We start from the raw sequence: 44098 nt of genomic DNA, 5'->3' as shown, positions 1-44098 counted from the left end.
CGCTCGGGGCGCCAAGGTAGTTTTCGTTGTAGCAATCGGCAGTCCACTCATAGATGTTGCCGTGCATGTCGTACACGCCGAAGGCGTTGGCCGGGAAGCTGCCGGCCGGCGCGGTGAAGTTGTAGCCGTCGGCGGCGCCGTAGGTGTTGGCGTGTTTGGCGATGCTGTATTCCTTGCCTTCATCGAACGGGAAGGGGAACGGCCCGCTGCTGCCGGCGCGCGCGGCGTACTCACGCAGGGATTCGCTGACCAGTCGGTAGGTTTTGCCGGATTTTTTCGACAGCCATTCCACGTAGGCGTTGGCCTCGGGGAAGTCCATGCACACCGCTGGATGTTTGGCCGTGCGCTCGTAGCGCGGCACGCCAGCCTTGCACTCGCGGCCGGGGCGCGTATCGCCATCGGGCATCACGTAACCGGTGTCGCGCAGATAGGCGTCCCACTCGCCGGCCAACACTTGGAAGCGGCTGATGGCCAGCGGTTTGGCGAAGGTCACCGGGTGCAACGGACCTTCATCCGGCTCGCGTCCGACTTCGTTGTCCGGCGTGCCCATGGTGAAGGTGCCCGTGGGCAGCACGACCATTTCCGGGCAGTCCTTGCAATCCTTGAACACCTTGCCCGGTTGCGCCGGTTCAGCGGCCTGGGCGACGCCCGGCAGCAGGCTGGCGACGGCGGCGAAAGCCAGTGCGGGGAGCGTCTTCAGGGAAAAACTACGCAGCTCACTGTTCATCATCTCTCTCGATACAAAGATAAAAGGCAAAGGTAAAAGGAGTCGGGTGGGGCGGGCACCGCCGGTGCGCAATACATTCCTGTGGCAGCATGCTCGTGTGGCGAGGGGGCTTGCCCCCGTTCGGCTGCGAAGCAGTCGCAAAACCATCGCATGCGGTATGCCTGATGCACCGCAGTCGTGGGTTCTGGGAGCGCTTCTGGGAGCGCTTCGCGCTCCAACGGGGGCAAGCCCCCTCGCCACACAAGCTCGCTCCCACAGGGGTTGGGTTGGGTTGTGCTGGCGCATGTTTAGCCGAGCTGGGTGCCGAGCAAGACCATGAAACGGTCGATTTCGGCTTCGGTATTCAGCAGCCCCGGAGCGGTGCGGATCACCGGCCCGACATCGCGGTCCACCGCATCGGCGACCACGCGGTTCTGCATCAGGTAAGCGGCGATCTTGTCGGCGTCCTTGCCCTTGACCCGGAAGAAACTGAAACCTGACGACAGCTCGCGGCTTAGCGGCGTGACCAGTTCGATCTGCGGATGCGCCAGCAGGCGTTTTTTCATGTAGTCGTTGAGTGCGTGGATACGCGCCTGCACGTCAGCCTTGCCCAATTGCAGATGCAATTTGAACGCCTCATTCAGCGCCCAGCGGTGCTCGAACGAGTGATAACCGCCGGGCGTCATGGTGGTGGAAAACGCCGTGGCTTCGGAGAAGGTCGGAATGATCGGCGTGACGTATTTGACCTCGGCGCTGCGGCTGCAAACGATGCCGGTACCGCGCGGGCCGAACATCCATTTGTGGGTGCCAGCGATAAAGAAGTCGCAGTTCATGGCCGGGAAACTCAGGTCCTCGACGCCAAAACCATGCACGCCGTCCACCAGATAAATGATCCGGTCCTGATCGCTGCGGCCACGGTTGTGCTTGTCCACCAGTGCGCCGATCTCGGCGATCGGGGTTTTCACACCGCTGCCCGATTGCACCCACGTCATGCCCAGCACCCGCGTTTCGGGTTTGATGCTGCGGTCGATAGCCGCGAGGATTTCTTCCTTGCTGACGGTCTGCGGGTTTTCGAACAGTTTGATCTTGCGCACCTTGGTCCCGTCACGCTGGGTGCGCAGGGCGAGGATGGTGTGCGTGGCGTAGTGTTCGTGGACGCTGGTGAGGATTTCCTGATCCGGGCGCACGTGCAGGCCGCCATAAATCATCGCCAGGCCCTCGGTGGTGCTGCCGGTCAGCGCGATCTGTTTGGCGTCGGCCTGCAAGTAGCGACCGGCCCACACGCGCACGTCTTCTTCGCGTTGCTCGATCACCCCCAAGTCCCAATCCATCGCCAGTCCGGGGTTTTTATCGAGGGCTGCGCGGTGCATTTCGATGGCCTCGCGCACCGGTTTGGGATGCGAGGTGATGAGGAAATTGGAGAAGTGCAGGTAGTCCGGATCCTGGTCGAACAACTGGCGCAACTGCGCCCATTTGTTCCGGGGCAGCGGCGCCGGCATGGCGTTGTGCGGGTTATTGGCGAGGGCTGCATTGGCGCTGCGGTGCAGGCCGGCAGTCAACGGCAGGCCGGCGGCGAGGATGCCGGCCTGTTTCAAAAAGGTTCGACGATCACTCATGGCTTGCTCTGGTCCTGCTGCGAGATTTGCGCCGGTCTGGCGGCTTTTTGCACCTGGTCCCAGACACGCAGGAAGTTGCCGCCCCAGAGCTTGGCGATGTCCGCTTCGGAATAGCCGCGCGACAGCAGTTCGGCGGTCACGTTGCGAATTTCGCTGACGTTTTCCCAGCCCTTGATGCCGCCGCCCTCGTTGAAGTCAGAGCTGATGCCGACGTGATCAATGCCGATCTTGCGCACGGTGTATTCGATCGCGTCGCCGAAGTCCTTGAGGCTGGCCTTGGGTTCTTCCTCCAGAATCGCGTAGAGGCCACTGGCGTACTGGCCGAACTTTTGCTCGGACCACGCCGAGATGATCGGGTCACCCGGCATCAGCGCCATCGCCAGGTTGGGCAGCGGCGGCAGGTCGAAGCGTTTGCGCAGGTCGTTGAGTTTGTCTTGGGTGGGTTGGGTCAGCGGTTTCAGGTATTGCGAAAAACCGACAATCTGCACCACGCCGCCGCTGTGCTTGATCAGTTGCAGTTCTTTGTCGCTGAGGTTGCGCGGAATATCCACCATCGCCCGCGGTGCCGAGTGCGAGGCCACCAGCGGCGTGCGGCTCAGTTGCGCGACTTGCTCCAGGGCCTTGGTCGACATCTGCGAAACATCGATGATCACCCCAAGGTCATTCAGGCGCTTGACCGCTTGTTTGCCCAGATCCGAGAGGCCGTCGAGCGCGTCTGGCGAATCGTTCAGAAACGGCAGCGGACGCGACGAGTCGGCCCAGTCGTTGTTGCCGATGTAGCTGAAGCCGAACATGCGCATGCCGCGCGCCGTCCACAGGTCCAGCAGGTTCAGGTCGTGGCCCAGCGGATAGGCGTTGAGCATGCTGATGAAAATCGCGAACTTGCCTTCACCGTGCAAGCGACGGAAATCGTCGGGGGTATAGGCGATGGCGACCTGATTGGGGAAATCGCGAACCATGCCGGTGATGATTTTGTAGCGGATCTCCTGTTGGTTGCGGGCCTCCTCGACAAACCCGGCGGTAGGCTTGTGCGGCGCGTTCGGGCCGTTCCACATTTCCGGCCAGCCGAAAATCGTCAGGGCGGCGCCGGAGAGGTGCCCGCGATTGGCTTTGACCAGGTCGAACTGGCCTTCGCCATCCTTGTCGGCCTCGTTGCCTTGGGTGCCGAAGTTTTGCATCAGGCTGATGTGGCTGTCGAAGGACAACATGCGTTCGTGCAGCTCGTCGGCCTGTTTCATTACCTTGACCGGGTAGCCGGGGTTGTCCTTGAACCAGTGATTCCAAACCGCAAAACCGGCACCGGCGCTGATCGCCAGGGCCAGCGGCAGGCCGATGTAAAGAGCCTTTTTCGAACGTGGTTTTGTCATTGCCGTCTCAGTCAGGTTCGCCGCCCCGGTGCCAACGCAGGGGCCTTTGCTATCTGGGATGAACGAGTGGCTGGGGCAAGAATTTAGGTGTTTGTTCGGGCCTCTTCGCGGGCAAGCCTCGCGCTTACAGCCAAGCGCTTAAATTTGTCCTGCGGTTGAACGTTCTAGCTTGGATAAAGCCTGCTTCATGGCTGACACAGGTAGGGCAATGACGATTTCTCGACGATGGTTCATGGCGGGTCTGGCGCTGACCGGCGCCGCCGTGCCTGCGGCTTATTATGGGCATCGCGAATGGACCAAACCGGACCCGACGATCACCCCCGGTGAGGCGACTGTCGATCTCGCGGATACGGCCGGCCAGCACTTGGCGAACTCGCTGCGCGGGGTTTGGGATATCCGGTTTGACGGGGCGCAGCCGGGGCTCGACGGGTTGCCGTTGCAGGGCTTGCAGCTGTTTCTCGACATTGCCCAGCGTGGCCGGGGCTTGCGCGGCTGCGTGGACACTGCGCAGCAGTTGCGCAGCGACGGCGAACCGCGTTATCGGGTGATCGGTGATCTGCTGTCGAGCAAACCCGGCGAGATGTACTGGCGCCTGGTCGATACGCAATCGGCCAACGGCGCCGCTGCGTATGAATTGGCGGTCACCCTTGACGAAGTCTGGGCGGATTTCGGCAATGCCGGCAGCGGCACCCTCAGCGGGCGCTTGTTGCGGTTGGACCGGCCACTCGGTTTGCCGGCGCTGGACAGCCAGTTTGTCGCGCACAAATGCCTGTTCCCTGAAGCGCGCGAACGCACCGGCCTCAATCCGACACTGCTGGCGTGGCTGACGTCGCCGGAACATCGTTTGTTCCACCAGTTGTGGCACGCCTCGCGGGACAAATGGCACACCCTTTCCGAAGACAAGCGCGGGGCGTTGCGCGGCATTGGCTGGCAACCCGGCCCGCGCGACAAGGAGCGCGATGCCCGTGGCCCGCGCAAGGATCGCAATGGCTCCGGTGTGGATTTTTTCTTCATGCACCGCCACATGCTCGGCACGGCGCGCTCGATGCAGGACTTGCCATCCTGGCCGAGTTTTCCGATGCCGCAACCGGAACTGGAGCGCGACCGTCAGGGTTTCGCACGTTATTTCGATAACCACGACGGCGCCTCGCTGCCGCCGACCTGGCTGGCCAGCGAGGACGCCGATTACACCCAGTGGGTCAGTGACATCAAGACCGCCGAGACCTATCACAGCAACTTCCAGGTCTGGGAATCGCAGTACCGCGATCCGCGTTATCTGTCGAAGTTGACGTTGGGGCAGTTCGGTTCGGAAGTCGAACTGGGCCTGCACGACTGGCTGCACATGCGCTGGGCGTCGGTGCCGCGCGATCCGTCGAATGGGCAACCGGTGCCGTTCGCCAGGGACCCATCGGACTTTTCCGCGCGCTGGTTCGGGGCGGAAAATGACTTTCTTGGCGACCCGTTTTCATCACATGTGAGCCCGGTGTTCTGGCACTTCCACGGCTGGATCGATGATCGACTGGAAGACTGGTTCCGCGCGCACGAGCGCTTTCATCCGGGCGAGGTCACGCGGCTTGAGGTCAACGGTGTGCCGTGGTTCGCGCCGGGCCGTTTCGTTGAAATCGACGACCCGTGGCTCGGCCCGAGCACCCACGGCTGCAGCACCACGCCGGGGTTGCAGGCCGGCAAGAGCGTGGAAATGGACCCGGAAACCATGAAGCTCGCACTGCGCATCACCTTCAGCGAAGACGACAAAAAACTCGCCAGCCTGTTCCGCCGCGTACCGCAACGCCCGTGGTATGCGCGTCATCTGAAAGTCCGGCAGCGGCAGGTCTGAGTTCCGCGTTACGACCAGGCTCACTCCCACAGGGCATCTCCAGCGTTCACAAATAGTGTGTGCGCCACAAATCCAAATGTAGGAGTGAGCCTGCTCGCGATGGCGGTGTGTCAGACGCCAGAGATACTGGATGTGCCAGCCTCATCGCGAGCAAGCTCGCTCCCACAGGGGATCTCCAGCGTTCACAAATAGTGTGTGCGCCACAAATCCAAATGTAGGAGTGAGCCTGCTCGCGATTGCGGTGTGTCAGTTGCCAGAGATGCTGGATGTGCCTGCCTCATCGCGAGCAAGCTCGCTCCCACAGGGGATCTCCAGAGTCCACAAATAATGTGTTCACCACAAATCCAAATGTGGGAGCGAGCTTGCTCGCGATAGCGGTGTGTCAGTCGCTGGAGATTCTGGATGTGCGAGCCCCATCGCGAGCAGGCTCACTCCTACAATTGATCTTCAGCGTTCACAAGTAATGTATTCGCCACAAATCCAAATCTGCACGCGACGGCGTCCTTGGCATTACAGCGCCTGCCAGCCGCCGCCGAGTGCCTTGTACAGTGCGACGCTTGCTTGCAGCCGCGACAACCGCAGTTGCACATTTAAATCCTGCGCGGCGTACAACGTGCGTTGCGTCTCAAGCACAGTCAGCAAATCCTCAGCGCCTTCCTGATAGCGGTTCTGCGCAATGTTGAAGGCAGTTTGCGCCTGGCTCAGTTCTTCGCTCTGCCACTGCCGTTGTTGGTCCAGCCCATCAATGCTGTTCAGGGCTTTTTCGACGTCGGCGAAGCCATTGATGATCGCCCCGCGATAGATTTCCAGCAGTTCTGCCTGACGCGCCGTGGCTTTGTCGCGTTCGGCGCCGAGGCGGCCGTTGTTGAAGATCGGCGCCGCCAGCCCGGCAGTGAGGTTATAGAACGGACTGCGCAACAGCTCGGCGGCGATGTTTGACCCTGAACCGAGACTGGCGCCGAGGGTCAGCGCCGGCAGCATCGCCGCGCGGGCAACAGTGACGTCAGCTTGGGCGGCGGCCAGTTGCGCCTCGGCGCGGGCAATGTCGGGGCGACGGCTGAGCAACTCACTGGGCACGCCTGTGCCGATCACTGGCCACTGCAGTTGATCGAAAGATTCGTCGATCGTCGCCAATTCCTGCACCGGGCGTCCGAGCAGGGCGGCGAGGCTGATCAGCGCGTCCTGGGCCTGTTGCTGCACCGTCGGCAGTTGCCGCTGCTGCGCCGCGACCAGGCTTTTCTGCTGCGCCAGTTCCAGCGCCGTGGCAGAGCCCGAATCAAAGCGCGTTTGCACCAGCTTCAAGACGCTCTGGGCGTTGGCCAGATTGAGTTCGGCAATGCGTTTTTGCTCGCGTAACGACAACGCTTGCGCATAACTGTTGGCGACGCCGCTGAGCAACGTCAGCTCCACGGTCGCCTGATCAAATTCACTGGCCTTCAGCGCGAACTGTGCGCTGTCGCGTGAGGCGCGCTGGCCGCCCCAGAAGTCGATTTCGTAACTGGCGCTGAGGTTGGCGTCAAAGTAATCGACGGCCTTGTCGTTGTTGTCGACATCGAGCTGGCTGTAGCCATTGCCGCGTAACAGTTTTTGCCGATTGGCATTGGTCCCGGCCTTGATCTCCGGCAACTGCGAACCACCGGCAATCACCGTGCCTGCCTGCGCCTGACGCACCCGAGCAACCGCTGCCGCCAGGTCAAAACTGCCGACTTGCGCCTGTTCGATCAGACGATTGAGCTGCGGGCTGCCGAACTGCGTCCACCATTGCCGATTGCTCTGCGCGGTGCTTTGGCTGTGCGGCGATTGCCACGCGGCGGGCGCCGTCACGCCGCTGTCCGGGCGCGGGGCAGGGCTGGCGCACGCGCCAAGCAGCAGGCAAAGGGTCAAGAGACTGAGTTGCGCTTTCATAGATCGATCATTCACTGGTAAGGGCCGTGACCGGGTCGAGCCGGGCAGCTTTGCGGGCGGGCATGAAGCCGAAGACAACGCCGGTCACCAGCGCGCAACCGAAGGCGCCAAACACCGCCATCAAGGAAAACGCCACGGCGACTTCGCTGAGCACCAGCACGCCGCCGACGATCAACGCCAAAGCAATTCCGGCCAACCCGCCGACCACCGAGAGCATCACCGCTTCAGTCAGAAACTGCCGCAGGATGTCGCGCTGACGAGCGCCGGTGGCCATGCGAATGCCGATTTCGCGGGTGCGTTCGCGCACGGTCATGAGCATGATGTTCATCACGCCGATGCCGCCCACCAGCAGCGAAATCGCGGCAATCGAGCCGAGCATCAGCGACAAGGTATTCTGCGTGCGCGCTTCGGCCTGAATCATCGCCGCGTTGTTGGTCAGTTCGAAATCCTGCTTGCCGTTGTGCAGTTGCAGCATCAATTGTTTGATCGCGGTTTCCGCTTCCTTGACCTTGCGCGCGTCGGCGGCGGCAATCACCACGTATTCCGGATCGTGCGTGCCGAACAGGCGCACGCTGGCCGCCGAATAGGGAATGGCGATGCGGTTGTCGCTGTCGGAATCGCCGGAGCTGGCGCCTTTCTCCGCGAGCACTCCGACCACTTGGAACGGCACGTTTTCGATCAGGATGTATTGGCCGATCGGGTTGGCGACATCCTTCAGCAATTTGGTCCGGACCTTGTGTCCGATCACCGCGACGGCGGCGGCGTTGCGTTCGTCGGCGTCAGTGAAATAGCTGCCCTGAACCACCGGCCAATTGAAAATCTGCGGGAAATTGGTGTCATTGCCGCCGACGTAACTCATGTGGTCGACGTTGCCGAAGCGCACGCCCGCTTCCGCACCGTTGACCGGCATGATCCGCCGCACCTGCGGCAGGCTGGTCAGCGCGGCAACGTCGTCGAGGCTGACCACGCCGGGCGGCGTGCGCGGGTTTGGCGCCGAGCCGTTCAGGTAAATGATGTTCGAACCGAACGCGCCCATTTGCGCCATGACCTGGCGCTTGCTGCCTTCGCCGACCGCCAGCATCACCACCACCGACGCCACGCCGATGATGATCCCGAGCAACGTCAGGGCGGTGCGGAACCGGTTGATCCACATCACCCGCCACGCCGCTTGCACGGCATCCACCAGCTCGCCTTTCCAGGCGCCGGTGGCTTCGGCACCTTCGCTCAGGCGCTTGCGCAAATCCACCGCTTGCAGCGCGCCGGGGTTGGCCGAAATTTGCGCCGCAGGGTCGTCGCGGGCGCTGTCGCTGATGATCAGGCCGTCGCGGATTTCGATGATGCGTTTGGCCCGCGCCGCGACTTCGCGGTCGTGGGTGATCAGGATCACCACGTGGCCCTGGCTCGCCAGTTCATCGAGCAAAACCATCACCTCGGCGCCGCTGTGGCTGTCGAGGGCGCCGGTCGGTTCGTCGGCGAGAATAATGTGGCCGCCGTTCATCAACGCGCGAGCAATCGACACCCGTTGCTGCTGGCCGCCGGACAATTGGTGCGGACGGTTGCCGGTGCGCGACGCGAGGCCGAGGCGGTCGAGCAGGGCGGCGGCGCGGGCGTGACGCTCGGCGGCGGGCAAACCGGCGTAGATCGCCGGCATCTCGACGTTTTCCTGGGCCGAGCCCGACGGGATCAGGTGATAACCCTGGAACACAAACCCGAACGCTTCGCGGCGCAGCCAGGCCAGTTCATCGCTGTCGAGCCCGGCGACGTTTTCCCCGGCAAAGCGATACTCGCCGGAGGTCGGGCGGTCGAGGCAGCCGAGGATGTTCATCAGGGTCGATTTGCCCGAGCCGGAAGCGCCGACAATCGCCACGAACTCGCCGGCATGAATCGCCAGATCGATGCCGCGCAATACGTGAACTTCGGGTGAATCGCCGCCGCCGTAGGCTTTGCGGATGTCCTGCAGGTCGATCAGTGGCGTCTGCATTCAGCCGCCACTCCCGTCAGCCGGGCCGATCAACAGGTGATCGCCTTCCTCGAGGCCATCGACAATCTGCACTTTCAGCCGATCGCTGATGCCGGTGCGCACTTGCCGGGGTTGAATCGCGCCGTTTTTCGCGACCACTTGTGCGGTCTGGATGTTGGTCTGGGAGCTGGTCTGAGAGCTGGCCTGTAGTGCGGCAATCGGCGCAGTTAAGACGTTTTTTGCCTGGTCAGCGACGAAGAATATTTGCGTGGTCATTTCCGCCATCAGGGCGTTGTCGGCGTTATCGACGTCGAGCAACACCGTGTAGAGAACCACGCGGCCCGTGCCGCTTTTACTCGAACTGGCCGGGCTGCCGCCGCCCTGGCTGGTCTGGTCGAGCGGTTTCGGCGGGATCGGCAGAATCTGCCGCACTGTGCTGTTCCAGCGCCGGTTGCCGCCGCTGAGGGTGGTGAACCACGCGGTCATGCCCGGTTTGACGTGGCCGATATCCGCCTCGGAAACCTCGGCCCAGACGGTCATCGGCGACAGTTTGGCGATGCGCAGAATCAGCGGGGTTTGCTGCTGCGCGTTCAGCGTCTGGCCTTCGCGGGCATCGAGGGCGACCACGGTGCCGCTCATGGGCGCATAAATGCGCGTGTAGCCGAGTTCGGCTTGATCGCTGCGCAAACTGGCCTGCGCTTGGCGGATCTGCGCCTGAAACATGTCGACCCGCGCCTGCGTCGCACGCAATTCGGCCTGTGCGGTTTGCACGTCTTCGGCGCGGGTGGCGCCGCCGGCCGCCAGGTTTTGCTGGCGCTGGAATTTCTGCCGCGCGAGTTCGTGCTGAGCCTTTTGCTCTTGCAGCTGCGCTCTGAGGTTGTCGATGGAGAAGCGTCCGGCGTCGAGTTTGGCCTGTTGGGTGGACGGATCGATTTCCACCAGCAGGTCGCCTTCCTTGACCACGTCGCCGACTTCCACGTGAATCTTCTGGATCTGCCCCGACGCCTGGGCGCCGACATCGACATAACGCCGCGGTTGCAAGGTGCCGAGCGCCGTGACGCTGCTTTCTATATCGCCGCGACTGACTTGCACCGTGGCAAATTGATCACGGCCCGGCGGCAGGATCTGCCACGCGGCAACGGCGATGACGGGGATCAGACACAGTGCAACAAGCAAGGCGCGTCGTGCGGTGCGGGGACGTTTCATGCAGGGTTCCGGCCAATGGAAATCGGCCCGTCGCGCAGCTGACGCACACAATCAGGCGACAGCTGGGCGCTGCCGCAGGGCGACAGAGACGGGGAGCTGTCCTGTAAACGATGAAAGCAGCGACAAATTTAGCGCTGCCCGCGCCCAGCGGTTGGCGGCAAGTTGTCGGTCAAATCGAAACAACACTTTAAATCTATATGAGAATTACTATAAATTACGCACCTCGAACTGCCACTATCGTGCCACTGCCTGTTTTGGCTGGCGAAAATGTGGCTCAAGGACAGAAAACCGCACCCGTGCGGCCGGGAGTCATGTTGGAAAACTACTATCGCGAGCTGGTGTGTTTCCTGAACGCCAAGCTGGGCAACCGTCAGGTTGCCGAAGATGTGGTGCATGACGCTTATGTGCGAGTGCTGGAACGTTCCAGCGAAACGCCGATCGAGCAGCCCCGGGCCTTCCTTTATCGCACTGCGCTGAATCTGGTGATCGACGATCATCGGCGCAACTCGCTGCGCCAACTCGAATCGCTGGACGTGCTCGACACCGAAGAGCGCTATTTCACCCCATCGCCGCACACCAGTCTCGATCACGGCCAGCGCCTGGCGATGCTACAGCGCGCCTTGGCGGAATTGCCGGCGCTGTGCCGCGAAAGCTTTTTGCTGCGCAAGATTGAGGGCCTGTCGCACCCGGAGATTGCCGAGCATCTGGGGATTTCCCGCGCACTGGTCGAAAAACACATCGTCAACGCCATGAAACATTGCCGCGTGCGCATCAAGCAGTGGGACGCCCACTGATCTCTTCTCGCTAAATTTTTTTTCATTGTCCTCGTTCCTAATCAACAGACGACTTGCCGCGCTGCTCAAAGCCGACCGGGTCACATAGGCTTCCTCCCCTTGTTGAGGGGTTCATCCAGAGGACACTGGAAATGACACAGGCAATTGCATCGCCCATCGTTCACGACCTGATCGGCATCGGTTTCGGCCCATCGAACCTGGCGCTGGCCATCGCCCTGCAAGAGCGCGGGCCGATTCAGGGTGAGCTGGATGTGCTGTTTCTCGACAAGCAGGCCGACTACCGCTGGCACGGCAACACCCTGGTGACGCAGAGCGAATTGCAGATTTCCTTCCTCAAGGACTTGGTGACCCTGCGCAACCCGACCAGCCCGTATTCGTTCGTCAATTACCTCAAGCACCACGGGCGCCTGGTGGACTTCATCAACCTCGGCACTTTTTATCCGTGCCGCATGGAGTACAACGACTACCTGCGCTGGGTCGCCGGCCAGTTTGAAGCGCAGAGTCGTTACGGCGAAGAAGTGCTGACCATCGAGCCGGTGCTGCACAACCAGCAGGTCGAAGCGCTGCGCGTGATTTCGCGCGATACCCAAGGCCAGCAACACGTGCGCACCACCCGTTCGGTGGTGGTCAGCGCCGGTGGCACGCCGCGTATTCCTGAAGCGTTCAAGGCGCTCAAGGATGACAGCCGCGTGTTCCACCACTCGCAATACCTGGCGCAAATGGCCAAGCAGCCGTGCGTGAACAATCAGCCGATGAGCATTGCGATCATCGGCGGCGGGCAGAGCGCGGCGGAAGCCTTTATCGATCTGAACGACAGCTTCCCGTCGGTGCAAGTGGACATGATCCTGCGCGGCTCGGCGCTGAAACCGGCCGATGACAGCCCGTTCGTCAACGAAGTGTTCTCGCCGGAATTCACCGACCTGGTGTTCCAGCAGGCCAACAGCGAGCGCGAGCGGCTGGTCAACGAGTACCACAACACCAACTATTCGGTGGTCGACATTGACTTGATTGAGCGCATCTACGGCATCTTCTATCGGCAGAAGGTTTCCGGGATTGCCCGTCACGCATTCCGCACCTTGACCACTATCGAGAAAGCCACCGCCACCGAGCGCGGGATCGAACTGGCGGTGCGCAATAACGCCACGGGTGAAGTGTCGGTTCGGCATTACGACGCGGTCGTGCTGGCCACCGGTTACGAGCGGCAGATGCACCGCAAACTGCTGGCGCCGCTGGAAGAATATCTGGGTGAATTTGAAGTTGATCGCAACTACAAGCTGATCACCGACGAGCGCTGCAAGGCTGGCATTTACATGCAGGGCTTCTGCCAGGCGAGCCATGGTCTGAGCGACACCTTGCTGTCGATCCTGCCGATTCGCGCCGATGAAATCGCCGGCTCGCTGTACGAGCACGACAAATCCCGCGGCAAGGTGCGCTCGGTGAAGGATCTGTTGTTGGCGACTGCCAGCTGAACCCCAATCCTGATCGTTCCCACGCTCCGCGTAGGAACGATCATCCTGAACCCTTCCTGAAGAACCCTCAAATTCCCCCGAACCCCCCGCCACAGAGCATTTACTCCCCGAAAATCGCGGCGTAAGCTTCGCCCGTTTTCATCCATTAACGGAGACCCACAGTGGGTACTTGTTCGAGTGACAGTTGTCGGCCGGTTGCAGTAACCGGCACCTACTCGGCAAGCTGACGCGCAGGTTTTCGCTGCCGTTGTCTTGCTGAAAAGCGAGCAGCGGCATGCTGTTCACGGCCAGTTGCGGTCCGTGGCCCAATGCCCCTCTTATCGACACGTAATCGTGTGATGCGCGACGTCCCCGTCGTCATCGCCGCGACTCAACACGCCTGCTCGACGGTTTCCCGGCTGACCCTGGGAGGCAACTGCCATGAACCTGATCGTGCTCAAGGAATTCTTCGCCGGATTCCTGCGTAACCGCCATATAGCCCGGCACTTCCGACGCCTGGCGTTACTGGAAAGCTTCACCGACACCCGCGTCGGCCGCGACATGCCGCCGACCCTCGCGCACACCCTGTTGAACGCGGCCAACAGCGATGCCGCCCGACTGCTTGCAGCGCTTGGCAGCCGCGACGACGGCTTTAGCGCGGCCCAGGCCGATGCGTTGCGCGCTCAATACGGGCTGAACGAAGTAGAACACGAGCAGCCGCTGCCGGCCTGGGTGCACCTATGGCACTGCTACAAAAATCCGTTCAATTTGCTCCTGAGCTTGTTGACGCTGGTTTCCTGGCTGACCGAAGACCTCAAAGCCGCGGTGGTGATTTTCTCCATGGTGGTGCTCTCGACGTTGCTGCGATTCTGCCAGGAAGCCAAATCCACTCAGGCCGCCGATGCGCTCAAAGCCATGGTCAGCAACACCGCGACCGTGCTGCGTCAGGGCGCGCCGCGCAGCGAGTTGCCGATCAAGCAGTTGGTCCCGGGCGACCTCATCGTGCTGTCGGCCGGCGACATGATTCCAGCGGATTGCCGGGTGCTCAGCGCCAAGGATCTGTTCGTCAGTCAGGCGGCGATGACCGGTGAATCAATGCCGGTGGAGAAATTCGCGCATCAGCAGAATGGCGCAACGCTCAACCCATTGGACCTCGACAACATCCTGTTCATGGGCACCAACGTGGTGTCCGGCGCGGCCATCGCGGTGATTGTCACCACCGGCAATCGCACCTATTTCGGTGCGTTGGCGCAGCGCGTCGGCGCCACCGACCGCGCGCCGACGTCGTTCCAGAATGGCGTGAACAAAGTCAGTTGGTTGCTGATCCGTTTCATGTTGGTGATGGCGCCGCTGGTGTTGTTGATCAACGGTTTCACCAAGGGTGACTGGATGCAGGCCTTGCTGTTCGCGCTGTCGATCGCGGTCGGCCTGACCCCGGAAATGCTGCCGATGATCGTCACCTCGACCCTGGCCAAAGGCGCGGTGTTTCTGTCGCGCAAAAAAGTCATCGTCAAACGCCTGGACGCCATCCAGAACTTCGGCGCGATGGACGTGTTGTGCACCGACAAGACCGGCACCCTGACCCAGGACAAAATCTGCCTCGCGCGGCATGTCGATGTCTGGGGCGAAGAGTGTGATGAGGTGCTGGAAATGGCCTACCTCAACAGTTACTACCAGACCGGCTTGAAAAACCTGCTCGACGTGGCGGTTCTGCAACACGCCGAAGTACAGCGCGAACTGGCGGTGGCGACGGCGTTCGCCAAGGTCGATGAAGTGCCGTTCGATTTCACCCGGCGGCGCATGTCGGTGGTGGTCGCCGAACACAATCGGCCGGAGCATTTGCTGGTGTGCAAAGGCGCGGTGGAAGAAATTCTCGCCGGTTGCACGCGGGTGCGCCATGGTGCTGACGATGAGCCGCTGACGGATGAGGTGCTGGCGCAGATTCGTGCAGTGACGGCGTCGTTCAATGAAGAAGGTTTGCGCGTGGTCGCGGTCGCCGCGCGGCAGACGCCGAAGGAGCAAACGGTGTACAGCGTCGCCGATGAGCAGCAGATGACCTTGATCGGCTATGTCGCGTTTCTCGATCCGCCCAAGGAAAGCACCGCGCCAGCCCTGCGTGCGCTGGCCGAACAAGGCATCGCGGTGAAAGTGCTGACCGGCGATAACGAATTGGTTACGGCGAAGATCTGTCGTGAAGTCGGGCTCGAACAGCAAGGTTTGCTGCTGGGCAGCGACGTCGAAGGCATGAGCGACGCCGAACTGGCGATTGCCGTGGAATGCACCAACGTCTTCGCCAAGCTGACGCCCGCGCACAAGGAACGCATCGTCCGCTTGCTCAAGGGCAACGGTCACGTCGTCGGTTTCATGGGCGATGGCATCAACGATGCGCCGGCGCTGCGGGCGGCTGACATTGGCATTTCGGTGGACAGCGCGGTGGATATCGCCAAGGAAGCGGCGGATATCATCCTTCTGGAAAAGAGCCTGATGGTGCTCGAGGAGGGCGTGCTTGAAGGGCGGCGGACCTTCGCCAACATGCTCAAGTACATCAAAATGACCGCCAGTTCGAACTTCGGCAACGTGTTCTCGGTGCTGGTCGCCAGTGCCTTTATCCCGTTCCTGCCGATGCTGCCGATGCACCTGCTGGTGCAGAACCTGCTGTATGACATTTCGCAGATCGCCATTCCGTTCGATAACGTCGATGACGAGATGCTGAAACAACCGCAACGCTGGCAGCCGGCGGATGTCGGGCGCTTCATGCTGTTTTTCGGGCCGATCAGTTCGATCTTCGACATCAGCACCTTTGCGCTGATGTGGTACGTGTTCGACGCCAACAGCGCGCAGCACCAGACCTTGTTTCAATCCGGCTGGTTTGTCGTCGGGTTGCTGACCCAGACGTTGATCGTGCACATGATTCGCACGCCGAAGATCCCGTTCCTGCAAAGCCGTGCGGCGATGCCGTTGCTGGTGATGACCGCAATCATCATGGCGTTCGGGATTTTCCTGCCGATGGGGCCGCTGGCGCATTACTTCAAACTGCAGGCACTGCCGCCGCTGTACTTCGTGTTTCTGCCGCTGATATTGCTCGCCTACATGGCCCTGACGCAGGCCGTCAAAGGCTTCTACATCCGCCGGTTCGGCTGGCAATAGGCGGGGAATGCCGCCGGGGACGCTCCGCGTTGCGCTGTGCAGGTAACGCAGGGCGTCACGATCTGAAGTGAGACGGCAATTTTAGGAAAAGTCCTACAGAACAAGCGCCAAGTGTTCCGTAGCCTTGCCTCCTCACGAAATTGCCACCTCCCTGAGGCCAACGATGCCGAACAAAGCCTTAAGAATCCTGATTGCCGACGAGCAACATTTTCATCGGATGAAAATCGAGCGGCTGTTCAATGCGCTGGGCTATTACCGCGTGGCCCCGGTGCAAAGCCTGGAGGAAATGCTGACGGTGGTCGAATACGGCTGCGAGCCGTTCGATCTGGTGGTCATCAATGCCTCAATGGCCGGCGAAACGTTGGGCCTGCACGGGTTTCTCCTCGACAACCCGCAGGTTCGTCATGCGCTGGTCTACAACGCCCAGGCACGGCGCTCGCCAATGCCTGTCGCGGGGCAGGGGAAAGTCCAGGTCAGTCACGCAGTCCTGCCTGATCAGGTCGGCATCGAGCGGTTAATGACGGCTATCGATCCTCCGTGCAAAGACGCTGATCAACCCTGGCTCACCGAACTGTACAAATCCCAAATGCGCCTTGCCGTTCGTCGGAACTGTCAGTTCTGACAGGTAGTTTTGCTTTTTCACCCATGCAAAAGTCATCGCGCAGTCATTGCGTCTGGCCGGGCCTGTCCCGGAATCCGCGTTGGGCAATTGTCACGTCTAGGGAGTTGCCATGAGGTCTGCACTGATTGTGGACGATCATCCGGTTGTACGGGCCGCAGTCAAAATCGTGCTTGAGCAGGAAGGTTTCAAGAAAATCCATGAGGCCTCCAGCGGTAACGAAGTCATGTCGTTGCTGCGTGAACATTCGCCTGATCTGTTGGTGCTCGACCTGGTCATGCCGTCGCTCGATGGCCTGGATGTGCTGGAACGGATCAAGACCGGCGAGCTGTCGTGTCGGGTGCTGACGTTTTCATCGCTGGACCCGCAGCACTTTCAGGAGCGCTGCATGCGCGCCGGCGCGTTGGCCTATGTGTCGAAAACCAACGACCTCAGCCAATTGCACAAAGCGGTGCAGGCAGTCATGGCCGGCTACACCTATTTCGCCCGATTACCGTCGGCATCGTTGAACAATGTGCAGCACAGCGAGGCATATATGATCGATTCACTTTCCAATCGCGAACTGACGATCTGTCAGCACCTGGCGCGCGGGCTGAGCAACAAGGCGATTGCCGAGGTGATGCACTTGAGCCACAAGACCGTCAGCACGTACAAGACGCGGCTGATCGACAAACTTCGGGTGAGCTCGGCAGTGCACCTGCGCGAATTTGCCAAACGCAATCACCTGATCTGAATGTCCCAGAATCTGCGCATTGGTGTGTTCCTGTGCATGTTCCTGCTCGTGCTCCTGCTCCACAGCGGGGTTCAGGCATCGGAGCAAATTTTCGAACAGCCGAAAATCCAGCACGTACTCGGGCGTTCGACCGTCGACGGTTACGAGGTGCAACTGAGCGAAGCCGAGTGGCAATGGCTGCGCAATAAACGGGTGCTGCGACTGGGCGTGTCGGGGCCGGACTACCCGCCGTTCGAGGTCACGCGCAATCCCGATCAACTCGAGGGTATTACTGCCGATTACGCCGATCTGCTCGGGCAATTGCTTCACGTAAAGATCCAGGTTCGGCGCTACGCCAATCGTCAGGCGGCCATGCAGGCGCTCAAGCACGATGAGCTGGACTTGCTCGGCACCTCGAACAATTTCGAGGCCGCTGACCGCCAATTGACCCGTTCGCGCGCCTACGCCGAAGACCAGCCGATGCTGGTGACGCGGCTCGACGAGCGCTTGCCCGACGACCTTGTCGGCAAACGCCTCGCGATGGTCGATGACTATCTGCCGATGTCGAGTGTCACGGCGTTGTATCCCAAGGCGAGCGTGCACCTTTATCCCTCGACGCTCGAAGCGCTCGGTGCCGTCGCGTTCGGCCAGGATGACGTCTACCTCGGAGACCTCATCAGCGCCAAATACCTGATCAACAATAACTACCTGAACAACGTGAATCTGGCCGGGCCTTCCGCTCTGGAGGCCAACCCGTTCGGCTTCGCGCTGGCCCGCAGCAATGCGCGGTTGACGGCGATTGTCGACCGCGCGCTGGCGGCGATTCCGCCGGATCAGCGCACGGCCATCGAGCAGCGCTGGAGTGCCGGCCGGGTCAGCCATTCCGGTCAGCAAAGTGTGCAATTGAGCGCCAGCGAACAGCGCTGGCTGGCTGAGCATCCGATACTCACCGTCGGCGCCATCGAAGACTTTGCACCGCTGACATTTTTTGACGCCCAGGGCCGTTTCAGCGGTCTGACTGCGCAGTTGCTGACGCTGATCAGCCAGCGCAGCGGCCTGAACTTCAAAGTGCTGCGCGGCAATTCTCTGGACCGGCAAGTCGAGCAACTCAAGGCCGGCGAAATCGACCTGCTGCCGGTGATCACGCCGAGCGTCGAACGCGAGGCCGAGTTGCGCTTCACCCGCGCGTATCTGAAAAATCCGTTTGTACTGGTCAGTGCCACGGCGCCCGGCAGCCCGCAAACCCTCGACGATCTGGCGGGCAAACGCGTGGCGATTTACCGTGGCCACCCGTTGTCCGGGTTTATTCAAAATCGCGTCCCGGGCGTGCGTCTGATTGAAGCGCAAAGCCCGGCGCAAGGCATGGAATGGGTGCTCAAGGGGCAGGCGGATGTGGCGGTCAGTTCGTTGATCGTCGCGCGTTACCTGATCGCCCGGCAGTACCGCGAGCGGCTGCACATCCGCAGCACCGTGGGCGACGAACCGGCGCACATCGCCCTCGCTACCGATCGCGGCGCACTGGAATTGCGCTCGATCCTGAACAAGGCGTTGCTGAGTATCTCGCCGCAGGAAATGAACGAACTGGTCGCGCGCTGGAGCAGCGATCTGGCGGTGGATGACAGTTATTGGTTGCGTCATCGCCAAGCGATTTTGCAGGGCTTCGCTGTCGCCGGTGCCTTGCTGTTATTGGCGGTGATCTGGATCGCCCGCCAGCGTCGACAACTGCGTCAGCGCCAGCAATGGTTGCAGCAATTGCACGACGCCAAGCAAGTCGCGGACGACGCCAACCGCGCGAAAACCACGTTTCTTGCGACCATGAGCCATGAAATCCGCACGCCGATGAACGCCTTGATCGGCATGCTCGAACTGGCGCTGAAACGGGCGGAGGAGGGCGTTACCGATCGTCTGGCGATTGAAGTGGCGTCCAGTTCGGCGCAGCAATTGCTGTTGCTGATCGGCGATATTCTCGACATCGCGCGCATCGAATCCGGGCATCTGTCGCTGACCCCGGAACGCGCCAACCTGCACGAACTGGCGCAATCGGTATGTCGGGTGTTTGAGGGCCTGGCGCGTCAGCAAGAGCTGGACTGGCGGGTTGATCTGGATGCTCACAGCGACTGCGATGTGCTGGTCGACCCGCTGCGTTTCAAGCAAGTGCTGTCGAATCTGTTGAACAACGCCGTGAAGTTCACTCGCAAAGGTGAGGTCAGCCTGACCCTGCGCGTCAAGCCTGGGCCGTTCAACCATCTGGCGGTGACGGTGAGCATTGCCGACAGCGGCATCGGTATCAGCGCGGTCGATCAGCAGCGCCTGTTCAGCCCGTTCGTGCAGGCCGGCAACAGTGCGCAATCGGCGCGCCACGGCTCGGGGCTGGGCCTGGTAATCAGTCGTTCGTTATGCGAAATGATGGGCGGTCGCTTGCAGTTGCACAGTGAGCTCGGCGTCGGCACTACGGTCGAAGTCAGCGTCGATTTGCCGACCTTGCTGCCGCAGCTGTCCAGCGATGTGCAGACCGTGGAATCGCCGGTATTCAGCCGTTCACTGGCGATTCTGGTGGTCGACGATTACCCGCCAAATCGGCTGTTGCTGGCGCGCCAGTTGAGCTATCTGGGGCATCGGGTGCTCGAGGCCGAGGACGGCGAGCAGGGTTTGCAGGAGTGGCGCAAGCAACCGCTCGACGTGCTGATCACCGACTGCCACATGCCGGCGCTCAGCGGTTATGAACTGGCAATGGCAATCCGCGATGAAGAACAAGCGCAGGGCTTGCCGCCGACGCTGATTCTGGGGTTTACCGCGAATGCGCAACCCGAGGAAAAGCTCCGTTGCCTGGAGGCGGGAATGGACGATTGCCTGTTCAAACCGATTCGCCTGGCGGATTTGAGCGCGTGGCTGGCGGCGCGGTTTGCCGATGACGTTGCTAAGGAACAAGGCTTGATCGGCGAGGAATCAGCGTTCGAATTGAGCGGGCTGGAACGCTACGTCGGCAGCGATCGCACGTTGATCAATCAGTTGCGGCGTGATCTGGCGATCAGCAATCGCGAGGACCGCGAACGTTTGCTGCGGGCGCATGCCGCGGACAACCGTGCGGAGCTTGAAGATTTGGCGCACCGCATCAAGGGCGGTGCGCGGATGGTGCAGGCGCAACTGCTGATCGACGGTTGCGAGCTGCTGGAGCAGGCCTGCGCGGAAGGGCGCGCGGCGCTGATCGATGACGCGGTCGAGCATCTGCAGCAGAGCATGACGCGTCTCGATCAGAGCCTCGGTTAGCGCTGGCGATCAGTCCCAGTGCGGTGCGATGCCTTTCGGGCTGGTCAAGCGATGGCCGCGCTCCAGACCGGCGATCAGCGCCATGTCGGCGTCGCTCAAGGTCAATTCGCAGGCCTTGAGGTTGCTTTGCAGGTTGGCGCGTTTGGTCGAGGACGGAATCACCGCATAACCCGATTGCATGGCCCAGGCCAGCGTGACTTGCGCCGGGGTGGCGTGCAGGCGTTCGGCGATCTGCTGGATGACCGGGTCCTTCAGCACTTCGCCATAAGCCAAGGTCATGTACGAAGTGATCTGAATGCCCTGGCTCTGGGCGAATTCCACCACTGTGCGGTTCTGCAGGTACGGGTGCAGCTCGATCTGATTGGTCGCGATGTTTTCGGCGCCGACCACGGCAATCGCCTGTTTCATCAGGTCGACGGTGAAGTTGGACACGCCGATCTGGCGGGTCAGACCGAGGTTTTTCGCTTCAAGCAGGGCGCTCATGAATTCTTCGACCGGCACCTGGTCGTCCGGCGATGGCCAGTGAATCAGCGTCAGGTCGAGGTAGTCGGTCTGTAACTTCTGCAGGCTTTCCTCGAGGCTGTCGATCAAGCGATCCTTGGCGAAGTTGGCGACCCAGATCTTGCTGGTGATGAACAGTTCTTCGCGGGCGATGCCGCTGGCGGCAATGGCTTGGCCGACGTCGGCTTCGTTGTCGTAGATTTGCGCGGTATCGATGACGCGGTAGCCCGTTTCAAGACCTGTGCTGACGGAATCGATGACCACCTGACCTTGCAGGCGAAACGTACCAAGACCGAATGCGGGAATAGACATCAATGACTCCAGGGTTGCAGTGGGAATGCCACGAGTATCCGCGCTCGTATCCATGAGAAAAACCGCCGATGGGGCAAAGCACTGTTTACTGAAAGTCATGAATGGCCCTCAAACGCGTAGGAGCGAGGCTTGCCCGCGAAGGCAACCGTCGCTCATTACCACAAATCCATCGTCCCACTGATAGAACGCTGTGGTGGGTTATTACCGTCTAGCGCACCAATGCCTGCAGATTTAAGCTGGGTTCATTGCGTCACCCACCTTTTTCGGAGGCACGATGAAAAACCTCATCGGTATCTACACCAGTCCACGCGCCCATTGGGTCGGCGACGGTTTTCCCGTTCGCACGCTGTTTTCCTACGACACCATGGGCCAACACATCAGCCCGTTCCTGCTGCTCGATCACGCCGGTCCCGCGCAATTCACCCCGACCCGCGAACGGCGCGGCGTCGGCCAGCACCCGCATCGCGGCTTTGAAACCGTAACCATCGTCTACGACGGCGAAGTCGAGCACCGCGACTCCAGCGGCGGTGGCGGCAAAATAGGTCCCGGCGACGTGCAATGGATGACCGCCGCGTCTGGCATCATCCACGAGGAATTTCATTCCGAAGCCTTCGCCGAACGCGGCGGCAACATGGAAATGGTCCAACTGTGGGTCAACCTGCCGGCCAAGGACAAAATGGCCGACGCCGGTTACCAGACCGTTCTTGACCGCGACATTCCGAACATCCCGCTCCAGGATCAGGCCGGCAGCCTGCGCCTGATCGCCGGTGAGTTCGATGGGCAAACCGGGCCGTCGCGCACCTTTACTCCGATCGATGTCTGGGACCTTCGCCTGAATGCCGGCAAGTTGCTGACCCTCGATTTGCACGAAGGGCGCAACACCGCGCTGGTGGTGCTGCGCGGCACGGTGCAGATCAATGGCGGCGAACTGGCGCGCGAAGGGCAATTGGCGTTGTTCGAGCGCGACGGCCAGCAACTGAGCCTGGAAGCGAACAACGACGCGGTGGTGTTGCTGCTCAGCGGCGAGCCGATTGACGAGCCGATTGTCGGTCACGGGCCGTTCGTGATGAACAGCGAAGCGGAAATCCAGCAGGCGTTCGCCGATTTCCACTCCGGCCAATTCGGCCGCATGAGCCACTAAACCCGGCCACCCGCAAAATCCCCTGTGGGAGCAAGATCACTCCCACAGTGGCTTGGTGTTGTTCTCAGTTAATCAAATCCTCCTACACTGTGCGCAATGTGCGATCTTCGCGTCATTGGCCTTTGCTGGAGTTGCTTGATGCTGTCACTGCTCACCGCTCATCCTTTGTTGGCCGCGCTGATCCTGATCCTCATCGATCTGGGGTTGTGGCGCTTGATCAGCAGCAACGGCAGCAATTGGAAACTGCTGGTGCGGCTGGTGATCTTCGCGCTGTTCAGCGTCGTGCTGTTCAACGAGGGCCTGAACCCGCTGGAACCGGCGCCGTGGGCCGACAACGTGCCGCTGCACCTGGCCGCCACCGGGTTGCAGATTGGCTGGTGGCTGTTCGGCGCGCGGACCCTGACCGTGCTGCTCGGCGCGGTGATGATGCAACGGGTCGGGCACACCGGGCGGCTGCTCCAGGACTTGCTCGGCGCGGTGATTTTCCTCATCGCGATCATCGCGGCCATGGCTTACGTGCTCGACCTGCCGGTCAAAGGCGTGCTCGCGACATCCGGCGCGGTGGCGATCATTGTCGGCCTGGCGCTGCAAAGCACCCTCAGCGACGTGTTCTCCGGCATCGTCCTCAACACCACCAAGCCCTACCAAATCGATGACTGGATTTCCATCGACGGCACCGAGGGCCGGGTCACCGACATCGACTGGCGCGCCACGCGCATGCAAACCGCGCAGGGCAGCCTCGCGGTGATTCCCAATTCGCTGGCGGCAAAAGCCAAAATCATCAACTTCAGCCGCCCGAGCGACATGTTCGGCGTCTCCATCAGCCTGCAACTGAGCCCCCACGCGCGACCCAACACCGTGGTCGAAGCACTGGAGCGGGCGATGCAGGGCTGTCGTTTTCTGCTGGATCGGCCGGCGCCGAGTGTCGCGCTGAAAACCGCTACCAGCAGTGGCATGGAGTACGAAATCAGCGGATTTGTCGCCTCGATGGAGCAGAAACGCGCGGTGCGTAATCAGCTGTTTGACCTGGCGTACCGGCACTTGCAGGCGTCCGGGATCAATCTGCTGTCGAGCGTCGAGCCGAACACTCCGAGCAATTTTTCGCGGCCACGGGCATTGCTGGAAAGCTCGGCAATTTTCTCGACCCTGCGCGAGGAAGAGAAAGACACCTTCAGCCAGAACATGACCCTGCAAACCTTCCGCGCCGGCGAAACGATTCTCGCGGCGGCGGAGGTCAGCGATCATTTGTTCATCATCGAATCCGGCGTGGTCACGGTGACGTTGACCCGCCACGGCACGCCATTCGAGTCCGGGCGCATGGGGCCGGGCGAGGTGATCGGCGAGGCCGGGATTCTGTCCGATACCTCGGTGCCTGCCGAGTTCACCGCGAAGACATTCTGCGCGCTGTACCGCATCGAGAAGAGCTACCTCAAACCGTGCCTGGACGCGCGCCACGACATCAACGACGCGATGAAAGCCTTGCTCGATTTCCGTTTGCACAAGGCCAAGGCGTTGACCGAGGACGAACCGGTGGTGGTGCCGAAAAAGGGCTTTTTGCAGTGGCTGCGTAATCGTGCGTGAGCAGGTTGGCGGTTTGGGCGATTGGGCGGATGGCCGCTGTCTGGCCTAGGGCTTTTCCGGGATATTGGCTATTTGTTCGCGGCTTGCGCGGGATTAACTTAGCTCCACACCCACTTGTGACGGAGCCCCACCATGACACCGCGTATCGATTTCTACACCGCTTCGCCAGACGCGCTCAAAGCCATGATCGCGCTGGAAACTGCGGTATCGAAACTGCCGCTGGAAAAAAACCTGATCGAACTGGTCAAGCTGCGCACTTCTCAAATCAACGGCTGCGCGTTCTGCCTCGACATGCACAGCGCCGATGCGCGCAAGGGCGGCGAAGACGAGCGGCGCCTGTACACGTTGTCGGCGTGGCGCGAAACGCCATTTTTCACCCCGCGTGAGCGTGCAGCGCTGGCCTGGACCGAATCCTTGACCCTGCTCAGCCAGACCCACGCCCCGGACGAAGACTACGAAGTGGCCATCGCCGAGTTCAGCCCCAAGGAACTGGTCGATCTGACCGTGGCGATCACCACCATCAACGCCTGGAATCGCCTCGCAGTCGGCTTCCGAAAAATGCCCCAGGCCTGATCAATGCGCATCGGCTGACGGCGCGGCCGGTGGTTGCACCTTGCGCATCAAGGGCACCATCGCCGTGGCGATGATGAAGCAGAGCATGATCATCAGAAACGCGTCGCCGTAGGTTTGCGTCTGCGCTTCGCGGTAGGTCAGCAACCACAGTTGATGCAGGCTGGCGGTGACTCCGGCGTCACCGCTTTGGCCGAGGGCGGCGAAGTTGTTGCCGACCTGGGACAGCCACTGATTGAGCGCTTCATTGGTGCTGTTGAGGTTTTCCGCCAACCGCGTGAAGTGCAGGTTGGTGCGGTCATTGAGGATGGTCGCGCACGCGGCGATACCCATCGCGCCGCCCAGATTGCGCATCAGGTTGAACAACCCCGAAGCATGTTTCAGCCGCGCTGGCGCCAGCCCGCCGAGGGTCAGCGTCACGGCGGGAGGCACCGCCAATTGCTGGGCAATCCCGCGCAGAGCTTGCGGCAGCATCAATTCCCTGGCGCCCCAGTCGTGGGTGATCGGGCTGAAATCCCACATCGACAACGCGAACAGTCCCAGCCCGCTCATCATGATCCAGCGCAAATCGATGCGATTGGCCAGAAAGGCGTATAGCGGAATCGCCAGGATCTGGAACACCCCGGTGGAAAAAACCGCGAGGCCAATGTCCAGCGCGCCGTAGCCACGGACCCGGCCGAGGAACAGCGGCGTCAGGTAAATCGTCGCGAACAGCCCAATCCCGGTGACAAAGGAAAAGAAGCAGCCGAGGGCGAAGTTGCGATCCTTCAAGGCACGCAGATCGACAATCGGGTTGGCCACGTGCAGCGTGCGGCCAATGAACGCCAGGCCGGCGATGCCGCTGATCCACGCGGTGGTGAGGATCGTGCTGTCGCTGAACCAATTCCAGCGCGGGCCTTCTTCGAGGGTGTATTCCAGACAACCGAGAAACAGCGCCAGAAACAGCATGCTCAGGTAATCCGCGCCTTTGAGCAGCGACAATTCCGGCTGATCGATCTTCACCAGCATCGGCACCGCCACCGCGACAAAAATCCCCGGCACCAGATTGATGTAGAACAGCCAGTGCCACGACGAAATGTCCGTTATCCAGCCACCAATCACCGGCCCCAGTGTCGGCGCCAATGAGGCCACGGCACCGATGGTCGCGGCGGCAATCACCCGTTGTTTGCCGGTGAAGAAAAAGAACGCGGTGGTGAACACCAGCGGGATCATCGAACCGCCGAGAAAGCCTTGCAACGCGCGAAAGGCGATCATGCTCTGGATGTTCCACGCCGCGCCGCACAGCAGGCTGGCGAGGGTGAAACCGACCGCCGAGGCGCAGAACAGCCAGCGCGTCGAGAATACCCGCGATAACCAGCCCGACAGCGGAATCACGATGATTTCGGCGATCAGGTAGCTGGTTTGTACCCACGCGGTTTCGTCGGTGCCGGCCGAGAGCCCGCCGCCGATGTCGCGCAGCGAAGCCGAGACGATCTGGATGTCCAGCAACGCGATGAACATGCCGATGCACATGCTGGCGAAGGCGAATACCTTGGTCGCCGTGGCCATGTCGGCGGCGCTTGTCGGTTGTGCCGGGGCGGCGAGGGCGCTCATGGTGCGCTGGCCACGGCTGGGCTTTTGTCCTCGGCGCGGGTGTCCACTTCAGCGGTCACCGACAGGCCTGGGCGCAAATGACCAAGCACGCCGTCGGCCGGATCCAGCACGATGCGCACCGGCACCCGCTGGACGATTTTGGTGAAATTGCCGGTGGCGTTTTCCGGCGGCAACACGCTGAACTGCGCGCCGCTGGCCGGAGCCAGGCTGTCCAGATGACCATGGAATACCTGGCCCGATAACACATCAGCACGAATAACCACGCGTTGGCCGGAGGTCATCCGCGCCAGTTGGTCTTCCTTGAAATTGGCATCGACCCACAAGCCACTCGACGGCACCACCGAAAGCAACTGCGAACCGGCCTGGGCATACGCGCCAACCCGCGCCCGGCGATTGCCGATCACGCCATCTACCGGCGCTTTCAGCTCGGTGTAGCCGACGTTCAATTGCGCCAGATCTCGCTCGGCTTTGGCTTGCATCAGTGCCGCGCGGGCCTGTTGTTTCTGTGTTTCGATCACCAGCAATTGGCGCTGGCTGGCAAGCAATTCAGCCTGGGCGCGGGCGCTGATGGCCTGGGCGGTCTTGAACGTGGCGTTGGCGCGTTGCGCACTTTCGACCGACACCGCGTTACTGCCGACGAGTTTTTTATAGCGCGCATCGTCATCGCGCGAACGCAAAGTCTCGGCGCCTGCGGCGTCAATCCCGGCACGCGCCTGGCCGATCACCGCGTGCTGCAATTGTTCGGTGGCATCGAGGTTGGCCAGCAGCGCTTCTTCCGCGGCCACGGCGCCTTCAGCCTTGGCCAGATTGGCGCGATAGTCGCGTGAATCGATGCGCACCAGGACGTCGCCAGCCTTGACCTGCTGATTGTCGGTGACCAGCACTGCTTCGATATAACCGGCGACTTTCGGCCCGATCACGGTGACGTCGCCGCCAATGTAGGCATCGTCGGTTTCCTCGATAAACCGCCCGGCGCTCCACCAGTGCACGTTGTACAGCCCGATAGCCACCAGCGCACCGACTGCGGCGATCAGCAACAACAGGCGTTTGAGCAGCGGTGGCTTGGGGGTTTGTACGGGGGCAGCCAGGTCGGGTTCAACGGTGGGCATGCTGGTCATGGCGGATTACCTGTGGGAATCGGGTCTTTATTACGGGTGTAATATGACGCAGGTAATATTTTGTCGCAATTGGTTTTTGTTGCCGGTCGTCAGGTGTTTACTTGAGCCAGGCGCCGGGCGTGATGCCGGTCAGGTCTTTGAAGAAAGCAATAAAACCGCTGTCACTGGCGAAACCCAATTCGAACGCGCTGTAGCTGAAGCTGCGGCCGGTGGCGAGTAATTCCATGGCGCGCATCAGCCGCCACTGCTGGCGCCATTGTTGATAGCTCATGCCGGTTTCGCGTCGGAAGATCCGGCCGATGGTCCGCCCGCTGGCGCCAATCTGTTGTTCGAGCACCTGCAGTTCGGGCGGCAGGATTTGCGGATTTGCCAGCAGCGGCGCGAGGCGTTTGTCGCGGGGAAGGGGCAGCAGCATTGGTTGCTGCGCCGCTTCGCTGATCTCGCTCAGGCATAAACCGAGCAGATGAGCGAATTTGCCGTGTTGCCAATCGGTGGCGAAATCGGCCAGCGCCATCGGCTCCAGCACGGCGCGCAGCAGCGGGCTGACGGCAATCACGCAGACTTGCTGCGGGAGGTCGGCACACAGCGCCGGCGTCAGGTAAATCGAGCGGTAATCCACGCTTTGCTGCATGGCCACGCGATGCGCCACACCGGCGGGAATCCACGCCGCGCGCGACGGCGGCAACAGGCACAACTGCTGCGCGAGGGTGATGCGCGTGCAGCCGCGACGCGTGAACAGCAGCTGTCCGCGATGATGCCGGTGCAGCCCGGAGTCGTGGTCGCCAAGGGTCGATGCAATGCCGATGACCGGAGCGGCGTAGTGATCAGGGTCGAAAGAACTGCGGGGATCGAGCCAAGCCATGGTCTGTCCGATTTTAAGGATAAATTGTCCGGGTTTGGATAATACGTCACTCGGCACTTCTTAAACTCTTCGGCAGTTTTCCTGAAGAGTATCGATGTGATGAGTAACAGCCCTTGGCTGCTATTGGCGATTGCCTTGCTGATGTTCCCGCAGATCGCCCAAACCCTGTACAGCCCGGCGCTCGCCGACATCGGCGAGGCGTTCGGCGTAGGCCCGCAAGCGGCGGCGCAGACGTTGTCGGTGTATTTCCTGGCATTCGCTTTTGGCATGGTGGTGTGGGGGCGGGTGTGCGACCGCATTGGGCGGCGACCGACGATGCTGATCGGCCTGGGGATTTACGCCGGCGCGTCGTTGCTGGCGCTGCAGGTCAGCACCTTTGAAGGCCTGTTGGTCGCACAGGCGCTGGGCGCGTTTGGGGTGGCGGTGGGCTCGGTAGTCACGCAAACGTTGTTGCGCGATCGCTTTCAAGGCGCGGAACTGGCACAGGTCTTTTCCCTGATCGGCATCGCGTTGGCCGCCGGCCCGGCGATCGGTTTGTTCAGCGGGGCGAGCCTGGTGCGCGCCTTCGGTTATCGCGGCGTGCTCGGTGGTTTATTGTTGCTGTCGTTGGGATTGTGGCTGTGGTGCTGGCGCGTTCTTCCGGAAACCCGGCCGGCGCATTTGATCAACGCAGGCCTGTTCGAAACCCTGTGGCGCATGCTGCGCGACCGCGACATCTGGCGCGCGGCGCTGCTGGTCGCGTTGTTCAACGTGGCATTGTTCAGTTACTACAGCCTCGGACCGTTCCTGTTTGAACGGCTGGGTTTGAGCGGGCAACGGTTCGGTTACAGCGGTGTGATTCTGGCGCTGGGGTCTGGTTTGGGCGCGTGGTTGAACAAGTCTTTGCTGCGGCGCGGGTTTAGCGGCCAACGCTTGATCGTTGTCGCGGCAGGCTCGGGATTAATCGGCGGAATCGGCGTGTGGCTGATGCAGGACAGCGTCTGGTTTGTGTTGGCGATGCTGTGGGTAGTGCTGGCGTTTGGCATGGCGATCCCCAACATTCTCGGCGCGGCGCTGGTCAATTATGCTGATCGACTCGGGACAGCGGGGGCGCTGTTCGGCTTGATGTATTACCTGTTGATTGGCGGTGGACTGATGCTTGTCGCATGGTTTCAGGCATTGGGCGAAACGTTGATGATCTGCGCTGGATTCTCGTTGGTGTTGGCGCTGGCCAAGCAGCGATCCAGGTTCGAGAGCGCCTGATAGCCCGCCATCGCGAGCAGGCTCGCTCCTACATTGGATCTGCGGTGAACACAGTTTTTGTGATCAACCACAATCCCCTGTAGGAGCAAGGCTTGCCCGCGAAGGCGATCCATCACCCAACACATATTTCGCAGTCGCCGACCCCATCGCGAGCAAGCTCGCTCCCACATGGGGACTGCGGTGAACACTGGTTTTGTGATCAACCACACCCCCTGTAGGAGCGAGGCTTGCCCGCGAAGGCAATCCATCAGCCAACAATAATTTTGTAGTTGCTGGCCTCATCGCGAGCAGGCTCACTCCTACATGGGAACTGCGGTGAACACTGGTTTTGTGATCAACCACACCCCCTGTAGGAGCAAGGCTTGCCCGCGAAGGCGATTGGTCAGCCAACACATATTCCGCAGTCACCGACCCATCGCCAGCAAAACCAGACGACGGCAGTCACTGATTACGCGCCAATCCCGGCGCCACTTCCCATGCGCCGCCCAGCGCCGTGTACAAATTCACCTCGGCGATCAGTTGCGCGAGGCGATCGGTGATCAGGGTTTGCCGGGCGCTGAACAGCGAGCGTTGGGCGTCGAGAAAGACCAGGTGGCTGTCGACGCCGATGCGGTAGCGGTGCTCGGCCATTGCGTAATAGTTCTGACTGGCCTGGACAAAAGCCCGTTGAGCGCTGAGTTGATCGCTGTAAGTCTGGCGCGCGGCCAAACCATCGGCGACTTCCTGGAAAGCCACCTGGATCGACTTTTGATATTGCGCAACGGAAATGTCTTTTTGCAATTTCGCGTAGTCGAGGCTGGCGCGCACGCTGCCGGCGTTGAAAATCGGCAGGTTGATTTGTGGCTGAAACGTCCAGCCCCCAGAGCCGCCCTTGAACAAACCGGACAGCTCCAGGCTGCTGCTTCCCGCATTGGCGGTCAGGCTGACGCTGGGGAAAAACGCTGCTCGGGCCGCGCCGATATTGGCGTTGGCGGCTTGCAACTGGTATTCGGCTTGAACGATATCGGGGCGGCGTTGCAGCAGGTTCGACGGCAAACCGGCGGGCACTTGCGCGAGCAGATCGTTGGCCAGCGGTTGCCCGGGAATCGACTCGGCCACCGGCGCGCCAACCAGCAGGCTCAGCGCGTTGATGTCTTGCGCAACCTGCCGGGTATAACGCGCAAGGCTGGCGCGGGTGCTATCGACGCTGGTCTGCGCTTGAATCCGGTCGAGTGCCGAAACCTTGCCGGCCTGGCTGGTGCGTGTAGTCAGGCGCAGGCTCTGCTCATCGGCGGCGAGGGTCTGGCGAGTCAGTTCGAGCAATTCCTGATCGGCGCGCCACGTCAGGTAGGCATTGGCGACGTTGGCGACCAGGCTCAGTTCGGCGCTGCGCCGCGCCTGTTCCGTTGCCAGGTAATTGAGCATTGCCTGCTCGCTGAGGCTGCGCACGCGGCCGAAAAAATCCAGCTCGTAGGCACTGATACCCAATGTCGCCGAATACGCCGAAGTAATTACCGCGTCATCAGCGCCCGTCACGCTGGCCGGGACACGTTGGCGTTTGCCCGCGCCGGTTGCGGAAACGGCGGGGAACAGGTCGGCGCGCTGGATCCGGTATTGCGCCTGAAACGCTTGCACATTCAGTGCGGCGACACGCAAATCGCGGTTGTTCACCAAGGCTTCGCCAATCAACCGCTGCAATCCGCGATCACGGAACAGCAACTGCCAATCCATCGCCGCTGTCGTTCCTGATACGGCTGCGGCATACGCCGGACCTTGCGGATACTGCGGCGAAACCGGCAACTGCGGCGTCTGGTAATCAGGAATTAGCGAGCAACCGCCAAGCAACAGCGCCATGCCCAGATACCACATCGATAAGCCTTTCATTCACGCGCCTTGCAGCAGATCAACAGCGCTCACGCCCCGGCCATCCACTTGGCCAGACCATGCCGGCCACTGACGCCGAGTTTCGCCGCCGCGCGTTTGAGGTAGGTTTCGATGGAGCTGGTTTTAACCCTGAGTTTCTCCGCCATTTCCGGCACCGTACCGCCGCTCAACAAACCCAGGCACACCTCTTTTTCCCGCGCCGACAAAGTGATGTCGCCGTGTTCCAGCCGCGTATAAAACTCCCGTTGCAACGGCGTCTGTTCTCCAAGGCTGCCGATAACGTGCGCTTGCGGTTTGTCCGGGGTGGTTTGGCGACTGATGTAGGCGTGGCACTCGATCAGCGGCAGCAAGGTTTGCGAGAGGTTTTTCAGAAACGCCAGTTCAGACAGGGAAAACACCCGTTGCGTGGGCGGACGATAGAGGGATATGACACAGCGTCGATTGGAGTTGCGCGACACCAGATTGCATTGGTGGGACGTGTCGCGCGGGTGCGCGCTGCGGGTGCGGGCGTTCATCTGGATCAGCAGCGAGTCGTCCATGTCGATCAGGGTTTTGAGCAGCGGATGATCATCGCGCTGTTGCAATGTTCGAGCGGGCGAGGGCGTTGCCTGCTCAAGGCTGGCGCTGCCGAGCAGCTTGATCTCGAGAATGCTTGCCTGGCGCTCGTCGAGGGTCCATTCGCTGAGATCGACGAGGTCGACCGGCACCAGTTTCTCCACCAGATGCAGCAGGTTCGCGGCAAACCGGTCGTCGCCGGTGCTGGCGATCAGCTCGCCTAACTCGCCGTAGAAATGGGGGCTTTCAATGTTGCGGATACTGCTGGTCAGACCCATTTTCTGATCATCCTTGAAGTCAAAACGTGGTGCGGCCACTCATTGGAAACCCGGCGTTCCTGTTCTCCTTGAACATGCCCGAATGCCCGAGTTGTATTTAAGCCATGGAACTGTGCAACGTCTGTAGCGGAATTCGGGGACAAACCTGCCATGAAAATCGCGTGGAGAAATTGACGCTTTCACCAGGAAACTCTGGCGGAGGCTGTTGGGAGGAACCCTCAAACTTATTTAACTATCTGAAAAGTAAGGCATTTTAATAGCAGAGACTGAGCGTCAGCCACTGCACAATCTGTAGCCGATCTCCTACACACTTTTCAGCCTTCCCTGTCCGCGCGATTGATCAACCAAGGCTCTGCGCCGGGCGTCTGGCGTTGTCCGGGTTTCCGGTGACAGACACCCGTCAGAGCCGGTGCTTGAATACGGAAAAAACCTGTACAGGGCCGTGCGCCCGACACCGTCATGCCAAGACCAGGTTTGACTGCGCGCATCGACACCTCCCATGAGACGGACCTTATGACGCTTATTTCTGCCGCCGCTGCTGTGGCTGTAACTGACCCAGCGCGCCTTCCACAAACGCCGCCGCAGACCTTCGCCCTGAGCAGCGCCCAACGCGATATCTGGCTCGACCAACAGAGCCGTGGCGATTCACCGCTGTACAACATTGGCGGTTACGTCGAACTCCGCGGTCCGCTTGATCCCGCATTGATGCGCCAGGCAATCGAAATGCTGGTGGCCAAACATGACGCCTTGCGCACGCGCCTGTCACCCGGCCCCGACGGCTTGCCGTTGCAGACATTTCCTCAAAGTGTGGCGGTCGAAGTGCCGCTGCATGATTTTACCGAGCGGCCGGACCCACACGTTGCCGCGCTGGCCTTGATGCAGCAGCAGATGGAGCAGGTCTACGCGCTGCACGACGGCCCGTTATTCCGATTTTTTCTGCTGCGCCTCGACGAGCGTCATCACCTGTTGGGCACTCAGGCGCATCACCTGATTCTTGATGGCTGGGGTTTCGGCCAGATGCTCCAGTCGCTCGGCGAAATCTACAGTGCGCTGGAGCGCCAGCAGCCGATCGACAGCGTCGCGCCGTCGTATATCGACTTCATTCTCGACGACGCGCGTTACCACGGTTCGCCGCGTCATGCGCGCGACCGCGCGTACTGGCTGGAGAAATTTCAAACGCTCCCCGAACCGTTGCTGGCGCCGCGTTATCGCGAGCGCAACGGCACACTCGCGGCGCGCAGCAGCAACCTGGTGCTGGCGTTTCCGGCGGCGTTACACCAACGCATGAAGCAGTTGGGCGGCGCCTGCCAGGCCTCGGCGTTTCATGTGTTACTGGCCGCGTTGCAGGTGTATTTCTGCCGTAGCGCCCAGCGTGACGAGTGGGTGGTCGGGCTGCCGCTGCTCAACCGTAGCAATGCGCGGTTCAAGTCGACGCTGGGCTTGTTCACCCAAGTCAGCGCGGTGCGATTTCCGGTCGATCAAGGGCTGTCATTCAGCGCGCAGGTGCGCGCGACGAGCGAGGTGCTGAAGCAGGATTTTCGTCATCAGCGCTTTCCCCTCAGCGAGATGAATCGGGCGCTGGGGCTGTTGCGTGAAGATCGCGCGCAGTTGTTCGACGTCTCGGTGTCCTACGAAAAGGAAGACCACGACTATCGCTACGGCGAGGCGCTGGCGCAGTCGGTCAAAGTCTCGAACAACCACGAGCCGATGCCGTTGGCCATCCATTTGCGCTCCAATGCCTGCAACGACCAGACCTGGGTGCATTACGTCTACAACGAGGCTTATTTTCAGCGCGCCGAGGTTGAGGCCTTGGCGCTGCGCTTGATCCACATCCTCGAGCAAGGCCTGGAAAATCCGGGCCTGACACTGGCCGATTTTTCCCTGAGCACGCCTGCCGAAACGGCGCTGTTGCAGCAGTGGAATTCGACTGCGCAGGCGTTCGGCGATAACACCACACTGCACCAACGCATCGAAGCGCGCGCCGCCGAACATCCGCACGCCGTGGCTGCGCTGTATCAGGGGCAATCGCTGACCTACGCCGAGTTGAATCAACGGGCGAATTCACTGGCTCATCACTTGCGTGAACTCGGCGTAGAGCCGGATGACCGGGTGGCGATTGTCGCCCGGCGAGGCCTGGAAACGCTGATCGGCTTGCTGGCGATCCTCAAATCCGGCGGCTGTTATGTGCCGATCGATCCCGCGCACCCGGCCGAGCGTCTGCACTATTTATTGAGCGATTGCGCGCCGGTTGCGCTGCTCACGCAGTCAGGTTTGCGCGCGCGTTTACCGGCCCTGGACGTGCCGATAATCAACCTTGACCACGCCGCTTGGACGCATCACAACGCGCACAACCCGCAGGTCGACGGCCTCAGCGCCGCGAACCTCGCCTACGTGATCTACACCTCCGGCTCCACCGGCCTGCCCAAAGGCGTGATGGTCGAGCATCGAAGCGTGTCGAATTTGCTCGACTGGCATTGTCGTGCGTTCGACCTGTGCTTGGGGCGCCACACTTCCAGCGTCGCCGGTTTCGGGTTTGATGCGATGGCCTGGGAAGTCTGGCCGGCGCTGTGCGTCGGCGCGACCCTGCACTTGCCGCCGGCGCATGACGGCAACGAAGACATCGACGCGCTGCTCGAGTGGTGGCGCGAGCAGCCGCTGGACGTCAGTTTTTTGCCGACGCCAGTGGCCGAATACGCGTTCAGCCAAAACCGTTCGCACCCGACCTTGCGCACGTTGCTGATCGGTGGCGACCGCTTGCGTCAGTTTTCGCGCGCGCAAACCTTCGAGGTGATCAACAACTACGGCCCGACCGAAGCCACAGTCGTCGCCACCTCCGGGCGCGTCGAGGTCGGGCATGACTTGCACATCGGCCAGCCGATTGCCAACGCGACAATCTACTTGCTGGACGAGCAACAGCGCCCGGTGCCGATCGGTGTCGCCGGGGAGTTGTACGTCGGCGGTGCCGGTGTCGCGCGCGGTTACCTCAATCGTGCGGAATTGAGCGCCGAGCGTTTCCTCAGCGACCCGTTCAGCAGCGCTGCGCACGCGCGGATGTACCGTACCGGCGACCTCGCGCGCTGGTCGGCGCAGGGCAACATCGAATACTTGGGGCGCAATGACGATCAGGTAAAAATCCGTGGCATGCGCATCGAACTCGGCGAAATCGAGCGTGCGCTCGGCACTTTCCGGGCGGTGAAAGAAGCCGTGGTGCAATTGCTGGAGGGGCGTTTGGTCGCCTGGTTCACCGAGTTCCGCACACTGGCGATCGAAGATCTACACGCGCATCTGCAAGCGCGGTTGCCGGATTACATGGTGCCGTCGGCGTATGTGCGACTCGACAGCCTGCCGCTGACCACCAACGGCAAACTCGACCGCAAGGCCTTGCCGGCGCCGGATGTGACGGCGCTGCGCAGCCGTGAATACGTCGCGCCGCAAGGTGCGGTGGAAACCACGCTGGCGCAGATCTGGGCCGAAGTGCTCAACGTCGAACGGGTCGGGCGGCATGATCATTTCTTCGAATTGGGCGGCCATTCATTGCTCGCGGTGGTGCTGATCGAGCGCATGCGCCAAGTCAGGCTCAGCGCCGATGTGCGCGTGTTGTTCAGCCAACCGACCCTGGCGGCGCTGGCCGGCGCAATCGGCAGCGGTCGCGAGATCGAGGTGCCGGCCAACCTGATTGCGCCCGGTTGCCAGTCGATCAGCCCGCAGCTGTTGCCATTGCTGACGCTCGATCAGCCAGGCATCGACCGCGTCGTCGCCAGCGTGCCCGGCGGTGTCGGCAATGTGCAGGATATTTACCCGTTGGCGCCGTCGCAGGAGGGCGTGCTTTACCACCACATCACCGCGCAGCAAGGTGACCCGTATCTGCTCAACGCGCAATTGGCGTTCGACAGCATTGAGCGCTTGCAGGCGTTCGCGCAGGCATTGCAAACCGTCATCGACCGTCACGATATCCTGCGCACCGCGGTGCTTTGGGAGGGTTTCAGCCAACCGCTGCAAGTGGTGCGGCGCGCGGCGGTGTTGCCGCTGCAGCAGATCATCCTCGATCCGCGCGACGGCGATGTGCTCGGCCAGTTGCACGCCCGATTTGATGCCCGACACTATCGACTGGATCTCGCCCAAGCGCCGCTGATCCAGCTGATGTACGCGCCGGACCCACGTAATGCGCGGGTGGTGGCGGTGTTGCTGTTCCACCACATCGTCATGGACCACACCGCACTCGACGTCTTGCGCGCGGAAATCCACGCCAGCCTGCGCGGCCACGGCGAACCGCTGGACGCGCCGATGCCTTATCGCAATTACGTGGCGCAGGCGCGTCTGGGCGTCAGCGAAGCAGAGCACGAAGCGTTCTTCCGCGAAATGCTCGGTGACGTCGATGAGCCGACGCTGCCGTTCGGTTTGCAGCGTGTGCACGGCGACATCGAAGAAGCCACGCAAACGCTGCCGAAGGCTTTGAGTGTGCGGCTGCGTAATCAGGCGCGCGTGCTCGGGGTCAGCGCGGCGAGCCTGTTTCACCTGGCGTGGGCGCGGCTGTTGGGCGCCGCTTCCGGTAACGACACAGTGGTGTTTGGCACTGTGCTGCTGGGCCGAATGCACGCTGGCGACGGTGCTGATCGGGCCTTGGGCATGTTCATCAACACCCTGCCGTTGCGTGTTGATGTCGGCGAAACCGGCGTGCGCGACGGGGTCAAAGCCACCCACGCGCGGCTGACGGCACTGCTCGCCCACGAACACGCTTCACTGGCGTTGGCGCAACGTTGCAGCGGCGTCGCGCCAGCCTTGCCGCTGTTCAGCGCCATGCTCAACTATCGTCACAGCGACAGCACGTTGCAGCAGCAAACCGCGTGGGAAGGGATCGAGATTCTGGCCAGTGACGAGCGGACCAATTTTCCGCTGACCTTGAGTGTCGATGACCTCGGCGAAGATTTTCTGCTGACCGCCCGCACCCCCGCGCAGATCGGCGCGCAGCGTATCGGCGATAGCCTGCGCGTTGCGCTGGAATCGCTGGTGCAAGCGCTGGAGCACACGCCGCAACGGGCGCTGAATCGCTTGCCGATCCTCACGCCGCAGGAGCGCCAGCACCTGCTGACAGAGCTGAACGCTACCGAGGTCGATTGGCCGCTGGAGCAGACCATTCAGGCAATTTTCGAGGATCAGGTGTTGCGCACGCCGGATGCCGTGGCGCTGGTTGCCGGCGAGCAAAGCCTCACGTATGCCGAACTCAACGCGCGCGCCAACCAACTGGCCGCGCACTTGCGCGAGCACGGCGTGGTGCCGGATGCGCGCGTGGCGATCTGCGTCGAGCGCGGGTTGGAATTGGTGATTGGCCTGTGGGCGATCCTCAAGGCTGGCGGCGCTTATGTGCCGCTCGACCCCGGTTATCCGCCGGAGCGCATCGCTTTCATGCTGCGCGATTGCACCCCGGTGGCGCTGCTGATTCACGGCGCCACTCGGGGGTTGCTGCCGGACATCGGCGTGCCGCTGATCGACTTCGATCACACCACTTGGCAAGGCCAGTCGCCGAGCAATCCGCAGGTGCCGGGCCTTAACGCGTCGCACTTGGCGTACATGATTTACACCTCGGGTTCGACCGGTACGCCGAAGGGCGTGATGCTCGAACATCGCGGTTTGAACAACCTGGTGCTGTGGAGTTCGCAGCTCATCCCGCACAGCCAGAACGGCGCGCTGTTGCAAAAAGCCCCGTTCAGTTTCGACGGTTCGGTGTGGGAATTCTTCTGGCCGCTGACCGTCGGCATGCGCCTGGTGCTGGCGCGCCCGGACGGCCATCGCGAACCGGCCTACCTGGCGCAACAGGTGCATGAACAGCAAATCACTGTGATCAAGTTTGTCCCGGCGATGCTCCAGCAGTTTCTCGAACTGGCCGACATCAGCCTGTGCGGCAGCCTCACCGACGTGGTGTGCGGTGGCGGGGAATTGACCGCCGAACTGGCGCGACAGGTGCAAAAACGATTGCCCACCGTGCGTTTGCACAACGTCTACGGCCCGACGGAAGCCACGGTGGACAGCAGCGCCTGGACCCTCGAACCGGGCGCCGCCATTCCTGACATTCAGTTGCCGATTGGCCGGGCCATCGCCAATACCCGCCTGTACCTGCTGGACGCGCACGATTTGCCGGTGCCGTTCGGTGTCAGCGGGCACTTGCACATCGGCGGGGTCGGCGTGGCCCGGGGTTACCGGGGATTGGCGCAACTGACCGCCGAGCGATTTATCGCCAGCCCGTTTGTCTCGGGGGATCGGCTTTACCGCACGGGGGATCTGGCGCGTTATCTGCCGGACGGCTCGCTGCAGTTTCTCGGGCGCGACGACTTTCAGGTCAAATTGCGCGGTTTGCGCGTCGAGCTGGGCGAAATCGAGGCACGGCTCGCGTCGCACCCGGCGTTGAAAGAGGTCGCGGTGTTGATGCGCGACGAGCGTCTGGTCGCCTATTACACGCTGACGACTGCCGCGCAGATGCCGGCAATCGAAGAGCTGCGCGGTTATCTGTTGCGCTTGCTGCCGGATTACATGGTGCCGTCGGCGTACGTGGTGCTCGACAGTCTGCCGCTGAGCCCCAACGGCAAACTCGACCGCCGCGCCTTGCCGGCGCCGGGTGTGGACGCGGTGCTGGCCCGCGACTACGAAGCACCGCTGGGGCCGGTGGAAAATGCGCTGGCGGCGATCTGGTCCGAGGTGTTGAAGATCGAGCGGGTAGGGCGCCACGATCACTTTTTCGAGCTCGGCGGGCATTCGCTGCTGGCGGTCAATCTGGTCGCGCGCATGCGTGAAGCGGGCCTGAACGCCGACGCCCGCGCATTGTTCAGCGAGCCGACTTTGGCGGCATTGGCGGCGAAAACCGTCGAACACGTGCAACCGCTCGCCATCCCCGAAACCACCATCCCGACCCTGCAACGCAAACGCCGCCTCTGACCAAAGCTCCTACAGGGTTCTCGAACGTTCCCCCGATTGGCATACCGCCGAAAAACCCCTGTAGGAGCGAGGCTTGCCCGCGAAAGCGGTGGGTCAGTCAACATCAATACCGACTGTACGGACGCCTTCGCGAGCAAGCTCTGCTCCTACAGGGTTCTCGAACGGTTACCCGATTGGCGTAACGCCGCAAAACCCCTGTAGGAGCGAGGCTTGCCCGCGAAAGCGGTGGGTCAGTCAACATCAATATCGACTGTACGGACGCCTTCGCAAGCAAGCTTTGCTCCTACAGGGTTCTCGAACGTTTACCCGATTGGCGTAACGCCGCAGAACCCCTGTAGGAGCGAGGTTTGCCCGCGAAAGCGTGGTGTCAGGCACCATCAATTTCGACTGGATAGACGCCTTCGCGAGCAAGCTCTGCTCCTACAGGGGTATCGAGCGTTTACCCGATTGGCGTAACGCCGCAAAACCCCTGTAGGAGCGAGGCTTGCCCGCGAAAGCGTGGTGTCAGGCACCATCAATTTCGACTGGATAGACGCCTTCGCGAGCAAGCTCTGCTCCTACAGGTTTTGCGTTGGTCATGGCTCGGGAATACGCCGTGTTCCGATCTCCCAAACGCACACCGGCGGGGGTTTTGCGTTTTTCGGCATGCGCCTTGTCCCGGCTTCCCGTGTCAGACGCCTTCGCGCGGATGTTTTAGTTTTTCAGGCCTGATGGAGCAGTGTCTTTTTACTTTTTGAGCATGACGGCCAAACAGACTTTCAGGTTGTCGCGCGGGCGTGGATGCGTCGCTGGAACCGGGTCTTGCCGTTACTCGTTTTTTGAACCAAGGAGCAGGTTACCCATGCAGTTCAGCGAATTGATGGCCGTTATTTCCACCTACGCGATTCGTCTTCAGCGCGAAGAGGATGATCTGGTCATTCTGGGTGACGATGAAGCGCTGGACGACGCGCTGTGGGACAACCTGCTGCGGCACAAGACGCAACTGCTCGAACTGGTCGCGCGCAACGGTGGCGACTGGTTAAGCCCGGCGTTTCGCATCACCCCGGACATGCTGCCGCTGGTGCAACTCGATCAGCCGAGCATTGACCGGATCGTCGCCGGCGTACCCGGCGGCGCGGCCAATGTGCAGGATATTTACCCGCTGGCGCCGCTGCAGGAAGGCATGCTCTACCATCATTTGTCGGCGCAACAGGGCGACCCTTACGTGTTGCAGGCGCAATTCGCCTTCGACAGCCGCGAGCGTTTCAACGCGTTCGCCGAAGCGCTGCAATGGGTGATCGACCGCCACGACATTCTGCGCACCGCGCTGGTGTGGGAACGTCTCGACCAGCCGTTGCAAGTGGTCTGGCGCCACGCGCAACTGGTCTGCGAAGAAGTGCGGTTGGCGGCAGCACAGGGCGACAGCCTCAGCCAATTGCAAAGCCGTTTCGACCCGCGCCACTATCGGCTCGATCTGCGTCAGGCACCGCTGTTGCGGCTGGTGTTCGCAGAAGAGGTTGCTGAAGAGGTTGCTGACGACCCGAGTCAAAAGCGCCTGGTGGCGATGCTGCTGTTCCATCACACGGTGATGGACCACACCGCGCTCGATGTGGTGCGCCGCGAGTTGCGCGCCAGGTTGCTTGAGCAGACCGAGCTATTGGGCCAACCGGTGCCGTTTCGCAATCATCTGGCGCAGGCGTTGATCGGCAGTAGCGAGCAGCAACACGAAGCGTTTTTCCGCGACATGCTTGGCGATATCGACGAGCCGACATTGCCCTTCGGCTTGCAGGACGTGCAGGGCGATGGCCGCGGCATCGAACAGTCGCGGGTAGCGGTGGACAGCGCGTTGAGCCTGCGCTTGCGTGCGCAGGCGCGACACCTCGGGGTCAGCGCCGCGAGCCTGATGCACCTCGCGCAGGCCTTGATGCTGAGCAAGGTGTCGGCTGCTGAATCCGTGGTGTTCGGCACCGTGCTGCTCGGGCGAATGGATGCCGGTGCCGGCTCGGATCAGGCACTGGGGATCTTCATCAACACCTTGCCGTTACGCGTCGACATCGACGCGCAAAGTGTCCGCGCGGCGGTGAAAACCACGCACCTGCGCCTGACCGCATTGCTCGGCCATGAGCACGCATCGCTGGCGCTGGCGCAACGGTGCAGTGGCGTGACCGCACCGACGCCGTTGTTCAGTGCGATCCTCAATTACCGGCATACCGACGCGGTCGATGTCGCGGACGTCATCGACATTGCCCCGGGCGTTCAGGTGCTGGCCTCCGAGGAACGCACCAACTATCCGCTGACGGTCAACGTCGACGATCTCGGCGACGATTTCTCGGTGACGGTGATGGTCGCCTGCTCGATTGGCGCCACGCGGGTCGCGCGTTACCTGCAAACCGCGCTGGAAAGTCTGGTTCAGGCGCTTGAAGAAACCCCCGATATCGCCGTGCAAACCCTGAATATTCTGCCGGCCAGCGAACGTCATCACCTGCTGCACACCCTGAATGCGCCGCAGGGCGAGTACGCCGATGCTTCGTTGATTCATCATCAGGTCGAAACCCAAGCCGCCGTGCGCCCGGACGCGATCGCGGTGATGTATGAACACTGGAACCTGACTTACGGCGCGCTCAATCAGCGCGCCAATCAGGTTGCGCATCAACTGCTGAGCCTCGGCGTGCGCCCGGATGATCGCGTGGCGATTTGCGTCGAGCGCAGTCTGGAAATGCTCATCGGCCTGCTCGGCATCCTCAAGTCCGGCGCCGCTTACGTGCCGATTGACCCGGCCTATCCGCTTGAGCGAATTGCCTACACCCTCAGCGACAGCGCGCCGGTCGCGGTGCTGGTGCAGCCATCCACACTAGCGCTGGTTGGCCAACTGACGGTGCCGGTCATCGATCTGGAAAGTCGCGAATTGCGCGACCAGCAAAACACTAATCCGCACGTCCCGGCGCTGACTGCCGCCAATCTCGCCTATGTGATTTACACCTCCGGCTCGACCGGTTTACCCAAAGGCGTGATGGTCGAGCATCGGCAAGTCGCGCGGCTGTTTTCGGCAACGCGTTACTGGTTCGACTTCAATCGGCAAGACGTCTGGGCGCTGTTCCATTCCTTTGCGTTCGATTTTTCGGTCTGGGAAATCTGGGGCGCGCTGGCGCACGGCGGGCAATTGCTGGTGGTGCCGCAACTGGTCAGCCGCTCGCCGGACGAGTGCTACGCGTTGCTCTGCGAGGCCGGCGTAAGCATTCTCAACCAGACGCCGAGCGCCTTTCGCCAATTGATCGTCGCCCAGGGCAACAGCCAACAGAAACACTCGCTGCGCCAGGTTATTTTCGGCGGCGAAGCGCTCGACCCCGGCATCCTCAAACCCTGGTATGGCCGCGTCGCCAACGCCGGCACGCAACTGGTCAACATGTACGGCATCACCGAAACCACGGTGCACGTGACGTACCACCCACTGGAAGCGGCGGACAGCCAATTGACCGGCGTCAGCCCGATTGGCCGACGCATTCCCGACCTGCAACTGTACGTGCTCGATGCCCGCCGCGAGCCAGTGCCGGCCGGGGTCATTGGCGAGTTGTACGTCGGCGGCGCCGGGGTCGCGCGCGGTTACCTGAACCGCGCCGAACTGAGTGCCGAACGCTTTATCGCTGACCCGTTCAGCGGCCGCGCCGATGCGCGGCTGTACAAGACCGGCGACCTCGCGCGCTGGAGCGTCGATGGCAGCCTGCATTACCTGGGGCGTAACGACGATCAAGTGAAGATCCGTGGTTTTCGCATCGAACTTGGCGAGATCGAAGCGCGGCTGGTTGCGCATCACGGCGTGCGCGAAGCACTGGTGGTCGCCCGCGAAGACACGCCCGGCGATGTGCGTCTGGTCGCTTATCTGATTGCCGAACCACATGCTGCTGCAAACGCCGAGCCGAGCGCCGCCGAATTGCGCGATCACTTGCTGCGCTCATTGGCCGAGTACATGGTGCCGAGCGCGTTTGTGCTGCTCGATCATTTTCCCCTGACCACCAACGGCAAACTCGACCGCAAAGCCTTGCCGGCGCCGGACGCCGAGGCCGTTGCCCGTCGCGATTATCAGGCCCCGGAGGGCGAGGTCGAGCGTGCGATTGCCGGGGTCTGGCGCGACTTGCTCAACCTCGAACAGGTCGGGCGGCACGACAATTTTTTCGAACTCGGCGGCCATTCGCTGTTGGCGGTGAAGCTGATCGAACGCATGCGGCAGTTGGAATTGGCCGCCGACGTGCGCGTGCTGTTTGGCCAACCGACCCTCGCCGCGCTGGCGGCAGCGGTCGGCGGCCAGCAGCAGGTGCGCGTGCCGGCCAATCGGATTGCCGCCGATTGCCCGCGCATTACCCCGGAGTTGTTGCCACTGGCGACGCTCGATCAAGCGGCAATCGACCAGATCGTCGACAGCGTGCCGGGCGGCGTGGCCAATGTGCAGGATATTTATGCGCTCGCGCCGTTGCAGGCCGGGATTCTTTATCACCATTTGGCCGCGACCGAGGGCGATCCTTATGTGTTGCAGGTGCAGTTTGCGTTTGACGGCCTGAAGCAGATCAAAGCTTTCGTGCGTGCGCTGCAAGCGGCGATCCAGCGCCACGATATTTTGCGCACCAGCGTGCATTGGCAAGGGCTCGACGAAGCGGTGCAAGTGGTCTGGCGCCAGGCCCCGCTGGCCCTGGAACGCGTCGATGCCGACCCGCAGGACGGTGACGTGCTGCAACAGATGCAGGCACGCTTCGACCCGCGGCACTACCGCCTCGATTTCAGCAAAGCGTCGCTGATGCGCTTCGCCTACACCTATGACCCGCGCGACCCGCATGACCCGGACCAGTCTCGCTGGATCGGCATTCTGTTGCTGCATCACCTGGTGCTCGACCACACCGCGCTCGACGTCTTGGTGCAGGAACTCAGCGCCAGCCTCTGCGGCCAGGCGCTGCCGCCAACCGCTGCGGTGCCCTATCGCAACTATGTGGCGCAGGCACGGTT

Annotated in this window: 25 protein-coding genes; 13 read left to right on the top strand and 12 right to left on the bottom strand. The window is 61.7% G+C overall.

Annotated elements, in window-relative coordinates:
- From BI292_RS17615 to pvdM, 3 genes are all read right to left on the bottom strand, one after another.
- Positions 1–727 (bottom strand): SUMF1/EgtB/PvdO family nonheme iron enzyme (locus BI292_RS17615; RefSeq protein ID WP_101208625.1); only part of this gene is annotated, 727 nt, incomplete at its 3' end.
- 287 nt (positions 728–1014) lie between these two features.
- Positions 1015–2322 carry an aminotransferase class V-fold PLP-dependent enzyme gene (locus BI292_RS17610; RefSeq protein WP_101208624.1) on the bottom strand — a complete coding sequence of 436 codons (1308 nt, stop codon included), beginning with the start codon at positions 2320–2322 and terminating at the stop codon, positions 1015–1017.
- Positions 2319–3689: a pyoverdine-tailoring dipeptidase-like protein PvdM gene (pvdM, locus tag BI292_RS17605; RefSeq protein WP_092279747.1), complete on the bottom strand. Its 1371-nt coding sequence runs from the start codon at positions 3687–3689 to the stop codon at positions 2319–2321. Before pvdM ends, BI292_RS17610 begins: the two co-directional genes overlap by 4 nt.
- 208 nt (positions 3690–3897) lie before the next feature.
- Between pvdM and BI292_RS17600 the strand changes: the two genes are divergently transcribed.
- Positions 3898–5526 carry a PvdJ/PvdD/PvdP-like protein gene (locus tag BI292_RS17600; protein WP_101208623.1) on the top strand — a complete coding sequence of 543 codons (1629 nt, stop codon included), beginning with the start codon at positions 3898–3900 and terminating at the stop codon, positions 5524–5526.
- A gap of 510 nt (positions 5527–6036) precedes the next feature.
- Here BI292_RS17600 and BI292_RS17595 read toward each other — a convergent pair.
- From BI292_RS17595 to BI292_RS17585, 3 genes are read right to left on the bottom strand one after another with little or no spacing between them, the layout of a single operon-like run.
- Positions 6037–7431 (bottom strand): efflux transporter outer membrane subunit, encoded by a 1395-nt coding sequence (locus BI292_RS17595; protein WP_101208622.1) that lies wholly within the window; start codon positions 7429–7431, stop codon positions 6037–6039.
- Positions 7432–7438: 7 nt separating this feature from the next.
- Positions 7439–9412: a MacB family efflux pump subunit gene (locus BI292_RS17590; protein ID WP_101208621.1), complete on the bottom strand. Its 1974-nt coding sequence runs from the start codon at positions 9410–9412 to the stop codon at positions 7439–7441.
- Positions 9413–10597, bottom strand: a complete 1185-nt coding sequence (locus BI292_RS17585) for an efflux RND transporter periplasmic adaptor subunit (protein WP_101208620.1) — start codon at positions 10595–10597, stop codon at positions 9413–9415.
- 311 nt (positions 10598–10908) lie between these two features.
- Between BI292_RS17585 and BI292_RS17580 the strand changes: the two genes are divergently transcribed.
- The 6 genes from BI292_RS17580 to BI292_RS17555 all read left to right on the top strand — a co-directional run bounded on the left by BI292_RS17580 (position 10909) and on the right by BI292_RS17555 (position 20584).
- Entirely contained in the window at positions 10909–11391 is a 483-nt protein-coding gene (locus BI292_RS17580; RefSeq protein WP_109503110.1) for a sigma-70 family RNA polymerase sigma factor, read from the top strand.
- 131 nt (positions 11392–11522) lie between these two features.
- Entirely contained in the window at positions 11523–12860 is a 1338-nt protein-coding gene (locus tag BI292_RS17575; protein ID WP_092279757.1) for a lysine N(6)-hydroxylase/L-ornithine N(5)-oxygenase family protein, read from the top strand.
- 420 nt (positions 12861–13280) lie between these two features.
- Complete coding sequence (gene mgtA / locus BI292_RS17570) at positions 13281–15986, top strand: magnesium-translocating P-type ATPase (protein ID WP_101208619.1); 2706 nt, start codon at positions 13281–13283, stop codon at positions 15984–15986.
- 163 nt (positions 15987–16149) lie between these two features.
- A complete protein-coding gene (locus BI292_RS17565; protein WP_101208618.1) occupies positions 16150–16608 on the top strand; it encodes a chemotaxis protein CheY in 459 nt (152 codons plus the stop codon).
- A 109-nt stretch (positions 16609–16717) separates the two neighbouring features.
- A complete protein-coding gene (locus tag BI292_RS17560; protein WP_092279763.1) occupies positions 16718–17338 on the top strand; it encodes a response regulator transcription factor in 621 nt (206 codons plus the stop codon).
- Entirely contained in the window at positions 17339–20584 is a 3246-nt protein-coding gene (locus BI292_RS17555) for a transporter substrate-binding domain-containing protein (protein WP_101208617.1), read from the top strand.
- Positions 20585–20593: 9 nt separating this feature from the next.
- Here the strand turns inward: BI292_RS17555 and dkgB are convergent, their stop codons facing one another.
- A complete protein-coding gene (gene dkgB, locus BI292_RS17550) occupies positions 20594–21397 on the bottom strand; it encodes a 2,5-didehydrogluconate reductase DkgB (RefSeq protein ID WP_101208616.1) in 804 nt (267 codons plus the stop codon).
- A gap of 274 nt (positions 21398–21671) precedes the next feature.
- On the opposite strand from dkgB, the gene BI292_RS17545 reads away from it, so the two are divergent.
- The 3 genes from BI292_RS17545 to BI292_RS17535 all read left to right on the top strand — a co-directional run bounded on the left by BI292_RS17545 (position 21672) and on the right by BI292_RS17535 (position 24692).
- Positions 21672–22538 carry a pirin family protein gene (locus BI292_RS17545; protein ID WP_101208615.1) on the top strand — a complete coding sequence of 289 codons (867 nt, stop codon included), beginning with the start codon at positions 21672–21674 and terminating at the stop codon, positions 22536–22538.
- Between the two features lie 138 nt (positions 22539–22676).
- Positions 22677–24119 (top strand): mechanosensitive ion channel family protein, encoded by a 1443-nt coding sequence (locus BI292_RS17540; RefSeq protein ID WP_101208614.1) that lies wholly within the window; start codon positions 22677–22679, stop codon positions 24117–24119.
- Positions 24120–24251: 132 nt separating this feature from the next.
- On the top strand, positions 24252–24692 hold the full coding sequence (locus tag BI292_RS17535) for a carboxymuconolactone decarboxylase family protein (RefSeq protein WP_092279773.1): 441 nt from the start codon (positions 24252–24254) through the stop codon (positions 24690–24692).
- On the opposite strand, the gene BI292_RS17530 is transcribed toward BI292_RS17535, so the two are convergent.
- The 3 genes from BI292_RS17530 to BI292_RS17520 form a co-directional block, all read right to left on the bottom strand.
- Positions 24693–26282 (bottom strand): DHA2 family efflux MFS transporter permease subunit, encoded by a 1590-nt coding sequence (locus BI292_RS17530; RefSeq protein WP_101208613.1) that lies wholly within the window; start codon positions 26280–26282, stop codon positions 24693–24695.
- Complete coding sequence (locus tag BI292_RS17525) at positions 26279–27400, bottom strand: HlyD family secretion protein (RefSeq protein ID WP_101208612.1); 1122 nt, start codon at positions 27398–27400, stop codon at positions 26279–26281. The genes BI292_RS17530 and BI292_RS17525 overlap by 4 nt, the downstream gene beginning before the upstream one ends.
- Before the next feature lie 97 nt (positions 27401–27497).
- Entirely contained in the window at positions 27498–28262 is a 765-nt protein-coding gene (locus BI292_RS17520; RefSeq protein WP_101208611.1) for a helix-turn-helix transcriptional regulator, read from the bottom strand.
- 99 nt (positions 28263–28361) lie between these two features.
- On the opposite strand from BI292_RS17520, the gene BI292_RS17515 reads away from it, so the two are divergent.
- On the top strand, positions 28362–29504 hold the full coding sequence (locus BI292_RS17515) for a multidrug effflux MFS transporter (protein ID WP_101208610.1): 1143 nt from the start codon (positions 28362–28364) through the stop codon (positions 29502–29504).
- 441 nt (positions 29505–29945) lie between these two features.
- Here BI292_RS17515 and BI292_RS17510 read toward each other — a convergent pair whose 3' ends face one another.
- Together BI292_RS17510 and BI292_RS17505 are read right to left on the bottom strand one after the other, a co-directional pair.
- On the bottom strand, positions 29946–31367 hold the full coding sequence (locus tag BI292_RS17510; RefSeq protein ID WP_101208609.1) for an efflux transporter outer membrane subunit: 1422 nt from the start codon (positions 31365–31367) through the stop codon (positions 29946–29948).
- A 29-nt stretch (positions 31368–31396) separates the two neighbouring features.
- Positions 31397–32200, bottom strand: a complete 804-nt coding sequence (locus tag BI292_RS17505) for a helix-turn-helix transcriptional regulator (protein WP_101208626.1) — start codon at positions 32198–32200, stop codon at positions 31397–31399.
- 513 nt (positions 32201–32713) lie between these two features.
- On the opposite strand from BI292_RS17505, the gene BI292_RS17500 reads away from it, so the two are divergent.
- Together BI292_RS17500 and BI292_RS17495 are read left to right on the top strand one after the other, a co-directional pair.
- On the top strand, positions 32714–39127 hold the full coding sequence (locus BI292_RS17500; RefSeq protein WP_101208608.1) for a non-ribosomal peptide synthetase: 6414 nt from the start codon (positions 32714–32716) through the stop codon (positions 39125–39127).
- Positions 39128–39968: 841 nt separating this feature from the next.
- Positions 39969–44098, top strand: a 4130-nt coding sequence (locus tag BI292_RS17495; RefSeq protein WP_157831276.1) for a non-ribosomal peptide synthetase, incomplete at its 3' end; no start/stop codon positions are given.

The organism is Pseudomonas sp. 43NM1 (genome assembly GCF_002836905.1).
Classification (GTDB): Bacteria; Pseudomonadota; Gammaproteobacteria; order Pseudomonadales; family Pseudomonadaceae; genus Aquipseudomonas; species Aquipseudomonas prosekii.
The sequence above is the reverse complement of the archived record's forward strand: the minus strand, read 5'-3'. Positions and strand labels throughout refer to the sequence as shown.

Excerpts from the sequence above, each read along its gene's own strand:
- BI292_RS17610 (WP_101208624.1), bottom strand. The coding sequence starts at position 2,322 with ATGAGTGATCGTCGAACCTTTTTGAAACAGGCCGGCATCCTCGCCGCC.
- pvdM (WP_092279747.1), bottom strand. The coding sequence starts at position 3,689 with ATGACAAAACCACGTTCGAAAAAGGCTCTTTACATCGGCCTGCCGCTG.
- BI292_RS17600 (WP_101208623.1), top strand. The coding sequence starts at position 3,898 with ATGACGATTTCTCGACGATGGTTCATGGCGGGTCTGGCGCTGACCGGC.
- BI292_RS17595 (WP_101208622.1), bottom strand. The coding sequence starts at position 7,431 with ATGAAAGCGCAACTCAGTCTCTTGACCCTTTGCCTGCTGCTTGGCGCG.
- BI292_RS17590 (WP_101208621.1), bottom strand. The coding sequence starts at position 9,412 with ATGCAGACGCCACTGATCGACCTGCAGGACATCCGCAAAGCCTACGGC.
- BI292_RS17585 (WP_101208620.1), bottom strand. The coding sequence starts at position 10,597 with ATGAAACGTCCCCGCACCGCACGACGCGCCTTGCTTGTTGCACTGTGT.
- BI292_RS17580 (WP_109503110.1), top strand. The coding sequence starts at position 10,909 with ATGTTGGAAAACTACTATCGCGAGCTGGTGTGTTTCCTGAACGCCAAG.
- BI292_RS17575 (WP_092279757.1), top strand. The coding sequence starts at position 11,523 with ATGACACAGGCAATTGCATCGCCCATCGTTCACGACCTGATCGGCATC.
- mgtA (WP_101208619.1), top strand. The coding sequence starts at position 13,281 with ATGAACCTGATCGTGCTCAAGGAATTCTTCGCCGGATTCCTGCGTAAC.
- BI292_RS17565 (WP_101208618.1), top strand. The coding sequence starts at position 16,150 with ATGCCGAACAAAGCCTTAAGAATCCTGATTGCCGACGAGCAACATTTT.
- BI292_RS17560 (WP_092279763.1), top strand. The coding sequence starts at position 16,718 with ATGAGGTCTGCACTGATTGTGGACGATCATCCGGTTGTACGGGCCGCA.
- BI292_RS17555 (WP_101208617.1), top strand. The coding sequence starts at position 17,339 with ATGTCCCAGAATCTGCGCATTGGTGTGTTCCTGTGCATGTTCCTGCTC.
- dkgB (WP_101208616.1), bottom strand. The coding sequence starts at position 21,397 with ATGTCTATTCCCGCATTCGGTCTTGGTACGTTTCGCCTGCAAGGTCAG.
- BI292_RS17545 (WP_101208615.1), top strand. The coding sequence starts at position 21,672 with ATGAAAAACCTCATCGGTATCTACACCAGTCCACGCGCCCATTGGGTC.
- BI292_RS17540 (WP_101208614.1), top strand. The coding sequence starts at position 22,677 with ATGCTGTCACTGCTCACCGCTCATCCTTTGTTGGCCGCGCTGATCCTG.
- BI292_RS17535 (WP_092279773.1), top strand. The coding sequence starts at position 24,252 with ATGACACCGCGTATCGATTTCTACACCGCTTCGCCAGACGCGCTCAAA.
- BI292_RS17530 (WP_101208613.1), bottom strand. The coding sequence starts at position 26,282 with ATGAGCGCCCTCGCCGCCCCGGCACAACCGACAAGCGCCGCCGACATG.
- BI292_RS17525 (WP_101208612.1), bottom strand. The coding sequence starts at position 27,400 with ATGACCAGCATGCCCACCGTTGAACCCGACCTGGCTGCCCCCGTACAA.
- BI292_RS17520 (WP_101208611.1), bottom strand. The coding sequence starts at position 28,262 with ATGGCTTGGCTCGATCCCCGCAGTTCTTTCGACCCTGATCACTACGCC.
- BI292_RS17515 (WP_101208610.1), top strand. The coding sequence starts at position 28,362 with ATGAGTAACAGCCCTTGGCTGCTATTGGCGATTGCCTTGCTGATGTTC.
- BI292_RS17510 (WP_101208609.1), bottom strand. The coding sequence starts at position 31,367 with ATGAAAGGCTTATCGATGTGGTATCTGGGCATGGCGCTGTTGCTTGGC.
- BI292_RS17505 (WP_101208626.1), bottom strand. The coding sequence starts at position 32,200 with ATGGGTCTGACCAGCAGTATCCGCAACATTGAAAGCCCCCATTTCTAC.
- BI292_RS17500 (WP_101208608.1), top strand. The coding sequence starts at position 32,714 with ATGACGCTTATTTCTGCCGCCGCTGCTGTGGCTGTAACTGACCCAGCG.